This window comes from Arthrobacter sp. 18067, from assembly GCF_902706295.1.
Classification (GTDB): domain Bacteria; phylum Actinomycetota; class Actinomycetes; order Actinomycetales; family Micrococcaceae; genus Arthrobacter.
In genome coordinates this window covers 1-57,671 of record NZ_CACSJJ010000011.1, presented here as the reverse complement: position 1 = coordinate 57,671, position 57,671 = coordinate 1, and the positions used below count along the sequence as shown (strand labels likewise).

The following is a 57,671-nucleotide window of genomic DNA, read 5'->3' as shown; positions in this document are numbered from 1 at the left end:
GTCGCTCGCGGGCGCGGTCTGGTGGATGAGGAAAGCCAAAGTTCCGCTCTTCAACCTCAGCGTCTTCGGAACCAGGACGTTCAGGGCAACATCCACCGGGGGTTTCATTTACCGGCTGACCATCAGTTCGGTCCCTTTCCTGCTGCCGCTGATGTTCCAGGACGGGTTCGGCTGGGATCCCCTCAAGGCAGGCGTGATGGTGGCAGCGGTGTTCGTGGGCAACATTGGGATCAAACCGGCCACTACGCCTTTGATCAGGCGTTTCGGGTTCAAGCCCGTGCTGGTCTTTGCGTCGTTTGCTTCAGCCGTGACGTTTGGCTTGTGCGCTTTCCTTGATGCCCAAACACCCGAGCCGCTCATTTTCGCCTTGTTGCTGTTCAGCTGTGCCTTCCGTTCCATCGGCTTCTCCGCGTACGCCTCGGTGCAGTATGCGGACATCATCCCGGGGCAGCTGCCCTCGGCCAACGCCATCTCGGCAACGCTGGTTCAGTTGGCGGCTGCGGCCGGGATCGCCGTGGGTGCCTTGTTCCTGCGCCTGTTTGAGGCCACGGACGTGTTCGGCCCGGATCAAGTGTCGGCGTACAAGGGGGCCTTCGTAGCCATGGCCGTGCTGATGCTGGTCAGCACTGTGGACAGCCTCGCGCTCCATCGTCATGCGGGAGCCGAAGTCAGTGGCGGCGCGAAGCGCACATAAGCGACGGGTCTTAAACGCAAAAGGTCCCGGTTCGAAAACCGGGACCAATTCGCGGAGACGGGGGGATTTGAACCCCCGGTGGAGTTGTGCCCCACACTTCATTAGCAGTGAAGCCCATTCGGCCGCTCTGGCACGTCTCCCTTTGCTATTGCTAGCCCACCAAGGATACGCAGAACCTGCGGTCCAGTGCAAAACGCGGCCATTCGCCCGCCCATTTCGATGGTTCGCTGCGGGATGCGCCGTTGGTGCGGCGTGGTGTGCAGGGAACCATCGAAATGGGCCTGACGGAGGGGTTAGTTGCTTCCAGCCAGCGAACGCCACAGGAAGTGGTTGCTCCGCGCCTGCAAAGCCGCCGCCTGCCGGTTGTCCGAGGCTCCCGCGTGTCCGCCCTCAAGTGCCTCGTGGAACCAGACGTTCGGGATGCCCATTGCCTGCATGCGGGCTGCCATTTTCCGGGCCTGGACGGGTCCCACCCGGTCATCGGACGTGGCGGTCCAAATGAACGTCTCGGGGTATTCCACACCGTCGTGAAGCAGGTGGTACGGCGAGAACGTGCGGATGAACTCCCATTGCCCGGGGACATCGGGGTCGCCGTATTCGGCAATCCACGAATACCCTGCGGACAGCTTGGTGTACCGGCGCATGTCCAGGAGTGGCACGCCGCAGGAAACTGCGCCGAAGAGTTCGGGGTACTGGGTCAGCATGTTCCCCACCAGGAGCCCGCCGTTGGAGCCGCCTACGCAGCCCAGGCGGGGACGGCTGGTGACGCCGCGGGAGATCAGGTCCCTGGCCACGGCAGCGAAGTCCTCATAGGCGCGGTGCCGGTTTTCCTGGAGCGCGGCGCGGTGCCATGAGGGTCCGTACTCGCCGCCGCCTCGGATGTTGGCCACAACGTACACGCCGCCACGCGAGTGTGCCTCGGCGCCGTCCTCGGAGGAGGCGCCCACTGTGCGCCGCTCGAGCCAGGCCCGCCCGATGGACCCGCTGTATGCCGGGGTCCGGGAAATCTCGAATCCGCCATAGCCGGAAAGCTGCGTCGGGTTCTGGCCGTCGAGCACCAGGTCCTTGGACGCGACTTGGAAGTACGGAACCTTGGTTACGTCCTCAGAAACAGCAAAGTGCTGCTGGACTTCGTAGTCGGCTTCGTTGAAGAACGACGGCGACCGCTTCACCTCGGCGTGTTGGCTCACCACGCCGCCGGACTGCCCGCCATCGGACTGCCCATCCGCACCGCGCGTCAGTGTTCCGCGGGTCAAGGTAGTGGGGGTGGTGAAGCCGGTGGCCACCAGCCAGAAGTCGTTGCCGGCAGCGCCTGGGTCTTCGTCGTCCACGGCATAGGCGTTGACGTCGTGAAGCGGCGGGCAGGCATCCAGGACGGTGGATCCCCACACGCCGCCGGAGTCGACAGTGGATGGATCCAGCACCCGGATCTCGGAGGAGACGTCGCGCAGGAGGTTCAGCAGCAGGTAGTCCTTGGTCCAGCTCCAGGACTGCAACGACGTTTGGACATCCGGGGTGAAGAGGACCAGCAGGGAACGGGACCCCGCAAGATAGGAATCGAAGTCAGCAGCCAGCAAGGACCCCGCCGGGTAGACAACGCCGGCAACATCCCAGTCCTTCTGCGGACGGAATAGCAGCCAGTCACGGTGGGCGCTGATATTCACATCGGTGGGAACGTCTATCGCCACCCACGAGTCGTCCTTCAGCAACGAGGTGGTGCGGTTGTAGAAGTCGATGTAGTCCACGGCGAAGGTGCGCTCGTATCCCGGGGTCGAGTCGTGGGCCACCATTGCCAGCATGTGGTCCTCGGGGATTTCAAAGAGGCGCTCGGCCTGGGCAAGCGATTGGCCACGGCGCAGCGTCACGCCGGTCCGTGCGTAGGAGGAGGTGGTCGCGGGCAGCCCTTCGGCGGTGCTGGACACGAGGAGCGTGTCCGCATCGAGCCAACTGACGTTGCCCTTGGCTGTGGGGAGGTCAAAGCCGCCCTCCACGAAGGTGCGGGATTCGACGTCGAACTCGCGGTGGCGGTCAGCGTCGCCGCCGTCGGGGGAGAGCGAAACCATTGCCAGTCGGTACTCGCTGCCATCGGCTGGCCGGAGGAATCCGGCGCCGTGGAACACCCACTCGACACCCTCGGCGGCGGCAAGGGCATCCACGTCCAGCAAGACATCCCACTCCGGCTCCTCGCGGAGGTAGCTCTCCCAGGTGGTGCGGCGCCAGAGGCCCTTGGGGTGTTCCTGGTCCTTCCAGAAGTTGTAGTAGTAGTCGCCACGTTTGGAGACCATGGCGATGCGGTCCGTTGAGTCGAGGACTTCCAGGATGCCGGCTTCAACAGCGGCGTACTCGGAGTCCTCCAGGAGTTCCTCGGTGCGGGCGTTCTGTTCGCGGACCCACGCCAGCTGTTCTTCGCCGTGGATGTCTTCCAGCCAGACGTTTTCATCCGTGGGCTCAGGCGCGACGTCCGCAGCGTGGCGCGGTCCGGCGGCCGTCGCAGTGTCATTCTCGGGAAGTGGCGTCTGATCAGCTTCTGTGGTGGTCATCGCCCCATCCAAGCAACACTGTTCAACGGTAAGCAAGTCACGCAGAAGTTAGGCTGGAGCGTGGATGAATCGCAGACCAACCGTGTAGCCCTGATTGGGGCCGGCCCTCGGGGCACCAGTGTCCTTGAGAGGTTGCTTGCGAATTGGGCTGCGGAGACACCCAAATCAACCGCCCTGCACATCCATGTCGTTGACCCTTTCCCGGCTGGTTCGGGCCATGTATGGCAGCCGGAGCAGTCGCGCCTGTATCTGATGAACACCCAGTCCTTTTATCCGACGTTCATCCCTGAAGACCCCGAGCTCGCCCAGCCGTTGACGGGTGGTTCGTTCGATCAGTGGCGCGAGGCCCGTCGTCGTGATGGCGTGGGACTGAACGGCGCCGAAAAGGCGGAGTTGGCTGTCCTGGACTCGAACAACTTCCCCAGCCGGGCGTTATACGGGCGGTACTTGCGTCAAACCTTGGAGGGGCTGCTGAAGCGGTTGCCCGACGGCGTTGAGGTCACCTTCCACGAGACTCTCGCCGTGGCTGCCCGGCCTGTGAAGGACGGGTTCGACGTCGAACTCGCCAACGGTGCGACGCTCACGGTCGGCTCCGTGGTCCTCGCGCTGGGACATATCGGGTCCCGACTGAATCCTGAGCAACGGTCATTCAAGAGTGCGGCCGATGAGCAGGGTCTTCTGTACTTCCCGCCCTCGCCGCCGGCGGACGTGGACTGGCAGGCCGTGCCGGACAACGAGCCAGTGCTGGTCCGCGGTATGGGATTGAACTTTTTCGACGTCATGGGCCAGTTGACCGAGGGCCGCGGTGGCAAGTTTGTCGCTGCCGGCGCACCGGGCGCCGGCGTGTTGGAGTACCGGGCGTCGGGGCGGGAGCCGAAGATCATCGCCGCCTCCCGCCGTGGCACGCCCTACCGAGCCAAAGCAGGGCTGGCGGGCTATTACCCCAGCAGCATCACCATGCGCTACCTGACTGAAGACGCCGTGGACCGGTTCCGCGCGGCCGGAATCCAACCGGGCTTTGATCACGACCTCTGGCCGCTGCTTCACCGCGACGCGTTGTGGGCGTACTATTCAACGCTGGCCCGGACCCAGCCCACGGCAATAAAGGACCCTGCCCAGTTCCTGGCTGATCTTGAGGACGCACTCCAGCCGCATGCGCACACCACCACGCACTGGGAGGCCAGCGTGGGCGATCTCGTGGAAAAGCACGTCGGTTCCTCCCGCCGGTTGAACCTCCGCGGACTTGCCGCACCACTGGCTGGACGCACCTTTGCCTCCCGGGGTGAGCTGGATGCGGCCATTACGGCGTACCTGGATGACGACGCCCGACGATCGGCCCTGGGCGAAGCGGACCCGGTCAAGATGGCCATCGGTGCCCTGCATACCGGCCGGGCAATCCTCAAGTCGGTGGTGGCAGACGGCGGGATTACGGACGAGTCATGGCTGGCAGGGTTGCGGGGCTGGTTCGAGTCCTTCGTTGAAGGGCTGGCCAGCGGGGCGCCTGCGCTGCGCTCGGAGCAGCTGGCCGCCTTGGCGCGTGCCGGCGTCGTAAGTTTTGTCGGACCGGACCCGAAGTTCAGCGTGGACAGGGCCACAAAGGTGTTCCGGGCGGTTTCGCCGTGGGTACACGACGCGCCGGTTGAAGCACCGACGCTTATCGAGGCGATGTCGCCGGCAAACAGGGTGGGCATGAACGTCTCCCCGCTGCTGGAGCAACTGATGGCTGATGGATTGGTGCGTACCAAGATCATGATGGGTGGTGAGGGCGCGCCCGTGCAGACCACAGGCCTGGACGTGGAACCGCATCCTTACCGTCCCGTGGCTGCGAACGGATCCATCACGAAACATCTGTATGTTTTGGGCCTTCAACTTTCTGCGTCGCAGTGGGGCACGGCCATAGCCGCGGAAGCCAGACCCCGCACCGGGCCAGCCTACGCCAGCGGACAACGGACCCTCCGTGACGCCGATGAGATTGCCCGTAGCATTCTGGCCGGCTAGCAACGCGGGGTTGCGGAGCAGCCCGCCCTTCGTTACTGTGTGAGCTGCATCACCCAGTTGGTGATGCGCGCTTTTGATCCGCGGCGGGAGAGCCCTGCCGGTACATCACCACAGGCGCCGTAGGAGCAAACCCTCCCCAGGAATCTCTCAGGCCCACGTACCGCCGCGGCGAGGCAACTCTGGAAAGCAGTCCGGTCACCGGGCTCACCGAAGGTGCAAGCGGGCCCACGCCTGCGGAAACTCTCAGGTCCATCTACAGAGCGGGGAGGAACCCGAATCTTGTGGCACCCTGTGCCGCCTGAACGATGGAGTTCCTTTGACGATTCAGCCTTCCACCGGTACCGATTCACCGCACCTCGAGCGTCAGCTCAGCAACCGCCACATCCAGCTCATCGCCATCGGCGGAGCGATTGGCACGGGACTCTTCATGGGCTCCGGCAAGACCATCTCCGCTGCCGGCCCTTCCGTCATTTTCGTGTACATGATCATCGGCTTCATGCTGTTCTTCGTCATGCGCGCCATGGGTGAACTGCTGCTAAGTAACCTGAACTATAAATCCTTCAGCGATTTCGCTGCTGACCTGCTCGGCCCTTGGGCCGGATTCTTCACCGGTTGGACGTACTGGTTCTGCTGGGTGATTACCGGGATCGCGGACGTCATCGCGATCGCCGGGTACTCCCAGGAACTCTGGCCGTCCTTGCCGCTCTGGGTTCCAGGGCTGATCACGATTGGCATTCTCCTGCTCCTGAACCTTGCCACGGTCAAGGCCTTCGGCGAGACCGAGTTCTGGTTTGCCCTCATCAAGATCGTCGCCATCGCGGCGTTGATCATCGTTGGCCTCTTCATGATTTTCAGCGGTTTCCAGTCCGACGCCGGACCGGCCAGCTTCACCAACCTTTGGAGCCACGGCGGATTCTTCCCCAACGAGTTCATGGGATTCGTGGCCGGCTTCCAGATCGCCGTCTTTGCGTTCGTGGGCATCGAACTGGTAGGAACCACCGCCGCTGAGGCCAAGGACCCGGAGAAGAACCTGCCCAAGGCCATCAACTCCATCCCCATCCGCGTCCTGCTCTTCTACGTAGGCGCGCTCATCATCCTCATGTCCGTCACCCCGTGGACCCAGTTCGCTGCCGGTCACAGCCCGTTCATCGCCATGTTCTCGCTCGCTGGCCTCGGCGCAGCGGCCACCATCGTCAACCTCGTGGTGCTGACCTCCGCCATGTCATCGGCCAACTCGGGCATCTACTCCACGTCCCGCATGGTGTTCGGTCTGGCGCAGGAAGGCGACGCCCCCAAGGTGTTCGGCGCGCTCTCCGGACGCAAAGTACCCCGTAACGCCCTGTTCCTGTCCTGCGTCCTGCTGCTGTCCGGCGTCGTTCTCATGTACGCCGGCTCGGACATCGGCAAGGCGTTCGACATGGTCACCACAGTGTCCGCCGTGTGCTTCGTCTTCGTATGGTCCATCATCCTGGCCAGCTACCTGGCCTTCCGGAAGCGCCGTCCGCACCTGCACGATTCCTCGGCCTTCAAGATGCCCGGCGGCGTGGTGATGGTGTGGGTAGTGTTCGCCTTCTTCGCCTTCGTGCTGTGGACGCTGACCACGCAGCCGGACACGCTCGCCGCCCTGCTTGCTACTCCGCTGTGGTTCCTGATGCTGGGCGTCGCGTGGGCGATCCTCCGCCGCCGTCCTGCACATCTGGCCCGCTACGCGGCGTTCCAGGCCGAACTGCAGCGGGATGCGGACAGGGTCCAAGAGCCGGAACCGGCAAACAAGTAAACCGTCCGACAAAAAGCAGGGCCCCTCACGAAGGAAGATCGTGAGGGGCCCTGCCCTGTTGTGTCACTAAGGGTGTTGTGTCACTGGGAGGTTGCTAGCCCCTCAAGCACTTCTGGTACTCCAACCATGCGAAGGCGTACCGGAGCCAGCCCACGATGTCGTACCACTTGGACGGCTTCACCGGGGGAGTGCACTGCGGTGGGTTGGGTCCGCTCTCAGTCACCTTCACCAGCGCCTTCACCACAGTTCCACTTTCGACGGCGGTGAGCACCACTGTGCCGGTGCCTGCAGCTGCCGCGGCGGGAACCTTGAGGTTCACAGTGGCCGCGCCAGCCGTGACCGGCACGGAGCCAAGCGTCACCGCTGCGCCCTTGCTGTCCACGAAGACGGCGTTGAGCGACGCGTTTGCCGGACTGCCGATGGACGTCAGATTCAGCTTGGAGACAGCCAAGGCCATGGATTCTCCCGCCTTGACCTCGGCTGCGGTGGAGTTCACCACAGCAACAGAACGACGCGCGAAGTCCGGAGACACGGGTTTGTGTGCTTTCAGGTACTTGATCCACGCATCGCGATCCACCAAACCGGTGTCCTTCGTGTTGCTGCCTTCCTTGAACACCCGGAAGTTGTCACCGCCGGTAGCCAGGAAGCTGAAGGTGCCGATCTTGTACTGCTTGGCGGGGTCGATCACAGCGCCATTGACCCAGATGCCGGTGATGCGGTCACCTGCGGGGCGTGCGGCGTCGTAGGTGTAGTTCACGTTCTTGGACAGTCCCAGCTGCTGATAGGGGCGGCTGGGAATGGTGCCGTCAGGGTTCGTCTGCCATTGCTGCTCCAGGAGCGTCTTGAACTGTGTACCCGTCAATGACGTGGTCCACAGGTTGTTCACGAACGGCAGGACCGCGTTGGCCTCGGCGTACGTGATGGTGCCGTCCGGTGCGTAGTAGAGCTCGTTGCGCAGGCCACCGGGATTCACGACGCCGATCTCCGCCGCGCCCAGCTCAGGCGCCTTGAGCGTGTCCACCAGCGAGTCCGCGACAAGGTTGCCCAGGGTGGACTCACTCGCGCGATCGTCCCGCTTGGGGGCGCCGCCGGCGGGGTCCGGCGTGAATGCCGTAGTGATATCAGCGGTCACTGTACCTACCGGCTGGTTGCCGATCTCTGCTGCTTGGGCGAGGGCCTTGTCCACGATCGTCTTCACTGCCGCCACCCGCGGGTAGGCAGCGACCAGGCTTTCAGCGGTCTCGGTGGTCCGGTCGATGACCGCGGCTTTGTATGCCGTCACCGACTTGCTGGCCGTGTCCACCGTGAGGGTCACGCTGCCGACGTTTTCGCCGTAGTTTCCGGTCTGCACGATGGGGCGGGTCTTGCCGGTCGGCTGGCCGTTGGCGTCCAGTACCGGGGCATCCCAGGCGTATTCCTTGTGCGTGTGCCCGGTGAAGATCGCCGCGACGTCAGGAGTGGTTTCGTTGACGAGCTTGGCGAAGGGTCCGCCGGCGGCAACTTCCTGCTCCAGGGTGGCGCCCTCCGGCGTACCGGAAGCGGCGCCGTCGTGGTTTTCCACGATGATGAGGTCAGCAAGGTTTTCAGCCTTGATCTTCGCGGCAACCCGATTGATGGCTTCCACCGGATCCCCGAATTCGAGATCCGTGATTCCGGCAGGGGTTACCAAGGAAGGAACTTCCTGCGTGACCGTGCCGATAACGGCTACGCGCATGCCGTTCATGTCCAGGACCTTGTACTCCGGCAAGACCGGAGTGGTGGTGCCCTTTTGGTAGACGTTCGCACCAAGGTAGGCGAACTTGGCGTTGTTGCCTCCAGATATGACGCGGTCGCGCAGGTCCTGCCAGCCGCCGTCGAACTCGTGGTTGCCTACCGCGGAAGCCTGCAGTTCAAGAGTGTTCAGGACGTCAATGGTGGGCTGGTCCTTCGCTACGGATGACGCGAAGAGCGAAGCTCCGATGTTGTCACCGGCTGAGATGAAGGCCGTAGCGCCGGGGGTAGCCGCCGCACGGAGCTTCTCAACGGTGCCCGCGAAGAGCACGGTGTTGGAATCGATGCGACCGTGGAAGTCGTTGATGCCCAGGAACTGCAGGTCAACGGTTGCCGGAGCCTCGGTGGTCAGGTTCAGGCCCACCACTACGGGGTCGTGGTCGCTGGCCCGGAACTCGTCCTCGGCATAGTAGTTGGTCACATTGTTGTTATACCTGCTGTACTCCAGCGCCACGGACTCTACGGAGTTGATGTTCCAGATGTCGGTTCCCGTGACTGCCTCAGCGGCAGCCGGGGAAGCAAGGATGTGGTCCAAGGAACCCACCATGCCGCCAAAGAGGTATGAGTGCTTACCCGTACCAACTTCGAGATCGGTGTAGCCGGCGCCGGTCAGGACGTTGATGGGGTCTTCCTTGGAGTAGGCGTTGAAGTCACCGATCAGGAAGACCTTGTCGGTGCCCTTGGAGGCTTGAAGGTCCTTGGAGAAAGCCAGCAGCGATTCGGCCTGCTTGGTGCGGGCGATATTTGAGGCGCCCTGGCCCTTGTCTGTGTCGTCCGGTGTGGCTGCGGAGCCCTTGGACTTGAAGTGGTTCACGATCGCGATGAACTTCTTGTCATCATCTCCGCCCACAGGCTTGAAGAGCTGCGCGAGGGGCTTGCGGGCACTTGCGAAGGCCACAGTGTCGTTGTGGATGATGGACTCGCCAACGGGCTCCGCCACGGCCTTCTTGTAGATAAAAGCGGTGCGGATCATGTCTTCATCGCTGAGCGGGGGAGCATTTGCGGGTGTGCGCACGTAGTCCCACACGCCAGGGGTCTTGACGTTGAGGGCATCCACCAGCTTGGACAACGCGTCGTCACGGTTCTTGCCGAACTGTGCCGAGTTTTCGATCTCTTCGAGCGACACGACGTCGGCACCCGCTTTGGTTATGGCGGCGACGATCTTGCTCTGCTGGCGCTCAAAGTTCTCCGCGTTGGCAGCGCCGCGGGCGTTGCAGCCTTCCTTGACCGTGATCGGGTTGCCATCGCGGTCGGTGTAGAAGACGCATCCGGGCAGCTGGTCGCCGGTGGTGGGGAAGTAGTTGAGCACGTTGAAGGAAGCGAGCTTGAGGCTGCCACCTACATCAGCAGGACCCTCGGGCCGGGTGGCGGTGAAGCTCGCAGGCTGAACGGACTCAGCGTTTGCCGGGCTCAGGGCCGCGAGGGGCTGGAATTTCCATGAGTTGTTGCCGTAACCCAAAATGACGTCGGTCCGGAACTTCGCGGGCGAGCCCACACGTACGGGGTCCGACGCGGTCAGGTACGGCAATTGCTGGGCTTTGGTGGTGGCGTCCTTGAGGAAGTTGGTGGACGCGCCGTCGTCGAGCTTGATGCCGCGAAGCGCGTTGTCCGCAACTACCGCGGCGTACTCCGGCGAGCCGTAGGTGGCTACCGCCGTCGGCTGTACCAAGGGCGATGTGCCGGCCGCCAGGCCGATCTCGCCGTACTGGTTCAGGGAGTAGTTGTCCGTGACCGTGAAGTCACCCTGCGGCGAAACGAGCATGCCCTCGAGGCTTTCGCGGGCGGCCTCGTTGGCCGGCAAGGTGAACGGTGTGGACTTGACCTCGGGTGCGGCCTCTGTGAGCTTCTTGAACCCCGCAGCATCAACGGTGAGCTGGGTCTGGTTGGCGAATTCGCTGACAACACCGGTGAGTTCCAGGTAGTCGCCCTCCTGGACCGTTCCAGCCGTCGTGGGTGAATAGACGAACAAAGCGTCCGACGCCGTCCTGGCCGCCCCGGCGGTATCGCCGCCGGTTCCGGGGGTCTGGATGTTGTAGCCGTTGAAGCCGCCGGTTGCGTAGACCGCGGTGACCTTGCCTCGCGTGGTCACCGTACTGCCGACGAGCGGGCTTGCCGGACCGGTTCCTTGGATCTCCGCGATGGCCTTGACCCCGGGTTGCGGCTCAGGATCGGTGGGAGGAGTTCCGCCATTGGAGGGCGTAGGGGTGATGGTGGCGCTGAGGCTGAAGTCTGCGGCGTTGGAGTCAGTGTCCACACCGTTGGTCCGGTTGAGGCTCTTGACGTCCGAGTTGCCGGTGGGTGCCGGGGCAACGGCAGCCTCAAAGGTGTTGGAGGTGCCATAGCCCAGAAGGTCGGCAATGGCCGCGTTCCCCGTCACGGAACCTGACGGCAAAGGAGACACTGCGGTGGCCTGCTTGGCCAGGAGCAGCGTGCCAGTGGTTCCGCTGGGGTTCAGAGTACCTGTAGCTTGCACATCGGCCGGGGGAAGTGCAGGCGCCGTGGACGTTCCGCTGTTGGTGGCACCTTGAACCAGGAAATAGCCCTTTGCCGGGATGCTGCCCGTGAGGGGAGTGATCCCCGTGGGTGCTGCAGTGGCTGTGCCGGACCGGTACTGCAACGACCACCCCGCCAGGCTGACCGGCGCGTCCGAGGAGTTGTAGAGTTCGACGAACTTATTCTTGAAGGCCGCACCGCTGCTGCCACCGCTGAGGTAGGCCTCGTTGATCACCACGGGCGATGTGCCTGCGGGGGCGGACGGTTCATCCGCTGCCATGGCCGGAGCGGCCGTCAGTGGGGCGGCAAGCAACCCCACTGACAAGACCGTTCCCGCTGCTAATTTCCAATGTTGTTGGTGCATCCGCTCTAACTTTCATTAGGGGGCCCTGTGGGGCCCTTTGGACGACACCCGCTCTCTTGTGGAACGGGCGCTGTTCCGGAAGTTACTCCGGGGTAAACCTGTTGCTCGGGCATAGCAGAACACGACGGAATGAATGGGAGGTGGACCGATGGTGGCCGGATGGTTCTCCGGCCACTGGCGTGCTATTTCGCAGCGCCCTTCAAGGACCCTGTGGTGGCGGACCCGGCGGCGCCACCGATGAGGCAGACGATCTCGCGGTCGCCGTTCTTCCAGGAGTCGCTTGTGGGATGGAGGAAGGTGACCTCCAGCGCGGATTCTTCGAACGGCAAGCCAACGAACGTTGAAAACTGTGCGCCACAGTACTCCTCAGCCTGTGTGCCAACCTCGGCATCGCCGGGGAACGTTGAAGCGTCCATGTTGGTCAGTGCAAAGGCTTCAAGGTCGTGGCTCTGATCGCACGGAATGATGGTGACATCCACAACTTCCTGGCTGTCCGGGTTGGCGATGCAATCGCCCAACTTCACTTTGAAGGCGTCGGCCTTGGACGACTCCGTCGGCTTGCCGGATTCATCGCGTTTGGCGTCTCCGCTGCTGATCAACGAACAACCTGCCAGTGCGAGTGATGCCATGCCCAGTACGGCAGCAATCCGTACGGTTTTCGAACGGTGGAGCATTCTGTCCTCATTCCAGAAGGACCACGATGCGTCGGAAGAACGGACCTGTGGTCAACAATGAGGGACCAGAAAAGGACCCATGCCGGCCGATCCCCCAATGCCGGCAATGAGTGGATCAGCCCGGCCGACTCTGGGTGGGAGGCAGCCGGGCGTGACCCGAAGTGTCAAAGTCTAGGCCGTCTGTCCCAAATCCTGGATCACCTTGAAGACGGCGCCTGTCGGGTCCGACAACGTGGCCAGCCGCCCGAACGGAGTGTCCTCCGCTGGCTGCATGACGGTGGCACCCAGGGCTGCGGCTTGCTCCACGGTTGCGTCCGTGTCCTCCACGGCGAAGTACACGCTCCACATGGAGGGGACCTGCTCGGGCAGGAAGCCGGAGGCATCCATGATGCCTGCCTTCGCGTCATCGCCGGCGCCAAGGGTTGTGTAGCGGAATTCCGGGGTATCGCTCATGACGTCCGTGTCCCAGCCGAAGACCTTCTGGTAGAAGGTGACCGCGGACTCGTAATCCTTGGAAAGGAGTTCATGCCACGCGGGAGCCCCCGCCTCGGCCGCCACCTCGTAGCCCTTCATGTCACCGAACTGCCAGGCTCCGATGGAGGCGCCTGAGGCATCCCCATACATGGCCATACTGCCCTGCTCCGGGACCTCCATGGGCTCCAAATACACCTGGCCTCCATTGGCGGCAGCTGCCTCCGTGGTTGCCTTGATGTCATCGGTGCGCAGGTAGGTTGACCAGACATCCGGCATGGCACCCATGTCCGCCTGCTTCTCCATGATGCCTGCAACCATCCGGCCGTCCTTGGACGCCGTGATGTAGCCGCCGTATTTTTCCTGGTCCCCGGTCTCGTAGGTCCAGCCAAACAGGGCAGTGTAGAAGGCCTTGGCCTTTCCCGTATCGGACGTCATCAGATCGATCCAGCAGGGTGCGCCGGGAGTGATGTCGGGCTTAGGCATAGGTCAGGCTCCTGTTGTTATTCCGTGGCGAAAGCTACGGCTTGTGTCAGTGGTGTGGAGACAGACAGAACACTATGCGGGGGGTCTGACAGTTTCAATGATCTTCCGGGTGTCAGTTCTCAGTTCCGCACCCCGAATTGCCATCAGGGCAGCACTTGCACACACAAAAATGCCCCGGGCTATGGAACCCGGGGCATCTCTTGGCGGAAGGTAAGGGATTTGAACCCTTGGTACGGGGTTACCGCACACTGGTTTTCAAGACCAGCTCCTTAGGCCGCTCGGACAACCTTCCTCGCCTAGTAGTGTTTCATAGGGAGTTGGCTGTTCCAAAACATCACGTCCTGCAAACCCTGCCCGGGGCCTTGGAGGACCAGCAAGAAACCGGGAGTTCGTCATGAAAGCCGTCTACATCTCAGAGCCAGGCGGGCCCGAAGTCCTCGAAATCCGGGAGGTCCCCTCCCCGGTGCCGGGCGCAGGCGAGGTCCTGATCGACGTCGTGGCCGCCGGCCTGAACCGAGCCGATGTCCAGCAGCGGCGCGGCTTCTACCCGCCTCCACCGGGAGCCTCGGAAATTCCCGGCCTTGAAGTTTCCGGCCGTATCGCAGCTTTTGGTCCCGGCGTCACCAAAGCGTTCTCCGTGGGGGACAAAGTAGTGGCACTGCTCTCCGGTGGCGGATACGCCCAGCAGGTGGCGGTTCCCGCCGGGCAGGTGCTCCGGGTTCCCGAAGGCGTGGACCTGGTCACGGCGGCGTCCCTGCCCGAAGTTGCTGCGACCGTGTACTCAAACCTCATCATGACGGCGCAGCTGCAACCCGGTGAGACGGTGCTCATTCACGGGGCTACGGGGGGTATTGGCACTATGGCCATCCAGTTGGCCAAGGCGCACGGCGCAACAGTGGCCACGACGGCCGGAACTGACGAAAAAGTGGGCACCGCCAAGGCCTTCCTGGGCGCAGACATTGCCATCAATTACACCGAAGAGGACTTCGTCGAAAGCCTCAAAGCCCAAAACGGCGGCAAAGGCGCGGACGTGATCCTCGACGTCGTGGGTGCCAAATACCTGCAACAGAACGTCGACGCACTTGCCGACTACGGCAGGCTGATCATCATCGGCCTTCAGGGCGGGACAAAAGCCGAAATCAACCTGGGACAGCTCCTCAGCAAGCGTGCTGCCGTGATTGGCACGGCCCTCCGGCCTCGGCCGGTAGCCGAAAAGGGCATCATCATGTCTGCCGTTCGCGAATCCGTGTGGCCAATGCTCACGGACGGCCGGATCAGGCCACTCGTCGCCAAGTCCTTCCCGTTGGACCAGGTGAGGGAAGCCCATCAGTACTTCGACTCCGGCGAGCACGTTGGCAAGGTCCTGCTGCTCCTCTGATTCGACCCACCAACTGCAGCGAGGAACCATATGTCCATCCGGCACAGTTTGCTGGCCCTGCTCCAGGACCAGCCCCGGTACGGCTATGAGTTGCGCGTCGAATTCGAGGACCGTACCGGCGCAGCCTGGCCGCTGAACATCGGACAGGTTTACACCACGCTGGACCGGCTTGAGCGCGATGGCCTGGTCAGTAAAGACGGCGACGACGGCGGTGGCCACGTCGTCTACAGCATCACTGATGCGGGAGCTGAGGAAGTCGGGGCTTGGTTTGGTGGTGCCGTGGACCGTGGCACCCCGCCACGGAACGAGATTGCCATCAAGCTGGCGCTCGCCGTGACGCTTCCGGGCGTGGATACCTCAGCGGTGATCCAATCCCAGCGTGAGGTCTCCGTCAGGGCTTTGCAGGAGCACACTCAAGCGCGAAAGGCGGTGTCCGCCAACCAGCGTTCGATGGACACGGCGGGACTGCTGGTGCTCGACTCGCTGATCTTCCAGGCCGAAGCCGAAGTGCGTTGGTTGGATCTCTGCGAAGCACGCATGGTGCAGGTGCAGGTGCAGGTGCAGGCGCCGGGGAGTGGGGGAGCAGGCTAGCTGCTTGCCCGCCACGCCCACCGCACGGGAACCACCGCTTACCGCACGGACCCCTTCGTTCCGGCGTGGGCAGATCTGCTGTAATTGAGTGCCTTGTTAGCGTCCTCCCTGAATGTTCAGCGCCCCAACGGCAGCAGTTCTCAAGGAGGAGACATGGGCAGAGCCCCTGACCAAGAAGAACTTGACCAACAAGAACTTGACCAACAAGAACTTGACCTCAGCGATCTGGAGGAAGGGCTTGATCCGACAGTGCCTGCACCGGCCGTGGACGACTCGGTCCGCGAAGCTGGGGAGCGCAGGTGGACTCCGGCCAAGATCGGCCTCTGGGTGGGAATCTCACTGCTTGGAGCGGTGGCGTGGTTCATGCTCGCGCTGGTGCGCGGCGAGACCGTCAACGCCATCTGGTTCGTTTTCGCTGCAGTGTGCACATATCTGATCGGCTATCGCTTCTATTCCAAAGTCATAGAGCGCTACCTGCTCAAACCGGACGACCACCGTGCCACCCCTGCCGAGTACAAGGCGGACGGCAAAGACTACGTCCGCACGGATCGCAACGTGCTCTTCGGCCACCACTTCGCTGCCATTGCCGGCGCCGGTCCACTGGTGGGACCTGTCATCGCAGCCCAGATGGGTTACCTGCCAGGCACTATCTGGATCATTATCGGCGTCGTTCTTGCCGGAGCCGTCCAGGACTACCTGGTCATGTTCTTCTCCATGCGCCGCGGTGGCCGTTCCCTTGGCCAGATGGCACGTGAGGAGCTTGGTGTCATTGGTGGAACCGCGGCCCTTGTGGCCACCCTGCTCATCATGATCATCATCGTGGCCATCCTCGCCCTCGTGGTGGTCAACGCCCTTGGCGAGAGCCCGTGGGGTGTCTTCTCTGTGGGCATGACCATCCCCATCGCGCTGTTCATGGGCGTCTACCTGCGCTTCATCCGGCCTGGCAAGGTGATGGAAGTATCCATCATCGGCTTCGTGCTGCTCATGGCTGCCATCATTGGCGGCGGCGCAGTGGCCGGAACCGAGTGGGGTGCGGCGTTCTTCCACCTGGACAAGGTCACTATTGCCTGGGGCCTCATCGTCTACGGGTTCATCGCCGCGATCTTGCCTGTGTGGCTGCTCCTCGCGCCGCGCGATTACCTGTCCACGTTCATGAAGATCGGCGTGATCGTGATGCTGGCCCTCGCCATCATCGTGGTGCGACCGGAAATCACCGTTCCGGCGTTCAGCGAGTTCGCCGGGCGGGAGAACGGCCCGGTCTTCTCCGGTGCGTTGTTCCCCTTCCTGTTCGTGACCATCGCCTGTGGTGCCTTGTCCGGATTCCACGCGCTCATTTCATCCGGGACCACGCCCAAGCTGATCGAGAAGGAGCGGCAGACCCGCTTCATCGGCTACGGCGGCATGCTGATGGAATCCTTTGTGGCCATCATGGCCCTCGTAGCAGCAATCTCGATCGACCGCGGCATCTACTTCGCCATGAACGCTCCCCTTGCCCTCACCGGCGGCACCGTGGAATCCGCGGCGCAATGGGTCAACAGTCTCGGCCTGGCGAACGTGAACATCACCCCGGACGTGCTGGCCCAAACGGCCAAGGACGTAGGCGAGGAAAGCATCATCTCCCGCTCGGGCGGTGCTCCCACACTGGCTGTCGGCCTGGCTCACATCATGCAGCAGTTCGTTGGCGGGCCCGGCATGATGGCTTTCTGGTACCACTTCGCCATCATGTTCGAAGCCCTCTTCATCCTGACGGCAGTGGACGCAGGCACGCGTGTTGCCCGGTTCATGCTCCAGGACTCCATCGGCAACTTTGTTCCGAAGTTCAAGGAAGCCTCATGGCGTCCCGGCGCCTGGCTGTGCACGGCCATCATGGTGGGCGCTTGGGGTGCGGTGCTCCTGATGGGCGTGACCGATCCCCTGGGTGGCATCAACACGCTCTTCCCGCTGTTCGGAATCGCCAACCAACTCCTGGCGGCCATTGCTTTGGCCGTGTGCCTTGCCATCTGCGCCAAGCGCGGAGTGTTCAAGTGGCTGTGGATCGTGGCGATCCCTCTGGCTTTCGTCGCCGTCGTGACCATCACGGCCAGCTTCCACAAGATCTTCTCGCCCGTTCCGGCCGTGGGCTACTTTGCCAACAACCAGGCATTCTCCAAGGCCCTGGCCGATGGCAAGACGGAGTTCGGGACCGCCAAGACCGTGGCGGCCATGGAAGCGGTGGTCCGCAATACCGCGATCCAGGGCGTCCTCTCCGTCATCTTCGTGACGCTGAGCATCATCGTGATTGTCGCCGCACTGCTGGCAACCATCAAAGCCATCCGCGCCGGAGGTGGACAGGATCATGAGGACCCGGCCGTGCCATCCAAGGTGTTCGCCCCCGCCGGGTTGATCCCCACGACGGCCGAGAAGGTCCTGCTCGCGGAATGGGATGCACTCCCGGCGGAGAATCGAACGCAGAAGGCCGCGCATCACTGATGAATGCCGTGGCTAAAGGGCTTCGTGGCTTCGCTACCTACATGGGCTCGCTCATGGGTGCCGACGCGTACAGCAAGTACCTGGAACACTTCAACGCCGGTGGCCACGCTGGTCCCGCCATGACGGAACGTGAGTTTTGGCGGGACCGGATGGACCGGCAGGACAGCAATCCCCAGGGCCGGTGTTGCTGACGTGTAGTTTCGCTACGAACGAAGTCCAAATACAGTCCCAGGACCCGGGTTCGCTTGAACCACATGAGAGTATGAACCAATGAGCGATCTGAACAACATTCAGCCCACGGATGAGGCTTCGGACGACACCCCTTCGGACGACACCCCTGTGGAGGGCACCACGCTGGACGGCGCCACGCCCGACGGCGCCAGGCTGGACCGGGACCTGACGGCAGCCGATGGACAGCCATCCGGGCAGGAGAAGTCCGGAAAGGACATCAAGCCCAAAGCAACCAACCTCCATGAGCTCGTTGACGAGCCTGCAAAGGTGATGCGGATCGGCACCATGATCCGCCAGCTCCTGGAAGAGGTTAAGGCCGCACCCTTGGACGACGCCGCCCGTGGCCGCCTTGCCGAAATACATGAGCGCTCCATCAAGGAACTTGAGGACGGACTGGCTCCGGAACTCATTGAAGAGTTGGAACGGATAAGCTTGCCCCTGCCGGAAGACAAGGCGCCTTCCGACGCCGAGCTTAGGATTGCCCAGGCACAGCTCGTGGGTTGGCTGGAGGGTTTGTTCCACGGTATCCAGGCCGCGATCGCAGCCCAGCAGGCAGCCAAGGAACACGCGGCCGCCCAGATGCAGCTTCGTCAGCTCCCGCCGGGAACTGTCATCGCGCCGGGCATCGTCATCGGCGAGAACGGCCAACCACAGCGGGCTGCAGCGCAGGGTGCCCCTGGCGCCGCTCCGCACGGCCGGCCGGAAGACCCCGACCACGGTCCGGGTCAGTACCTCTGAGTTCGCAGGTGGGTTTCTTTGGGGCCGTCCGCCAAGGACGGAAGGACGATCTGGAACTTGGCAAAGGCCTGTGGCGCCGCGCCCACGACCGCTTCCACCGGGGACTGGACAGGTATCACCAGGTTCTTGAGGGCGTTGACGATGACCAGTTGTACAACGAACTCGTGGAGATAGCCAATGAACTGGCCGAGTTGTCGCCGCGCGTCAGGACTATTTGCGTCGAGGCACAAAAGCGTTCCCCGAGCGACGGCCTCGATGTACCCGGGGCGCTTGCAGGGGTTCACCGTGCCTTGTCCAAGGCCGGAAATTCGCTGGCTACTACCGCCGAAGCCGCGGCGATGCTGCGACTGGCCGTTGGCCCCGTTCCAGTAGGAGCATTGTCTGTCCGGCGACGCGCGGAGTCCGTGTTCGAACAGGTTGCCGATGCGGAGCGCCAGCTCAACCCCTGACGGGGTAGTGAGAATAAGCCAAGCGTGCGCAACTACACGCGCACGCCTTTATTCCTCATGAGCAATAAGTTAAGCGCATAGCTGATCTCCGTAACATTCGGCGCTTTTGGCGGCTTCGTGCTGGCAGGATGGCAGACATGACTTCGTCACCAACACTTACTTTCAACGACGGCAACACCATCCCCCAGCTCGGCTACGGGGTGTGGCAAGTTGAAGACGATGTAGCCGAAAAGGTGGTGCGCCAGGCATTCGAAGCCGGGTTCCGCCACATCGATACCGCCAAGATCTACGGCAATGAGGCAGGCGTTGGCCGTGCCATTGCCTCCTCAGGCCTTTCCGCCGAGGAAATCTTCATCACCACCAAGCTGTGGAATGCGGATCAGGGATACGAGTCCACGCTTGAGGCTTTCGAGAAGTCCCTGGACTACCTCGGCCTGGAGACACTGGACCTCTACCTGATTCACTGGCAGCAGCCCAAGCAGGAAAAGTACGTTGACACCTGGAAGGCACTCATCGAGCTCAAGAAGCGCGGCCGGGTCAAGTCCATCGGTGTCTCCAACTTCACCAAGGAAGGCCTGCAGCACATCATCGATGAAACCGGCGTCGTTCCGGCCATCAACCAGGTTGAACTGCACCCGTTCTTCAACCAGGCCGAGCTGCGTGAATTCAATGCCTCCAAGGGCATCCTGACCCAGGCTTGGTCGCCGCTGGGACAGGGTGGCGAGCTGCTCGAAAGCGCCACCGTAGCTGAGATTGCTGCGAAGCACGATGCAACTCCGGCCCAGGTCGTCATCGCCTGGCACCTGGCCATCGGCAATGTGGTCATTCCCAAGTCCGTCACCGAGTCCCGCATCCAGGAGAACTTCGCGGCTCTCAATGTCACTCTCGACGCCACCGACATCGAGGCCATCAATGGCCTGGACCGCGGTGCCGAGGGGCGCATTGGACCGGACCCGGCAGTCTCCGACTTCGCCTAAACCCTAAGCTTGACCAGTATGCCCCGCCCCAGCTTGGGTGCGGGGCATCTGTCGTTAAGGTTCGACGGCGGCACCCACCAGGGAACACAACGCACCGAAGTCCGTGGTGAAATTGAGCGACCCCAACGGACGGAGCTTGCATGGTGGTGTTTGACGCTTTGGAGCGGCAGATCGTTGCTGCCCTCCAACTTGATCCCCGGTGCCCCTGGCGCAAGATGGCCGCGGTCCTCGGCGAAGCAGAGCGAACTGTCGCCCGTCGGGGTTCACAGCTGTTGGAGTCCGGAGCTGTCGCCGTGGTGGGGATCCGCCCCAGGCCAGCCGTGGTTCTGGTGGAAATGCGGTGCATGCCGGGCACAGTCCGTGCCGCTGCCCAGGCGCTCTCGCAGCGGACTGACACCACGTTTGTCTACACCACCACCGGAACGGGTGATTGCGTGGCGGAGATACTCACCGAGCCGTCCCGCATGGCCGACGTGTTGTCGGATGAACTGCCATCCACCATAGGCTTGCGCGATGCCACCAGCTACCCGGTCCTCCGGTATTTCCGGACCATCCGTGGGTGGCGCCCGGAGATTCTCACTGCCGATAAAGCGGAGGCGCTCCGCTCCAGCCTCACCCAGGACACAGGCATCCTGGTGCCCCGGCAGGATTTGAGCCGCCAGGACAACGAGCTTGTCGACGCCCTCTGCGCCGACGGCCGGATGAGTTTTGAAGCGTTGGGACGCCGCGTGGGTGTTTCGGAGGCAACCGCACGGCGCCGCAGTGAGTGGCTGCTGGGTAACAACCAGATCCACTTGCGCGCAATCGTTGAGCCGGCGTCCTTTGGGCTGGGAGTCGAGGCCTTGCTCTGGATCCGGGCCTCGCCGCAGCATGTTGAACACGTTGGAAAAAGCCTGGCAGAGCTTCCCACTGTCCGTTATGCCGCGGCGATCGCCGGGGACTACCAGATCATGGCCGATGTGACCGTGGAGGACATGTCAGCCCTCTACCGCTTCATCACGGACTCGGAGTGGGCGCAGAACGCCGTCACTGTGGATGTTTCCATTTTGCTGGACGCGCGAAAGCGCGGCGGCAGGGTCATGCGCTCATCGTCGTAAGTGGCTCCCGGGCCGCTGTGACAACAGGAGCGACGGCGGCGTACCCGGTCTGCTGCTCGAATGCGCGGCCATACCGGAGCAACTGCATATCCGTGTAATGGTTGCCCGCCAGCTGCAGGCCGATGGGAAGCCCCGTGGAACTGAAGCCAGCCGGAACGCTGAGCACCGGCAGGCCCGTGGCGGACAGGAGGCAGGCTGAGCGCATCCAGTCCAAGTATGTTTCGGAGGCCACGCCGGCAATATCGGAGGGGTACCGCAGTTTTGCGTCGAAGGGCAGGACCTGGGCGCACGGGCTGGCGAAGAGGTCGTAGCGCCCGAAGAACTGTTGCACACTGCGTTCAAGGCGAGTACGGGCGGCGGCTGTCTCGATCAAGTCCCGCGCAGTGAGGGCGAATCCCTTCTCCACGTTCCAGTGCACTTCGGGCTTGATAACGTCTCCGGCGCGCTCCAGAATCGGCCCCAGGCCCGCGGCGAAGTCCATGGCACGCGTGTTGCCGAATACCAGGTCTGCTTCGCTGAAGTCCGGGGTGGCTTCCTCAACGATCGCACCAAGGCCCTCGAAGACGGCCAGTTGCCGTTCGAGGTGCTCCACGATCTCCGGGTCCACCGGAACGCCGATGCCAAAGTCCCGCGACCAGCCAATCCGAACACCGCGCATGTCGGTCTCGAGTCCAGCCCGGAATACCTTGGGATCAAGGCCTGCAGGGTGCGGAACGCGGGGATCCTTGCCCGCTGTCACGGACATGAACAGGGCAATGTCCTCCACGCTCCGGGCCATGGGCCCCGTCCTTCCCAGCCACGCATAGGCGTTGACGTCGGACGGCATGGGGATGACCGCCGTCGACGGCCTGAAACCCACCACATTGCAGAAGGAGGCCGGGATGCGAAGCGAACCGCCCATGTCGCTGCCGTCGCCGATGCTCTGGACGCGGGACGCGACGACGGCGGCCACGCCACCGCTGCTGCCGCCGGCACTCAGCGTTGGCGCGTAAGGGTTAGTGGTGGTGCCGAAGAGGTCGTTGAACGTATGGGAGCCCGCACCAAACTCGGGAACGTTCGACTTCCCTGTAGTGACGACGCCGGCTGCTTTCAATCGCGCAATGATGAGGTCGTCGGCGTCGGGAACAAAGTCACGCAAGGCGAGGGAGCCCTGGGTGGTGCGCATCCCGGCGGTGTTGTTGGTGTCCTTGTGCGTCATGGGTACGCCATGGAGGGGCGCCAAGGCGGCCCCCGAGGCTGTCAGTTGGTCGGCGCGGTGCGCCAAGGCGTGGGCGCCTTCGGCATCGAGCGTCACCACGGCGTTGATCGCTGGGTTTACCTCGGAAATGCGCTCCAGATGATCTGCCAAGGCTTCGCGCGCCGAGACCTTCTTCTCGCGGATGGCTGCGGAAAGTTCGACGGCGGACAGCTCGCCAAGGGTGTCAGGCATGGTGCTCCTTTGCTGGATTGCTACTGCCTGAAAGTGTGCCGGGTCACATGCGGTGGGGGAAGTCCTGAAACAATGAAAGGCAAGCTTTGACTGATTCGGCCACATTGAAGGCTGATTCCGTCAGCTATTGTGTGTGATCCGGCTCATAGCAGAAGGTGTTGGTAACCCACTGGCCGATCTGGTCGCTGGGTAGGATTTTCCCCAGAGCATCTGATGCGAACAGCGTGGTTCGGATGTGGACTTGCCGAGGGGCCAACACCGGAGGTTCCCATGCATCAACCCCTGGCTCTTCAACCGCTCGCCCCCAACGATTCCACCGACATCATGGCCATCGCCAACAATCCCGTCCTGTGGATCTGCGTGGCAGGCGTGTTCGGCGTGATCATCATTCAGTCCGTCATCTTCATGAAAGCTGCCCGGACTGCCGCCCCATCCGTGGACATGAGCACGCAGGACATCAAGACCTCGTTCCGCTCGGGCGCTGTATCGGCCATTGGCCCCTCCCTGGCAGTTTCTCTCGTCGCTATTGCGCTGCTCGGCCTCTTCGGCGCGCCGGCCGTGCTCTCCAGGATTGGGTTGATCGGTTCGGCTGCCTACGACGTGTCCGCCGCGGGTATCGCCGCCGGTTCCATGGGCGCCAAGCTCGGCGATGCCAGCTATACGCAAAGTGTCTTCGCTGTCGCCTTCTTCGCCATGAGCATTGGCGGAGCGATGTGGATGCTCGCCACCCTGATCCTGACCCCGGTCCTGCGAAAGGGCGACGCCAAGATCCGATCCGTGAACCCGGCCGCCATGGCCATCGTCCCAGCCGCCGCCCTGATCGGAGCCTTCTCCTGTCTGGGGCTCACGGAACTGCCCAAGTCAGGGATCCATGTGTTGTCCTTCGCCGTCTCCGCCGCGGTCATGGGCACCTGCCTGCTGCTGGCCAAGAAGCTCGGCAAGAGTTGGCTGCGTGAGTGGGGGCTCGGCATCTCCATCGTCATCGGGCTGGGCACTGCCTACCTCGCTGTCGGCGCCTGATCCCACCTCCCGCCTTCAGCCCCGGACTTTGAGCACGAAAGGAACACCCCTCATGTCTTCCATCACTTCCGCTCCCACCACCCCCGACAACAACACCGCCATGGCCGACTTCAGCCGCACCACCTCCCGATGGGGCCAGATCACCATGATCTGCGGCTTGCTGATCTCCGTGGCCGGCCCTCTGTACCTTGTCTTCGGTACTGGCCTGGACATAGGCCCTGGACAGCTTTGGATTGCCTTCGCCGCAGTGGCCGCCACGTTCGGCATCATCTGGATCGTCGAGCCATTGACGTACTATCCGATTCTGGGTCCGGCCGCGATGTACCAGGCGTTCATGATTGGCAACATCTCCAACAAACTCCTGCCTGCTGCCCTCATCGCGCAAACCAATATCGGCGCAAAGCCGGGCAGCAAGCGCGCCGAGCTCGCCGCCGTCGTGGCTATCTGTGGTGCTGCTGCGGTCCACCTGATCTCGCTGGCGATCTTCGTTGGGCTGCTCGGCAGTTGGCTCATCAGCGTCATTCCCCCGTCGGTTCTGCTCGTCACCCGGCTGTATGTGCTGCCCACCGTTCTAGGTGCCGTCCTGGTTCAGGCAATCGTGTCCATGAAGCAGCCCCGCACCACCGTGTTCGCCCTGCTGGTCTCGGCCGTCGTCGTGTTCGTCCTGCTGCCCCTGGTGCCATCGCTCGCAATGGTGTCCACCGCCATTGCCGTCCTGGGCACCATCCTGCTGGCGTGGTTCTTCCGCGGCAAAACCACTATCACTGAAGTGAAGCCCATCCACATCGAGTAGCCCCGCAGCGCTCCCTCACCCAGCCCGAACCGCGCCCTGACAAACAGAACCAGGAAGACAGGAACCATGACTTCAACAGCCACCGCCCTTCAACTCGACTCCGAACAGACCGCCAAGCTGCACTCCCTGTACCGGCACCTCCACGCACATCCGGAACTGTCCATGCAGGAGTACGCAACGGCCGCGTTGATCGAGGAACAACTGGACGGCCTGGGCGTTGAGCACTTCCGCTGCGGCGGGACAGGGGTGGTGGGAGTCCTGCGAAACGGTGACGGACCCGTGGTGGCCTTCCGCGCCGATTCGGATGGCCTCCCCATTGAGGAAGCTACCGGGCTGGACTATGCCAGCACGGACACAGGCACACTGCCTGATGGCACGGTGGTTCCGGTCATGCACGGCTGCGGCCACGACACCCACGTGGCCAGCCTGCTGGGTGCCGCCGAACTGCTTGCGGGGAACCCGGGTGCCTGGGCTGGGACGCTGGTGTTGATCTTCCAGCCCGGCGAAGAGACGGCGGCCGGCGCTCTCGCCATGCTCGACGACGGTCTGTGGGACAAGGCGCCGCGGCCTGAAGTGGTCTTCGGGCAGCACGTCATGCCGCGGCCGGTGGGTACGGTTGCGATTTCCAGCGGGCCGGTGGCGGCCATGGCAGATTCGCTCAGGGTCACGGTGCACGGCCAGCAATCGCACGGTTCGCAGCCGCAGGATTCCATTGATCCCATCGTGATGGCCGCGCACATGGTCACCCGGCTGCAAGGGATTGTGTCCCGCGAGCTGGATCCACGGAAGGCCGCCGTCGTGACGGTCGGGACGTTCCATGCGGGCCTCAAGGAGAACATCATCCCGGCCTCCGCCGAGTTCACTCTGAACATCCGCACCTTTGATGAGGACGTCCGCGGCCAGGTCCTCGCCGCCGTCCGCCGCATCATCGCGGCAGAAGCCGACGCGTCCGGGGCGCCCGCACCGACCATCGAGGAAATGTACCGCTTCCCCCAGTGCTTCAACGATCCCGACGCCGTTCCTCCCGTCATTGAGGCCCTGCGGCTTGCGCTGGGCGCTGAGGCAGTGGAAATCACCCCGCCCATGATGGGCAGCGAGGATTTCGGGCATCTGGGTACCGCGATTGGTGTGCCGTCAGTGTTCTGGATGTTCGGCGGCACGCCCGCGGCCGGACATGACGGACCTGGTCCCATCCCCGTGAACCATTCGCCGTTCTTCGCGCCGGAACTGGAAGGATCGCTGGCCGGGGGAGTATCTGCCGCCGTCGCAGTGCTGATGTCCCGGCTGGGTGAGCATCGCGGGTGAGGACTTGTGTGGCGCTTGCCGGCCGCCCATCGCTGACCCCTGACATAATCGTGGGGACTCAACTGGGGGAACTACGTGAAGATTGTGCTGTACATCGTGTGGATGCTGTTCGTTGCAGGCGTCATCTGGGCCTTGGTCCGCAGCTACCGGAAATCCCGCGAGAAGGAAAGGCTGATCACCACCTGGCCCAAAGCCCTGGCCACAGTGACCGGGAGCCGGGCCGGGTGGACAAGTGGAGTAGGCAACAGCAGCCGCAACCGGCGCTTCTGGCCCCGCTATGAATTCCGTGACCCGCGTGGGGTGGTCTACTTGGGGGAATCCGAGGTGTCTTTGGCGAATGAGCCCTTGCCAGGCTCGCCGCTCCAGGTGGCATACAACCCGGAGGATCCTAACCAGTCGTTCCAGCCGGTAAAGGAGTCCCGACTGCTTATCGGTTGCCTGGCACCAGTCTTTGGACTGTTGGCCCTTGGCTCCTTCTGGTTTATTGGCGTCTTCCCGCTGGGGTGAAGCCGGGCAAGCAAAAACCCCGCTGGTTCAACGAACCAGCGGGGTTTTTTTCTGAGCTTCCTATCAGAATCGAACTGATGACCTTTTCATTACGAGTGAAACGCTCTACCGACTGAGCTAAGGAAGCACCGCGTTCATCACCGGTTTCCCGGGCGATCACGCAAGACATAACTGTAATAGAGGCACCGCACCCGGGTCAAAACGAGGGCGGCGGCGGCCGTTGCGGGGATGTTCACCCGCCGGTCGGGCCGGGTTCAGGCGGGCGTTTCCCTGCCGCCGGAAGCTGGGGAATCAGCTGTGGCGGGCTACACCCGCCACACAGACAAGCCGAAGGAGCCGCTCAATGACCGGGGACGCATTCACCAGGGACACCAGCCAAACACCCAATCGGCTGCGGCTTGCAGTGGTGGACATGGTGGGGACAACCATCACCGATGATGGCCGCACGGAGCGGGCCATGTCCCGGGCGCTGGTGGAACATGGCATCGAGCCGGGCAGCAGCAGGTTCGAGAGCATGTTGGGATACGCCCGCGACACCATGGGCTTTTCGAAAATGACCGTGTTCAGCCACCTCTTCGACGACGCAGAGGTGGCAGCCAGCGCCAACAAGGTTTTCGAGAAGGCGTACGACGAAATGATCGACGACGGCGGTGTCCACGCCATTCCGGGCGCGGAGGACGCCATCCTGTGGATGCGTGAGTCCGGCATGCAGGTTTGCCTGGCAACAGGGTTCGGCCGCCACACACAGAACATGGTCCTCGAATCCCTGGGCTGGATGGGCTTGGCCGACCTCAGCTTGTGCCCTGCCGATGCCGGACGTGGACGGCCTTACCCGGACATGATCCTGACTGCCGTGCTCGCCTTGGACCTTGACGACGTTCGCGAGGTGGCCGTGGTGGGCGACACGAGTTCGGACATGCTGTCAGGCATCCGTTCAGGTGCATCCCTCATCGCCGGCGTGCTGACGGGCTCGCATTCGGAGGCGACGCTACGCGCGGCCGGCGCCACCGTCGTCGTGGATTCCATCAAGCAACTCCCACTGCTGGTGGAGAAGCGCGAAGCCAGGCACCGCTAGCACTTGAGGCCATCCTGTGGCAGCTTGCCATCAACAAAATACTCGTCGACGGCGGTGCTGACGCAGGAGTTCGAGCGGCCGTAGGCGGTGTGCCCCTCACCTTCCCAGGTGACCAGTGAGGCGTTTTCCAACTGCTTGCGCAGCGACTGGGACCACTCCAGGGGAGTGGCGGGGTCGCCGGTGGTGCCCACCACCACGATGGGAGCGGACCCGTTGTATTCAACGGGCGCGGGCGTGCGGGTGTTCTTGTAGGGCCAGTCCTTGCAGTTGACCCCGCCGTAAGCGAAGAACGAGCCGAACGTGGGGGAGTCCTGGATAAGGCGTGCTTCCTCGGCCCGCATGCCGGCAGTGTCAGTAACCATGGGGTAGTCCAGGCAGTTGATGGCCTGGAACGCGAAAGCCGAGTTTGAGCTGTACGTGCCATTGGGTTCGCGGTCGGCGCCCAGATCGGCAAGCCGCATCATCTGGGACACATCACCGGAAAAGGCGCTCTCCAGGGCTTGGGTGAGGGCCGGCCAGCTTTGATCGTTGTAAAGGGGCAGGATGAGGCCGTTGACGAAGTCGTTGCTGGTCACCAAACGGCCATCCTTGGCGGTCTGGGGGTTCTGGTCCACGGCGTTGATGAGGTCCCTGATTTCCTGGACTCCGTTGTCCACGGAGCCGCTCAGCGGGCACTGGTTCTGTCCCTGGCAGCTGGCCACGTAGGTGTGGATGGCCCTTTCGAACGCCCGGGCCTGTCCGGCGGTCAGTTCCTCGTTGGTGATGGACGGATCCACGGCGCCATCCAGGACGAGGTGGCCAACGTTGTCCGGGAAGAGTGCAGCATAAGTGGATCCAAGGAAGGTGCCGTAGGAGAAGCCAAGGTAGTTGAGCTTGGCATCGTTGACCACGGCGCGCAGGATGTCCAGGTCCTTGGCCGCGCTCACGGTATCAATGTGCCCCAGCACATCCCCGGTCTGCTCAGAGCACTGCTCGGCGAAGGACTTGTTGAAGGCCAGTGCAGCCTCCAGACCCTCGTCGGTGTTCTTCCGGAACACCTTTTCGCGGGCAGCGTCACGTTCGGCATCGGTCATGCACGTGACGGGGGCGGAGCGTTTCACGCCACGGGGATCGAAGCCGACGAGGTCGAAGTTGGACTTCAGTTTCTCGGTGAAATTGGTGTTGCCGGCATCCTTGATGTAGTCCACCCCGGAGCCGCCGGGACCGCCGGGGTTGACCAGGATTGACCCCTGTTTGTTGCCGGTACTGGGCAACTTGATGACGGCGAGTGTGATTTCCCCGGACGCCGGGTTGGCGTAGTCCTTGGGTACCTGGACTTTGCCGCACTGGAAGCCGTCCTCGCAGGAGCTCCACTCCACCGGCTGTGAATAGAACTTCTCCAAGCCCTTGGGCGCTGAGGCTGCGATGGAGGGATCCACGGTGCTGGTGGACGGCTTGGCCGTGGGCGTTGGCAGGAACGGTACAGTGCAGGCGCTCAGCACCAGCGCGGCTGCAACGGCAACACACGTCGCCACGAAGCCGCGGCCGGCCCCACGCCGGGCAGACCGGTCCCTTGAAGGGGCGTCGGCGGACCGGCGGGGTGCGGACTTCATGGATTCTCCTATTGCTGGATGAGGCTCGTGGCCATGGACTCGACCGCCAACAGCGGGGCCACATTGGTGGTGGTGATACGGACGCGGGCTTTGTTGATGGCGTCCATCCGGGCCAACGTGGTTTCGGGGGTGGAGTGGCCTGCGTATTCTTCAAGATCGCTCTTGAGCTCAACGTTGACCAGTTCCACGGCGTTCCCCAGCTGGATGATCAGTACATCCCTGTAGAAGGACAACAGATCAGTGAGGGTGCGGTCCAGCGAGTCAGTGATGGAGCGTTTTGCCCGGCGTTTCTGGTCGTCCTCAAGCTGCCTGACCTGGCTGCGCATGGAGGGCGGCAACGTGCCGGACTCGGGGGCACCGAGGCTCGCCAGCAGCGCAATCTTCTCCGCGGCGTCACGTTCGTCATTGGAGCTGTTGGCCTCGTCGGTGGCAATCTTGACCAGCTTCTCGGCCATCATCACCGCAGCGGTGACGCCTCGAAGGCCCAGCGGAATCCGGACCGTATCCAAACGGCGTTGCCGCGCATCGGCGTCCCGGGCCAGTCGCCTGGCGATGCCGATATGGCTTTGGGCGGCGCGGGCCGCAATGTCAGCGAGTTGGCGATCGACGCCGTCGCGCCTGACCAGGAGATCGGCGACGTCGGACGCCGGCGGAAGCCGGAGGCTCACCGGACGGCATCGTGAACGGATGGTGACCAGGACGTCGGCGGGGGAGGGGGCACACAGCATCCAGATGGTGCGGGGCGTGGGTTCCTCGATCGCCTTCAGCAGGACGTTGGTGGTGCGCTCGGCCATGCGGTCCGCGTCCTCCACCACAATGATCCGCCACCGGCCGGTGGCAGGCCGGTCGCCCGCCTTGGACACCAGTTCGCGGGCTTCGTCAATGGTGATGGTGACTTTCTCGGTCCGCACGAATGTCACATCGGAATGCGTCTCGCCAAGGATGGTGTGGCACGCTGCGCACTCGCCGCAGCCTCGAAGGGCGACGTCGTCCTGCTCGCAGTTCAAGGCCGCGGCGAAGGCCTTGGCCGCGTTGGAACGGCCGGATCCAGGAGGTCCCGTAAAAAGCCACGCATGGGTGAGGCCGGTTTCGCCCTGCGCAGCCTGCTTCAATTGCGCAACGACGGGCGCCTGCCCCTGAAGGTCGTCCCAGACGCTCACGAACGGTCGCCGGGAACACGGTCAGCCAGCAGGGACTCCACCCGATCCAGGATCTCCGCGGCGAGGGTGTCGATGTCCGCGCTTGCCGGCAGGACAAGGTAGCCCGACGGCGAAGCTTCTGCGAGGTCCAGGAACGCGTGGCGGATGGCGGAGTGGAAAGCATCAGGCTCGGATTCGAGCCTGTCTTCGGTGGCGTCCCCGGCGGTCCGTCGACGGCGGCCGTCGGAGGGGTCGACGTCGAGCAGTACCGTCAGGTCCGGATGCAGGCCTTCCGTGGCCCAATCATTCAGTGTCAAAACGCCTTCGGCACCCAGGCCACGTCCAGCACCCTGATACGCCACTGACGAGTCGATGTAGCGGTCAGTGATGACCACCGACCCCCCAGCAAGGGCGGGACGGATCACCTGGCTGGCATGGGCGGCGCGGGCGGCGGCAAACATGAGGGCTTCGGTGCGGGCATCGATGGTGCCATGGCCGTGGTCCAAAACCAAGGAGCGCAACTTCTCGCCAATGGGCGTGCCGCCGGGCTCGCGGGTGCGCAGCACGGAAAATCCCCGCGACTCAAGGGCGTCAGAGAGCCGGGCGGCTTGGGTGGACTTGCCCGCTCCGTCCCCGCCTTCGAAGGCGATGAAAAGACCTGGGCTCTGAATACTCACGCGTCTAGCCTACCGAGCTTCCCTGACATCAAAGGCGCGTAACGCCTTTCATCCACAGCTGGGGCCGCGACTACGCTGAAACCATGAGCCTTTCCGATCAGCACGCCGCCGAATTGTCTCCGGAAACCGTTGTGGTTGCGGCTGGCCGCCCCGAGCGCGCCCACGATGAGCCGGTGAATCCACCCATCGTCTTGTCCTCCACATACTTTGGAACCGGTGCGCTGGGTGACGGAGACCGCGGCTACGGACGCTACGCCAACCCCACCTGGGATCCGTTCGAGGACGCGCTGGCCAAGCTGGAGGGCGCCACCCTCCCCGGGCTGCTCTACGCATCGGGTCTCGCGGCAGTCAGTTCGGCCCTCTCCCTGGTACCTGCCGGTGGCGTCGTCGTGATGCCGTCCCACAGCTATGCGGGTTCGCTCGTGATGGCAACGGAACTGGCAGAGAAGGGCTTCCTGGAACTGCGCACCGTGGACATCGCGGACACCGATGCCGTGAAGGCGCTCATCAGCCCTGAAGGCGGCAAGAAGGCAGACCTCCTCTGGCTGGAAAGCCCCACCAACCCCATGCTCGGCATCGCCGATATCCGCGCCCTCACCGATGCCGCCCACGCCGTCGGCGCCATCGTGGTCACGGACAACACCTTCTCTACACCACTGGTGCAGCAGCCGCTCAGCCTGGGTTCCGACGTCGTTCTCCACTCGGTGACCAAGTACCTGGCCGGGCATTCGGACGTTGTCTTGGGTGCTCTCGTCACGTCCAACCCGGAGCTGCGCGCCACGCTTCTGCACCATCGCATCATCCACGGTGGAATCGCCGGCCCGTTCGAAGCCTGGCTGGCATTGCGTGGCCTCCGCACCTTGGCGCTTCGGATCGAACGTTCGCAGGCATCGGCCGCGACGCTTGCAGAACGCCTCAGCACCCACCCCCGCGTCGAAACCATCCGCTACCCGGGTCTCCCTGCCGATCCCGGCCACGAGCGGGCCAAAGTGCAGATGAAAGGCTTCGGCTCCATTCTCTGCATCCAGATCGCGGGCGACGAGCACCGCAGTGGTGCCGACGCCGCAGACGAACTGGTCCGCGCGTTGGAGCTTTGGCTTCCGGCCACGTCCCTTGGCGGGGTGGAGTCCTTGATTGAACGCCGACGCCGTCACACGGCCGAGCCGCTCAGCGTTCCGGAGAACCTGGTCCGCTTGAGCGTCGGAATCGAGAACGTGGAAGACCTCTGGTCCGACCTCGAGCAAGCGCTGAAGTCGCTGGACGGTTAGGCTAAAGGGCGTGGACGGAAAACTCTTGATTGCCTACGTCACCAACGGGGTCTACTTCATCCTTGGCTTGGTGGCCCTCGCCCTGGAAGTGTGGGCCTTCGCGGACTGCCTGCGCCACCGGCCGACGCTCTTCGTGGCTGCTTCCAAACGGACCAAGACGTTCTGGACCGCGCTCACCGGCGTCGCTTTTGCGATCGGCGCCCTGACGGTCTTCACCGGCGGAAGCGGCCTGGGCCTCTTCGGCATCGCCGCCGTCACCGCGGCGTGCGTGTATCTTGCCGATGTCCGTCCCGCCCTTCGCGAGGCCGGCAGCGGCGGCAACCGCAACGTCGGCCCATACGGCCCCTGGTAAAAAGGCGTTACTGGTCAATCCGGCCGTTATTTAGGCGCCACGGCGTCCCACGCCACGGTCAGTTCACCGAGACGCCACCGCGAGGGACCATCCTGAAGCGGCCACCCGGCGTCGCGCAATGAACGGCACATCCCTGTCCACCGCTGCCGGTTTCCGAACGACGCCAACGGCGCCGCCTCCAGCCAGGCCTTGTCCATGGCCTGCAGGAATGCATGGATGGGCTCGCCCGGCACGTTCCGGTGAATCAGGGCTTTAGGCAGCCGCTCAGCAACTTCCGACGGCAGTTCAAAACTGCCAAACCGGACAGAAAAGCTCAGGCTCAACGGTCGCTCGGAATCCAACGCCACCCATGTGACACGGCGGCCGATCTCGTCGCATGTACCGTCGATGAACAGCCCGCCTGGAGCAAGCCGCGACTGCACCAGGCTCCAGATCCCGGCAACGTCAGCTTCCTCATATTGCCGCAGCACGTTGAAGGCGCGGACCAGAACGGGTTTTCCGGGCACCGGGACTTCGAAGCCGCCCACATGGAAGCTCAGCCCGGGCCGCTCCAGAGCCTTCGCGGTCCGGACCCGCTCCGGTTCAATCTCGATCCCGCAGACCCGGACATCCGGCCTAACGGCCTGCAGCCGTTCAAAAAGCTCGACAGCTGTGGTTGGCGAAGCGCCATAGCCCAGGTCCACCACCAGAGGCTCGACGGCGGCGCGAAGCCGCCATGCTTGCGGCCCGGCAAGCCATCGGTCCAGACGGCGCATGCGGTTGGGATTCGTGGTGCCGCGGGTGATATTGCCGACGGGCTTTCCGCCCCGACTCCGGGGAGAGCCCACCCGTTCCGCTTTTTGCACCACGGCCCCCACTTTATCTCGCGCGGACGTAATGCCCGGCAGGCAATGGAGCCGCTCAGCTAGGATGAAAACCATGACTTACAAGCTGATTCTGCTGCGCCACGGCCACAGCGACTGGAACGCCAAGAACCTGTTCACCGGTTGGGTGGACGTTGACCTGAACGACCAAGGCCGCGGAGAAGCAGTGCGCGGTGGGGAACTCCTGGTTGAGAACAACATCCTCCCGGACGTCCTCTACACCTCGCTCCTGAAGCGTGCCATCAACACGGCCAACATGGCACTGGACAAGGCCAACCGCGGTTGGATCCCGGTCAAGCGTGACTGGCGCCTCAACGAGCGCCACTACGGTGCATTGCAGGGCAAGGACAAGGCCCAGACCCTCGCCGAGTTCGGTGAAGAGCAGTTCATGGAATGGCGCCGCAGCTACGACACCCCGCCGCCGCCCCTGTCCGACGACAGCGAATTCTCGCAGGCACACGATCCTCGCTATGCGGACCTCGGCGATGCCCTGCCGCGCACCGAATGCCTCAAGGACGTCCTGGTCCGCCTGCTCCCTTACTGGGAATCGGACATCAAGGAAGACCTCAAAGCTGGCAAGACCGTGCTGGTCACCGCCCACGGCAACTCCCTGCGCGCCCTCGTGAAGCACCTGGATGGCGTCAGCGACGAAGCCATTGCCGGCCTGAACATCCCCACGGGCATCCCGCTGGTGTACGAACTGGACGAAGACTTCCAGCCGATCACCCCGGGTGGAACCTACCTGGACCCCGATGCTGCGGCCGAAGCCATCCTCGCGGTAGCCAACCAGGGCAAAAAATAACTCCTACGGCACTGGATAAAACAACGATGGCCGGTCACCTCAGGTGACCGGCCGCCGTCGTACTTAATGCGCTGAAGCTAGAAGCCTTCGGGCTGCCATTCGCCCGTCACCAGGTAGGTGACCTTTCGGGCAACCGAGACGCCGTGGTCGGCGAAGCGCTCGAAGTAGCGGCTGGCCAGGGCGACGTCCACAGTGGTGGACGGGCTCTCGCTCCACTCGGGGGAGGCGATCGCCTTGAAGACGCTGAGGTGGAGGTCGTCCACGGCGATGTTGATCTTCAGGATGTCGCGGGCAACCTCAAGGTCGCGGGTCTCGAGAAGCTCGATGACCTTGGCCGTGATTTCGATGTCGTGCTGGGCCATGGCCTTGAAGGTCTGGGTCAGCGAAGCGGGGATAACGGTGGCCGGGTAGCGCAGGCGCGCCAGCTGGGCCACGTGGCGGGCGAGATCGCCCATGCGTTCCAGCGACGCACTCATGCGCAGCGAACCCACAATCATGCGGAGGTCGCTCGCGACAGGACCCTGCAAAGCAAGGATGTCGATGGCTCGCTCGTCGAGGCTGTTCTGCAGGAAGTCGATACGGGCATCTGCCGCGATGACGTCCTGGGCAAGATCCACGTCGGCGCCTTCGAAGGAAGTAGTAGCCTTCGTGATCGCTTCGTGAACCAGCTTGGAGATCTCGATGAGGTCGTCACCTACCTGGGTGAGCTCCTCCTGAAAAACCTTGCGCACTAAGGCGTCCTTTCCTTGGAAATCCCGTTCCCATGGTGGGGGTCGGATTTCAAAACCATTGGCAGTCCAACCAGTAACTGTGTCAGGACCCAGTGAACTGTTCGGCACCTTTAGATGAACGTTAGTTGAACCGTCCGCGTTTGAGGCCGGATCAATGCTTGGCCGTGTTTCCACAGCATAAGCTGGACACGTGGATCCATTGCTCATAGGTGTCGTCGCAGGCCTCGTCGGTCTGTCGTTGGGCGTCTTTGGCATGCTCGCATTCAAGATCAGCGAGCGGCAACGCAGCATTGTCGACCTGGACGTTACTGAACCCCTGCTCCCCGAAGGGGCAGCGGAAGTGCTGGCCGTCGTCGGGCGCGCGTTTGTTGTTGTGGACGCGATCGACGGCGTGGTCCGGGCCAGTCCGGCAGCCTACGCCTACGGCCTCGTCCGCGGGCACACCGTGGTGCACAAGCAGCTCCTGGACATGACTGCGAAGGTCCGCCGCGACGGCGTGATCCTGGAGGAGCAATATGAGCTCCCTCGTGGGCCGCTGGGCAAGGGCACCATTGTGGTCCAGGTCCGCGCAGCCATGCTTGGCTGGGAATACATCGTGCTCCTGGCCGACGACCGCACCGAGATCACCCGCACCGAGGAGATCCGCAACGACTTCGTGGCCAACGTGTCCCACGAGCTCAAAACCCCGGTGGGCGCCATCTCCCTGCTGGCCGAGGCCTTGGAAGCCTCGCCCGATGACGAGGAAGCCGTGCGGCGGTTCGCCAAGCGCATGCACAAGGAGTCCGGCCGGCTTGCAGCCCTGGTTCAGGACATCATTGAACTTTCCCGCCTGCAGGGTGCCAATGTCGCCCAGCAGGGGCACACCGTGGACATCAACACCGTGATCACTGAGGCAGTTGATCGTTCGCAGCTGCCGGCGGAGAGCAAGAACATCCAGATTGTGGTGGGCGGCCACTCCGAGTCGCTGGTGTTCGGTGATCGGGACTTGCTGGTCACCGCGCTGCGAAACCTCATCGACAACGCCATCCGCTATTCACCGGAAAACACCCGCGTTGGCGTCGGCCTCCGAACCCGGGAGGGCGTCGTCGCCATCTCCGTCACGGACCAAGGCGAAGGCCTGACCCCCGAGGACCAGGAACGGGTGTTTGAACGCTTCTATCGCGTTGACGCTGCACGTTCCCGGCACACGGGTGGCACCGGCCTTGGCTTGAGCATCGTCAAGCACGTTGTCTCCAACCACGGCGGCGAGGTGACCGTTTGGTCCCAGCCAGGACAAGGGTCCACGTTCACCATCCGCTTGCCGGAGATGGAAGGCCAGGACGACGACGCCGGCCTTCCGGCTCCCGCTGCCACAACGGTTGCGTCCATCGACGTTGCGGCGGAAGCCGCCGCCGTCGAGCCCCAACAACCTCGTATCCCGAGTCAACCTCGTATCCCGAGTCAACAAGGGGGCGCCAGCGGCGCCCAAGAGCAAGGAGCCAGCGCTTGAGCCGGATTTTGATTGTGGAGGACGAAGAGTCCTTCAGCGACCCCCTGTCCTATCTCCTGGGCAAGGAAGGGTTCGACGTCGAGGTAGTCGACAACGGCACCGACGCCTTGGTGGAGTTCGACCGGAACGGTGCTGACCTGGTTCTGCTGGACCTCCAGCTGCCGGGAACGCCGGGAACGGAAGTGTGCCGGCAGTTGCGCCAGCGCTCCAGCGTGCCTGTCATTATGTTGACGGCCAAGGACTCGGAAATCGACAAGGTGGTGGGCCTGGAGTTGGGTGCAGACGACTACGTCACCAAGCCCTATTCGTCCCGGGAACTCGTAGCCCGTGTCCGCGCTGTCCTCCGCCGCCAAGGCGAGCCCGAGGAACTCATCACGTCAACTGTGCAGGCCGGGCCAGTCCGGATGGACATCGAACGCCACGTGGTGAGCGTCAACGGCGAGCAGGTGTCCCTCCCGTTGAAGGAGTTCGAGCTTCTGGAGATGCTGCTCCGCAACTCAGGGCGCGTCCTGACCCGGGGGCAGCTCATCGACCGCGTATGGGGCTCGGACTATGTCGGCGATACCAAAACGCTGGACGTCCACGTGAAGCGCCTCCGCAGCAAGATCGAGCCCGATCCCTCCGCTCCGCGTTACCTGGTGACGGTGCGCGGGCTGGGCTACAAGTTCGAGCCGTAAAGCCAAAAGCCATACAACAAAGGAAGGGTCCCGCCGCGGCGGGACCCTTCCTTTGTTGTATGGCTTGTAGCGTGCTGCCTGCTAGTGTCCGGCTGCTGCGGACTCCGTGGGCGTTGCCGTGGAGGTCGACGTCGACGTTGCTGTCGGGGTCGGCGTGGACGGCAGGTACTTCGCGTACTCGGGGAGCGTGCCATCAACCACCGGTACGTTGATCGTTGCGGAGTCGGAGCCGCTGCGGATGGTGATGGGGGTCAGACCACCAGGGATAACGCCTGCGGTGCTGAGGATCGCGGCATCAGCGGTGTCGTTCAGGTACGTCTCAGAGTTGGCCTTGACCGGAATCTCGGTCTGGGCGCCGTTGGCACCGCTCAGTGTGAGGGTGGCGTCACTGCTGGACTGGTTGAACACAGCACCGATGACACGACCAGGCTCGTTCTCGCCCGAGGCAATAATCAGGATGTTGCGCAACTGCAACGGACCAAGATCAGCTTTGATCCCGTCCGATGCCGAATACTGGTGGGTAGTCTGCTGGGCGTTGACGAAACCACAGCCGGTGACGGACAGAAGACCGACGCCGATTGCAGCCGCCGCAATTGCCAGCTTGCCGCGCTGGACAGGGTTCATCGCAGTATTGCGCACGACACCTACTCCTCAAGAGTCATTGGAACACTTTTCAGCCATAGCCTATCGGCAAACCCCCCAAAATAAGGATTCGGGAAGGCATTGTGGCGCAGTCAACTGAGAAGATCTCCGCGCCAGGTTGCTTGCTCGAAGCATCTTTCCCAGGTTTCGTCAAGAGGTTGGAGGAAGTCGTTTAAGGCCTTATTCCCTGTATTGGCGCGGCTGGAGGGCCCGTCCGATGCCAGTCGTATGCCTTAACCGTGATAGACTAATCTGCGGGAAAGGGGAAAGTCCACATGGTTTTTGAGGTCGGCGAGACAGTAGTTTACCCTCACCACGGTGCAGCAAAAATTGAGGAAATCAAGATGCGCACCATCAAGGGCGAAGAGAAGATGTATCTCAAGCTCAAGGTGGCTCAGGGTGATCTGACCATTGAAGTTCCAGCAGAGAACGTTGACCTTGTTGGGGTCCGGGACGTAGTGGGCAAAGAAGGCTTGGAGCACGTATTTGACGTTCTCCGCGCCGAGTTCACTGAAGAGCCTACCAACTGGTCACGTCGTTACAAGGCGAACCTGGAGAAGCTTGCTTCGGGCGATGTCATCAAGGTGGCAGAGGTCGTTCGCGATCTTTGGCGTCGTGATCACGATCGCGGCCTTTCCGCAGGCGAGAAGCGGATGCTGGCCAAGGCGCGGCAGATTCTGATTTCAGAACTGGCCCTGGCTGAGAAGACAGACGAAGAGAAGGCTGCAAGCGTTCTTGACGAGGTCTTGGCTTCCTAAGAATTGAGCCCGGTGGTGCGAAAGCGCCGCCGGGTTTCTTTTTGCCAAAAAGCATCTGAAGATACTTGATCATCAAGTATCTTCAGTAACCTTGGGCCCATGAGTACTCCTTCGAAGCGCGCTGTCACGGCCGTGATCGTGGTCGCCGCCGGTTCCGGTGAACGGCTCGGCTACGGCATGCCCAAAGCCCAGGTTCCGCTCGGCGGCGAAGCCATCCTGATGCACGCACTCCGCGGCGTGGTCGCGTCGGATGTCGCGCGCCAGATCTGCATTGCCGTGCCCAAGGGCGACACCGAACTTCGCGAGCTGATTGCCAATTTCACTATTGACCTGGTGGATGGCGGCCCGGAAATTTCAGTGGTCGACGGCGGTTCGTCCCGGGCGGATTCCGTCCGCGCTGCTTTGGCTGCTTTGGAGGACGGGACCGAATTCGTGCTGGTCCATGATGCGGCCCGCGCCCTGGCTCCGGAGCGCGTGTTCCAACGCGTCGCCGACGCCTTGGCCTCCGGTGCGAAGGCCGTCATCCCCACAATGCCGGTGGTGGACACCATCAAGACCGTCGCCGAGACCAACGGCACGGACTCCCACATCGCCCCGGAGGTGGTCACCGGAACAGCGCCCCGCGAACACCTCAGGGCCGTCCAGACCCCTCAGGGCTTCGAACTGGCTACCCTGCGCCAGGCCCACCAAGCTGCTGAGCTCTTCGATGACAAACAGGCCGCCACCGTGACGGATGACGCCATGTTGGTTGAACTTCTGGGGGTTCCGGTCCACGCTGTCCGCGGAGCCAGCCAGTCCCTTAAGATCACGACTCCACTGGACCTCATCATCGCCAAAGGCCTTCTGGAAGGCCCGCTGGGTATCCGTTGGGTGGAGGGCTGATGACCCCGAACGTGGTCCTGCCCCGGACCGGCATCGGCATCGACGTGCACGCGTTCGCCCCGGAAAACGACCCCCAGCCGCTCTGGTTGGGTGGGCTCTTCTGGGAAGGTGAGCAAGGCCTTTCAGGGCATTCCGACGGCGATTGCGTCGCCCACGCAGCCGCGGACGCGCTGTTTTCGGCCTGCGGTATCGGTGACCTGGGCACCCACTTCGGAACGGATCGCCCCGAGTTCGCTGGCGCCTCCGGTGTAAAGCTCCTTGGTGAAGCGGCACGCATTGTGCGCGCTGCTGGATTCGAGATCGGGAACGTTGCAGTGCAGTTCGTGGCCAACCGTCCCAAGTTCGGCCCCCGTAGGGAAGAATCCCAGCGGGTTCTTACCGCAGCCGCAGATGCTCCTGTCAGCGTCACGGCAACCACCAGCGACGGACTGGGTTTCACAGGCCGCGGCGAAGGAATTTCCGCCGTTGCCACGGCGCTCGTGTACCCGGTCAGCGGCCGTGAGGCGGCGTCGGCGGAGCCGGGTCCCGCGAAAGGTGCGCCGCATGGTTAAGCTACGTGCCGGCGTCGTGCGTTCCGCAGTGGCGCTGTCCGCGGGCCTTACTGCTGCGCTCCTGCTGGGCGGTTGTGCGGGGACTCCGAAGATGGATGTGACGGCCAGTTGCGAGTTCCTGAACAACGATGCCTTCAGACCCGATGGCAACCAACAGCAGCAGTCCAAGCAGATCGCTGCGCATTATCACGAGATCGCGGACAAGTTGGCTCCTGAGATCGGCAACCCGATCAAGGAAATGGCGGCGATCATGGACCAAGCAGCGGCGTCGTCGCTCGGAGCCGCCACCCCCGACCAGCAGGAGAAGCTCAAGGTTCAGTTCAACAAGATCGGCGAATACTGCAAGTAGGCAGGTCACGTCGCGTCATCGGCTAATCTGGAGCGGTGACCCTGCGCTTCTATGACACCGCTTCCGCCGAAGTCCGCGACTTCGTTCCCCTCGAAGACGGCAAGGCCAGCGTGTACTACTGCGGGGCCACCGTTCAGGGAATGCCGCACGTGGGCCACGTCAGGTCGGCCATCGCCTTCGACCAACTGACTCGCTGGCTTGAATTCCGGGGCCTTCGGGTCACCGTGGTCCGCAACGTCACCGACATCGACGACAAAATCCTGGCCAAGTCCGCGCAATCCTTCGGACCGGACTGGGACGCTGAGCCGTCCGCGCGCCAGGCCGAAGAGTGGTGGGCCCTCGCGTACCGGTACGAGCAGGAGTTCGAGGGCGCCTACGAAACCTTGGGCGTCCAGCGGCCCACCTACGAACCCCGCGCCACCGGGCACATCCCGGAAATGCATGCTCTCATCCAGCGCCTGATCGACCGCGGCCATGCTTACCCCGCCTTGGACGACTCCGGCGACGTCTATTTCGACGTGCGTTCCTGGAGTAAGTACGGCTCGCTGACGCGGCAGAACATCGACGACATGCAGGGAGCCCCCGACGCCGACCCTCGAGGCAAGCGCGACGCCCGCGACTTCGCGCTGTGGAAGGGGTTCAAGGACGGCGAACCCGTCACCGCCAAGTGGGATTCCCCTTGGGGCGCCGGACGTCCCGGATGGCACCTCGAATGCTCTGCAATGGTCACCAAGTACCTTGGCACGAGTTTCGATATCCACGGCGGGGGACTGGACCTCCGCTTCCCGCACCACGAAAACGAGATGGCACAGTCCCAGGCGGCCGGGGACGGGTTCGCCAATTTCTGGATGCACAACGGCATGGTCACCTTCGAGGGCGAAAAGATGTCAAAGTCCATCGGCAATACGGTGAGCCCGGCCGAAATGCTCGAACTCGCTTCACCCAGAGTGGTTCGCTACTACCTGGGACAGGCGCACTACCGCTCCATCCTGGATTACCGGCCCACCTCGCTGCAGGAGGCCGCAGCCGCTGTCGAGCGCATTGATGGTTTCATTCACAAGGCCTCCACCAAGGTGGGTGCAGACGTCTCAGGCGTTTCCCCGCAGGCCAACATGCCGGCTGCCTTCACCGCAGCCATGGACGATGACCTCAATGTGCCACAGGCCCTCGGCGTGCTTCACGAAACGGTACGGGCAGGCAATACAGCCTTGGCCTCCGGGGAGCTCGACGCTGCGAAGTCCGCCCTCTACAGCGTGCTGTCCATGACAGAGGTGCTGGGACTGGACGCAGTAAAACGTCCGGAAGCTGTCCAAGGGCGCGAACACGCTGCCCTGGAAGTGTTGATCGAAGCTCAACTCGATGCCCGGGCCGCCGCGCGGGCCGCCAAGGACTGGGCCGCATCCGACGCGATCCGCGACACGCTCGCCGCCGCCGGCGTCGTCGTCGAAGATGGTGCGGACGGCGCCACCTGGAGCCTCAAACGCGACTGACAAACGGCCGCGGCGGCCGAATTGCATCGGGTCAGTAGACTTGATTCCAGACTTACTCACAAAATCAAGGATGGAATCTCATGGCCAACAACGGTCGCCGGTCGGTCAAGCAGAAGAAGGGCCCCTCCACCGGAACCGGTGGCCACGGCCGCAAGGCCCTGGAGGGCAAGGGTCCCACGCCCAAGGCGGAGGACCGCACCTACCACAAGGCATACAAGAACAAGCAGCTCGCTGAGCGCTCAGCTGCCAAGCGCGGCACAGGCACCCGCCCCGGCGGCGCCGGTGCCCGTTCCGGCCCCAAGGGCCGTGCAACGGAAGAGCTGGTTACCGGCCGCAACTCGGTGGTCGAAGCCTTGCGCGCGGGCATTCCGGCCAAGGCATTGCACGTCGCCATCCGCATCGAGATGGACGACCGCGTCAAGGAATCCCTCAAGCTTGCGGCCGAGCGTGGCATCCCGTTGCTCGAAACCGGCAAGGTTGAGCTGGACCGCATGACCGAGGACGCTGTGCACCAGGGCCTCGTCCTGCAGATCCCGCCATACGAATACGAGGACGCCTACGACCTCGCGGAGACAACCCTGGCCAAATGGAAGAAGGGGCACATCTCCAACGCCCCCATCTTCGTTGCACTGGACGGCATCACCGACCCCCGCAACCTCGGCGCCATCATCCGCTCCGTCTCCGCGTTCAGCGGCCACGGCGTGATCGTTCCCGAGCGTCGTTCCGTCGGCGTTACCGCGTCCGCCTGGAAGACCAGTGCCGGTGCCGCTGTCCGCGTACCCGTTGCCCGCGCGTCGAACCTCAACAACGCACTCAAGCAGTTCAAGAACATGGGCATCTACGTGCTCGGCCTGGACGGCGACGGCGACGTTTCGCTCCCAGACCTCAGCGTCGCCACGGAACCCGTGTGCATCGTAGTGGGCTCCGAAGGCAAGGGCCTCAGCAGGCTCGTCCGCGAAAACTGCGACCAGATCGTCTCGATCCCGATCGACTCCGCCATGGAGTCGCTCAACGCATCCATGGCCGTCGGAATCTCACTGTACGAAGTGTCGAGGCAGCGCGCCGCCAAGTAGTCCTTGGTGGGGCGGTGCGGCCGTCATCCTCGCTCAGGCGCCGCAAGGGCCATCCTCCGAATGCTCGATCGTTCCTCGCTTGGACGCATGCTTCCGGATGGCCCTTGCGGCGCCTTTCGTGTGCCTTGAGTCCGACGCTCTCTCACCTCTCGTCGGTTTTTGGCGGACGCTCTCTCACTTTTCGTCGGTTTTTGGCGGACGCTCGCTCAATGCTGAAATGGCGTCAGAAGCGGTGGCGGTTCGCCAGCACCGGGAGTTTTTGTCGGGCTTCCTTCACTACCGTGGGGTCGAGGTCGGCGAAGATGAGGCCCGGTTCGCCTTCGAGGGCTTCCAGGACCTGGCCGAAGGGGGACACGATGGCGGAGTACCCCACTCCTGTGGGTGCGGCACCCTTGGCCTCGATGCCCTGCGTGGCCGGATCTCCTTGGCCGCAGGCGAGCACGAACGTGGTGGTGTCCACGGCGCGGGCGCGGGCGAGGAGTTGCCACTGCTCGGCTTTGCCCGGACCCGATCCCCACGACGCCGAGACGATGTTGACCACGGCGCCGCGATCGGCGTTGGCCGTAAACAGCGCAGGGAACCGGATGTCGTAGCAGGTGGCCAAGCCAAAGGTGAGGCCGCCGGCGTCGAACGTTATGGGGTCCGTACCCGCCTCAACGGTGTCAGATTCCGCGAAGCCGAACGCATCGAAAAGGTGGATCTTGTCGTAGCTTGTTTCGACGCCCGGTCCGGTGGCGAGCAGAGTGTTTCGCACGCGGTGGGACCCTGAATCCGAGGGAGCGCCGGGGGTGAACATGCCCGCCACGATCACCATTTGCAGTTCGTCGGCAATGGCGCGCACGCGGCTGGCCCACGGCCCTTCCAAAGGTTCGGCGATGTCCAGCAACGAGTTCCCGAACGCGCGCATCATGGCCTCGGGGAACACCACCAGTTCGGCGCCGCCGTCCTTGGCCAGGCGGGCGTACTCCTCCAGGAGCCGCAGGTTGTCGGCCAGATCCCGGCCGGTGATGACTTGGGCGAGTGCCACGCGCACGATAGAACCTCCAGTTGTCTCCGTCCCAGTATGCCAAGCGGGCGCCCCGGAGGCGTCCCATGCGACACATTGACGTAGTCCCCACAGCCTGAATCCGGTTCCGGAACAACGTTCCAGCACGTGAGCGGCACATGAAATCTGGCGCTTAGCGCGCAAGTAATGAAATCGCTACGCAGAACGTCGTCACATGAGTAGCCGGCGCGGCACATACTTGGCGTGGAACTAAACTTGCAAGCAATGGTTATGCCTATTTTTGACACAGCAGCCGCCGTCGACGCCCCGCGGCCACGGCCCCTCGGACTGAGCACGCCCCAGCCCGGCTTCGCCGATGCCGGAAACACGCAGAACCATCACGTGAACGTGGCAGTTTTCGCGCCCGACCTGGAGCAGGTAGAGATTGCCTTCCAGGCTCCCGGCGAACCGTGGCGCGCCCACATCCTTCCCAACGTCGAGGACGGCGTGCATTTCGGGCTGGTGAGCGGGATGCCGCCGGGCACCCGTTATGGCTTCCGCGCGGCACCTTCCGAGACCGGCCTCCCCATGTCCGTGCCGGCTTTGGACCTGGACGACGACGGCGATCAGCGGCTGCTGCTCGATCCTTACGGTCGCGCTGTGGACCAGCGGGGCGAGTTCCTCACGAGCGTCCACCTGGAAACCGGCTTTGACTGGGGCGATGACCAACCGCCGCGTGTTCCGCTGCGAACCTCGGTCATCTACGAGGCCCACGTCCGTGGCCAGACGATGCTTCACCCGGATATCCCGGAGCACCTCCGCGGCACCTACGCCGGCATGGCGCACCCGGTGATGATCCAGCACCTCACAGAGCTTGGCATCACCGCTGTCCAGCTCCTGCCAATCCATTTCCACTTGGACGAGTCACATCTCCAGGACCTTGGCATGACCAACTACTGGGGCTACAACACGGCTGCCTTCTTTGCCCCGCATTCGGACTACGCAACCGAAGCTGCGCGCAACGCCGGCCCCCACGCGGTGCAGGACGAGCTCAAGGGCATGATCAAGTTGCTGCACGCAGCGGGCATCGAGGTCATCCTGGACGTGGTGTACAACCACACCGCCGAAGCAGGTCCGGACGGGCCTGCCCTCAGCTTCCGTGGACTGGCCGAGAAGCGGTATTACCGGCACGATGCCCACGGGCGCTACTTGGACACCACCGGCTGTGGCAACACCTTGGACTTCAGCGATCCCGTAGTAGTGGATCTGGCCCTGGATTCCCTGCGGTACTGGGTAAACGACTTCCACGTGGATGGCTTCCGCTTCGACCTCGCAGTGACCCTATGCCGGGACGCGGGCAACACGTTCGATCCCCAGCACCCCTTCCTGCAAGCCATTGCCGAGGATCCGGTATTGTCGGCGGTTAAGCTCATCGCCGAGCCTTGGGACGTTGGCTATGGTGGCTGGCAGACAGGCCGCTTCCCGCAGGGGTGGTCGGATTGGAATGACCACTTCCGAGACGGTGTCCGCAGCTTCTGGCTGTCTGACCGTGCCGCCATCGAAGCAGGCGGCCAGGGCGGTTCCGTGGCCTCGTTGGCTGAGCTCATGGCCGGTTCCGCGAACCTCTTCGCCTCGTCCGGGCGCACCCGGCTGGCCTCGGTCAACTTCATCACGGCCCACGACGGCTTCACCCTCAAGGACTTGGTCAGTTACGACCGTAAGCACAACGAGGCCAACGGCGAGCAGAACCGCGACGGCCACGGAGATAACCGCAGCTACAATCACGGCGTGGAAGGCAGGAGCGAGAACGAGGCCATCGTTGCCGCCCGTGCCCTATCCGTTCGGAACCTGATGGCCACCCTGCTGTTGTCCTTCGGCGTCCCCATGATCACAGCCGGCGATGAACTTGGCCGCACCCAGCAGGGCAACAACAACGCCTACTGCCAGGACAATCCCACGGCATGGCTGGACTGGAGCCGAACCCAGGAAGCCAACGCCATGTTCAGGACCACACGGGAGCTGGTCAGGCTCCGCCGCTGGTTCCTGCGGCATCAGCCTGAGAGCTTCCCCGGCAACGCGAACGATTCCAGCCTGCAGTGGTTTGACGATAAGGGTAAGCGGATGACGCCGGCGCGCTGGAACGACCCCAACGTGCGCTCCGTCCAGCTCCTGATGGGCCATGAGGACAGCGAAATTCGTGGCCTGATCGTGGTTAATGGCAGCAACCAGGACGTGAAGATGGTCCTGCCGGAGATCCTCAGCGAATCGGGCATCGGCAAGCGCATGTTTGAACTTCGTTTCACCACGTCGGTGTTGCACGACCGCCGGAAGGGCGCGTTGGTGGCCTCCGGCGAGCGGGATATCCTGCAAGCCAACACCATCAACATCTACCGCACGTAGGCACACCAATCAGGAGTTCTTCGCATGAACCGCAGCCGCAGCAAACTCGTGGCTTTCGCGGGACTGGTGATCGCCGTCGTCGTGCTGGTGGTCGCCATGGTGGGCGGCAGCGGGCTGACAGCCCAAACCACGACGCCGGAGCCTGGCTCCGCGACGTCGGCCGCCTCCGCTGTGGCAAACCCTTCGACCCTGCCCACCATCAATGCCTCGCAGCTACCCAAGGAAGCCCGGCAGACGCTGGCCCTTATCGCGAAGGGTGGCCCGTACCCGTACGACCGCGACGGCGTTAACTTCGGCAACTTCGAAGGCCTCCTGCCCAAGAAATCCGGTGGCTTCTACAAGGAATACACGGTTCAGACGCCCGGAGAATCCGACCGCGGCGCCCGCCGGATCATCGTGGGCAAGGACGCCGCCAAGTACTACACCGCGGACCATTACGAGTCGTTCAAGTTCATCGTCGAAGGCAAGTAGGAGCACCATGAAGATCTATTCCGCAGACACCTGGACCCTCGAAGAACTACGGGAGCAGGTTGCTGACGCCGGCCGGAGAACCGTCATGGTTCCCCCGGCAACAACAAAGCAGGCGGTCTTGGAGGTCTTCGGCCAAGTACTCGATTTCCCCGAGTACTACGGCGTGAACCTTGACGCCTTGAACGACTCCCTGCACGACTACGCCGATGCCCTGTCAGAGGATGACGGCAGCCCGGTCACCATGATCTGGCAAGTCCCGGCGGCCTACCGCACGGACCGTTCCTTCGGCGTAGTCTGCGAGATCCTGCAGGACGCAGAGCGGTACGCCGGCCGGGACCTCGCAGTCATCGCGGTTTTCGAGAACTAAAATCGCCGAACCGGCCTAACTGCCACACGCCCTACTGGGCAACAGTGGTCCGGAAGCGTGCGTCAAAGGCGAGGAACGAGCCAGCACGCGGAGGATCAGTGTTGCCCAGCGGGCGGACACAGGCTTAGGCGTTCGCGATCAACCCCAGTTCAGCCTTGGAAGCCAGTGCCGTGTGCTTCGGGAACACTCGTACCGTGTAGCCGAAGGAGCCCGAGCGGTTGATGACCACGGATCCGTGGAAGAGGTGGCGTCCGCCGCCCAGGTCTTCCAAGGAGTCCAGCTCGGCCACCACGATGTCCTCGAGTTCGTCGGATTCCTCTGCGCGGCCGAAGGCCACCTCCACGGACACGTCATCCGGGGTGAGGCTGTTGAGGGCCACGTAGGCGTTGACCTGAAGGCTGTCGCCCACCTGGGGTTCCTCGGAGACACCCACGGAGTCAACGTGTTCCACCACGACCTGGGGCCACGCGTTCCGGACCTTGGTGGTCCAGGCGGCGAGTTCCTTGGCTTCCTTGAAGGATTCGGCAACAGCCCTGCGTCCGGATACAGCGGCCGGGCAGTAGAGGTTGTTGACGTAGTCGTGGAGCATGCGTTCGGCCGAGACTGCGGGACCCAGGTTGGCCAGCGTGTGCTTGATCATCGATACCCAGTGCGTGGGTACGGTCTCGCGGCTGGACTCGGAGGGTCCTGCGGCACCGGCACCCTGGGCCACGGTGGTTCCGTAGAATCGTGGCGCCACCTGGTTCTCGAGCAGCTCGTAGAGTGCCGATGCCTCGATGTCGTCCCGTTCATCGGCTGAGGCGCCGTTGTTGGCGGTGGGGATCGCCCAACCGTTTTCGCCGTCGTACATTTCGTCCCACCAGCCGTCAAGGACGGACAGGTTGAGCGAGCCGTTGATGGCGGCTTTCATCCCGGAGGTGCCGCAAGCTTCCAGCGGGCGGAGCGGGTTGTTGAGCCAGACGTCGCAGCCGGGGAACAGCGTCCGGGCCATGGCGATGTCGTAGTTCGGCAGGAACACGATCCTGTGCCGCACTTCGGGGTCGTCGGTGAAGCGCACCAGGTCCTGGATCATCTTCTTGCCGGCGTCGTCAGCGGGGTGCGACTTGCCGGCGATGACCAGCTGGATGGGGTGCTTCGGATCCAGCAGGAGGGCCTTCAAGCGTGCGGGGTCCCGCAGCATGAGGGTGAGCCGCTTGTACGTGGGCACACGGCGCGCGAAACCGATGGTGAGCACGTCCGGGTCCAGCACTGAATCGGTCCAGCCGAGTTCGGCATCTGCTGCGCCGCGTTTCTTCCACGAAGCCCGGAGCCGGCGTCGAACGTCGTCGATGAGCTGGGCGCGCAGTTCCCTGCGGAGGCCCCAGACGTCTTCATCGCTGACGTTGTAGGCCAAGTCCCAACGTCCCAGTGCTTCGGCTTCGGCCCCGAACTGGGTCCGTGCCAGGGAAGAGATGCGGGGGTCCACCCACGTGGGCACGTGGACGCCGTTGGTGACGGAGGTGATGGGGATTTCGGAGTGGTCGAATCCTGGCCACAGGCCGGCAAACATCTCGCGGGACACCACGCCGTGCAGCTTGGCTACGCCGTTGGCGCGCTGCGCCAGTCGAAGGCCCATCACGGCCATGTTGAAAACGGACGGGTTGCCGCCGTCGTAGTTTTCACGGCCGAGCTCAAGGATCCGGTCCGTCGGTACGGAGGGCGCCAGCCCGGCTTCGAAGAAGTGCTTGATCTGCACGGTCTCGAAGCGGTCGATGCCTGCCGGGACGGGCGTGTGCGTCGTGAAGACGGTGGAGGCGCGACCTGCGGCGAGGGCTTCGTCCCAGCTGAGGGGCTCGTTGGGATCGGACATGGCTTCCTGGATGCGTTCGATCCCCAGGAAACCTGCGTGGCCTTCGTTGGTGTGGAACACTTCCGGCGCGGGCGTGCCTGTGAGTTCCTGGTAGACGCGGAGGGCCTTGACGCCGCCCATGCCCAGGAGGAGTTCCTGCTGCAGCCGGTGGTCGCCGCCGCCACCGTAGAGGCGGTCGGTGATGCCGCGCGCGGCTTCGTCGTTGGAGGGGACGTTGGAGTCCAGCAGCAGCAGCGGAACGCGTCCGACGTCGGCACGCCACACGTGCGCGTGAAGCTCGCGGCCGTTGGGCAGCGGCAGGGAGATCTGGACCGGCTTTCCGGGGACGCCGTCCTTGGCCGCGTGGCGGAGCAGGGTCAGCGGCAGGCCGTCGGGGTCCAGCACGGGGTAGGTTTCCTGCTGCCAGGCGTCGCGGGACAGCGACTGCTTGAAGTAACCGGCCTGGTAGAGGAGACCAACGCCGATCAGCGGCACCCCGAGGTCGGACGCGGCCTTGAGGTGGTCGCCTGCCAGGATGCCAAGGCCGCCGGAGTATTGCGGAAGTACTTCCGTGATACCGAACTCGGGGGAGAAGTAGGCAATGCAGGCCGGAGCGTCTTCGCCGAGGCCCTGGTACCAGCGAGGTTCGCTGAGGTACCGGTCCAAGTCGGCGGCGGCGTGCTGCACGCGGTCCACTACTTCGCCGTTGTTGGCCAGGTCCTGCAACTGTTCGCGGCTGATCGACCCAAGAAGAGCTATGGGGTCGTGCTGCGACGCCTCCCAGAGAGCCGGGTTGAGGCTCGCGAAAAGTTCCCGAGTGGGGCGGTGCCATGACCAACGTAAATTGGTGGCCAGACGTGCCAGGGGCCGGATGGGCTCGGGGAGGACGGTACGGACTGTAAACCTTCGAATTGCCTTCACGAGCGCCACACTAACGGACTCACATGGCAGTCGGAACCGCATTGGGTTTCTTTTAGGTAAAAGACATCTTGCGTCGAGAAGAAAGGTCGTGTGCTTAGCATTCTGTGATGTTTGTCGCTAACGTCGTGCTTGTGACGAATACCGTGCGAACCATCACCGCTCTGAAATCCAAGACGAAAACGGACATCACCGACGGACTTCGCTTCGGCCGGTTCCCCATCACGGCCGTTCAGCCGGTTGTTGAGGGTGGCCGTTTCCCGGCGAAGGCCTTGCCGGGGGAGGACCTCGTGGTTGGCGCCACGGTGTTCCGTGAAGGCCATGACCAGCTGGGTGTTTCCGCCGTGCTGCTCGATCCCAGGGGCAGGGAGCGCCAGCGCGTGCGTCTGAGCCCTGCACAGGGTGAGCAGTGGAAGGGCCTGGACCGCTGGGAGGGCCTGATCACGCCGGGCGGCACAGGGGCATGGTCGTTCGTTATCGAGGCTTGGCATGACCGCTACGGAACGTGGCACCACAATGCAGAGGTGAAGGTCGCTGCCGGCATCGACGTCGAGTTGATGCTCGCCGAGGGCGCCGCCCTCCTGTCAGGAGCAGCCGACGACGCCGGACGTACCGGCGCGGAAAAGCGCACCCTGCGTGCCGCTTCCCTTGTGCTGGCAGACCCCACCAAAACCGCCGAACAGCGCCTCGGTGCCGGTTTCAGCCCGGAGGTGCTGGCCGCCGTCGAACGTCTTCCGATCCGCGAGCTGGTGACCGTTTCGGAGCGTTTCCCGCTCCAGGTGGAGCGCGACCTCGCAGGCCGCGGTTCCTGGTACGAGTTCTTCCCGCGCTCAGAGGGAGCCGTGGTGGACCACTCCACTGGAGTGTGGACTTCCGGTAATTTCCACACAGCTGCCAAGAGGCTCGACGCCGTGGCGGACATGGGCTTCGACGTCATCTACCTGCCGCCCATCCACCCGATCGGCTTCCAGCACCGTAAGGGCCGCAACAACACGTTGACGCCCGGGCCGCAGGATCCCGGTTCGCCGTGGGCCATCGGCTCCAAGGACGGTGGCCATGATGCCATCCACCCGGAACTGGGGACGTTCGAAGACTTCGACGCGTTCGTGGCGCGTGCCAACGATCTGGGACTTGAGGTTGCTTTGGACCTCGCCCTGCAGGCGGCTCCGGACCACCCTTGGGTGACGTCCAACCCCGAATGGTTCACCACCCGAGTGGACGGTTCCATTGCCTACGCAGAAAACCCGCCGAAGAAGTACCAGGACATTTATCCCCTGAACTTCGACAATGATCCCACCGGCCTCTCCAAGGAAATTCTGCGGATCGTGCAGTTGTGGATCAGCCATGGTGTGAAGATTTTCCGCGTGGACAATCCCCACACCAAGCCTGTCTGGTTCTGGGAATGGCTGATCGGCAAGATCAACAAAAAGAACCCCGAGGTTGTTTTCCTGGCGGAAGCCTTCACCCGCCCCCCGATGATGCACGCGTTGGGTCGCGCAGGATTCCAGCAGTCCTACACGTACTTCACGTGGCGGAACACCAAGACGGAGCTGGAACAGTACTTCCACGAGGTCAGCCACGAGAGCCCGGCGTTCTTCCGCCCGAACTTCTTTGTGAACACCCCGGATATCCTCACCGAGTACCTGCAGTATGGCGGTCCGGCAGCCTTCCGCATCCGGGCTGCGCTGGCCGCGACGGCCAGCCCGCTCTGGGGTGTCTACGCCGGTTATGAGTTGTATGAGCACGTGGCCCGTCCGGGCGCCGAAGAGTACATCGACAACGAAAAGTACGAGTACAAGGCGAGGGACTGGGAAGGTGCAGCCGAGTCCGGACGCACGCTGGCTCCCTACATCACCAGGCTCAACACGATCCGCAAGGATCACGTTGCCCTGGGCGACCTGCAGAACCTGACGCTGCACAGCAGCACGGATGATGCCACGATCGTGTACTCCAAGCACAAGACGCTGCCGGACGGCACCAAGGACACCTTGATCGTTGTGGTCAACGTGGATCCGCACAGCGCCCGCGAGAGCACGGTCTCCCTGGACCTGGCGGCCCTGCAACTGGACTCCCGGGATCTCAACGACGACGGCCGGTTCCGGGTGGATGACCTGATCACGGGCCAGAGTTGGGAGTGGGGCGAGCACAACTACGTCCGGCTGGATGCCCATGTGGAACCGGCTCACATCCTGAGCATCCGGAGGCAGCCTTAGTGAGTTTTTCTCCGCAGAACCCAAGCCAGTACTTCACTCCGAAGAACACCTTCGAGTTGAACGCCCCAGGTCTCCAGCATGATCCCAACTGGTACCGAAAGGCAGTCTTCTACGAGGTACTGGTGCGGGCCTTTGCGGATGCCAACGGGGATGGTTCCGGCGACTTCCATGGGTTGATCGAGAAGCTGGATTACCTGCAGTGGCTCGGCGTTGACTGCCTGTGGTTGCCGCCGTTCTTCCATTCCCCGTTGCGCGATGGCGGCTATGACATCGCGGACTACACGTCAGTATTGGACGAGTTCGGCACCATCAGCGACTTCAAGCGGCTGGTTGCCGAGGCACACGCCCGCGGCGTCAGGGTGATCATCGACCTTCCCTTGAACCACACGTCCGACCAGCACCCATGGTTCCAGGAATCCCGCAAGGATCCCACAGGTCCCTATGGCGATTTCTATGTGTGGAGCGATACCGATGAGAAGTACCAGGACGCCCGCATCATCTTCGTTGACACCGAGGAATCGAACTGGACGTTCGATCCCATCCGGCGGCAGTTCTTCTGGCACCGTTTCTTCAGCCACCAGCCGGACCTGAACTTCGAGAACCCCAAGGTCATCGAGGCCCTCTATGACGTGGTCCGGTTCTGGCTGGACCAGGGGATCGATGGCTTCCGGGCCGACGCCATTCCGTACCTGTTTGAGGAAGACGGCACCAACTGCGAGAACCTGCCGGCTACGCACACCTTCCTGCAGGACCTTCGGCGCATGGTGGACGCTAACTATCCCGGCAGGGTGATCATTGCCGAGGCCAACCAGCCCCCGCATGAAGTGGTGGAGTATTTCGGCACCGAGGAAGCGCCCGAATGCCACATGGCGTTCCACTTCCCCATCATGCCGCGGCTTTACTACGCACTCCGGGACCAGAAGGCCGCGCCCATCATCGAGACCTTGCGCGACACCCCGGAAATTCCAAAGGGTGCCCAGTGGGGAACTTTCCTGCGGAACCACGATGAACTCACCCTGGAGATGGTGCCGGGGGAGGAACGTGCCGCCATGTTGGGCTGGTATGCCCCAGATCCCCGGATGCGCGCCAACATCGGCATCCGACGGCGCTTGGCGCCTCTGTTGGACAACTCCCGCTCGGAGATCGAGCTCATCAACGCTTTGCTGCTCTCCCTGCCGGGCAGTCCCTTCCTGTACTACGGGGACGAAATCGGCATGGGAGACAACATCTGGCTCGATGACCGCGATGCCGTCCGCACTCCTATGCAGTGGAACCCGGATCGCAACGCCGGTTTCTCGGGAGCAGATCCGGGCAAGCTGTACCTTCCGGTCATCCAGTCGCTCGTCTACAACTACAGCATGGTCAACGTTGAAGCCGAGGCAGCGCACTCGGGTTCACTGTTGCGCTGGACCCGGCAGATCCTCAGCGTGCGCAAGAACCACCCGGTGTTTGGCCTGGGCGGTTTCCGGCACATTGAAGCGGACCATGAGGTGGTGCTTGCCTACGTTCGGGAATTGCCGGCGGGCAACCCCGAGGGGGAGGACGCCGAAACCATTCTGTGCGTCTTCAACCTCTCCCAGCACCCCGTGGCGGCAACATTGGACATCCCTGAGTTCGCGGGCCGCGGCCTGCGCGATATTTTCGGCGGCCAGCCCTTTCCGGCCGTCGGCGACAACGGTCATCTGACCGTGATGCTGGGCAGCCACAGCTTCTACTGGCTGAGGGTCCGCTCGGCCTTTTCCAATCCCTCGTCGCCTTTTACCCAGGCGATTCCCGTGGTGACCTCCAAAGGATGAGATGAGCAAGGAAAACTTGAACCCCTCCGTTGAAGGACTTCTCCGTAACTGGCTTCCAGGCAAGCGTTGGTTCCCGGTCAATAGCCCCGATTTTGCGCTGGAGCAGGTGGGCGGTTTCAGCCTCCCGGGCAATGGCGGTGACACTAATTTTGAGGTGGTGCTGCTGGCAGTGACCTACCGGACGGCCGACGGCGGTCCCCGGACTGACGTGGTCCAGGTTCCGTTGAGCTATCGGAGCCAACCGCTGGTGGACGCTCCGGCGGCCTTGGTGGGCGAGTTTACCGACGATTCGGGCCTCCACCTGATCTACGACGCCGTCTTCGATTCCGAGTTTGTCGCCGCCTGGTTGGAGCTGATGCGCAGCGAGGGACTTGAGGGCGGCGCCCAAGGGCACCTGACCCGCGGACGCGTCGCGCTCCCGGAAACACCCACCTCCGTACGCGTTCTGTCCGGGGAGCAGTCCAACACGTCCGTCATCATCGACGACGGCGATTCGGCGGCGATCGTGAAGATCTTCCGTGTGCTGGCGGCTGGCAAAAATCCCGAGGTTGAACTGGGCGCCGCCCTGACCGCAGCCGGAACCAGCGAGGTTCCCGCGACGCTCGGCTGGATCACGGGCTCGTGGCAAGGACCGGCGTCGAACGGTCCGGCAGCGGCGACTGGCGAGCTGACAGTGGCCCATGAATTCCTGGTCGGAGGATTGGATGCCTGGCGGTTGGCAGTAGAGGCAGCCGCAGCCGGCAAGGATTTCACCGCCGAGGCCCGTGGGCTCGGGGCGGCCACCGCGACGGTCCACGCCAGGCTCGCGCAAACCTTTGGAACCCAGGACGGCCAGGGACAGGGTCCGGACATCATCGCAACTGTTGTCCGGCGCGTCCGCCAGTCGTGGGCAGAAGCCTCATCCGCCGTCGGGCCTTATGACGACAACCTGGACGAACTGTTGGCGGCTCTGGATCCCCGGGACGTTGGCCAGTTGCAGCGTGTCCACGGTGACCTCCATCTGGGGCAGATCCTCTTGGTTCCCGGCGCCGAAGGGCAGCCGGGACGTTGGGCGATTCTCGACTTCGAGGGGGAGCCGCTACGGACCATTGATGAACGTAATACTCCTGATCTTCCCCTCCGCGATGTCACGGGCATGCTGCGATCGTTTGACTATGCCGCCGGCGCCGCCACGCGCGAAAATGCGGACGCCAAGGTCCACGAATCCTGGGTGGACGAGTGCGCACAAGCGTTCCTTGAGGGGTACAGCGAAGTCACTCCCGGAACCATAGACCGCCGCTCGCCGCTCTTTGTGGCATTGTGGCTGGACAAGGCTTTATACGAGGTGGTTTACGAGCTGCGGAACCGGCCCGACTGGCTGTCCATTCCGGTGAATGCATCGCGAAGAATCCTCGACAACTCAAGCCGCGGCAAGCATGCGGCAGCTATAGCGGAAGGTAAAGACATGACTGGCTCTGCACGCACCGAACGGCCCCGAGTCCCATTGCATGTGGACTCCGAGACCTTGGAACGCGTGGCAGCCGGCGCCTACCATGCGCCGCATTCTGTCCTCGGCGCACATCTGGACGACCACGGCCACGTCACCATCCGGACGGTGAAGCACCTCGCCAAGTCCGTGGCGGTGGTGACCGAAACCGGCCGCACCGACATGACGCACGAAGCGCATGGGGTGTGGGCCGCCGTCCTGGAACCGCTGCAGGCCGGCCACGTGCCGGACTACCGTTTGGAAGTGGTGTACGACGCCGAACCCGTCATCATCGATGACCCGTACCACTACCTGCCTACCGTAGGTGAGGTGGACCTGCACCTCATCGGCGAAGGTCGTCATGAACGCCTGTGGGACGTCCTCGGTGCGCACGTACAGCACTACAGTTCCGCGCTCAGCGACGTAGACGGGGTCTCGTTCGCTGTCTGGGCTCCGAACGCCCAGGCTGTCCGGGTCAAGGGCGACTTCAATGGATGGGACGGGCGCTCGCATGGAATGCGCTCGCTGGGTTCATCCGGCGTCTGGGAACTCTTCATTCCAGGTGTTGTAGCAGGGGCGTGCTACAAATACGAGATCCTCACGAAGGCCGGTCACTGGGTAGAGAAGGCCGATCCCTTGGCTTTCGGCACCGAGGTTCCGCCGCTGACCGCCTCACGCGTCGTGGACCCCAGCTACCGCTTCAAGGACGCGGAATGGATGAGCGCCCGCGCCCGGAAGGACCCGCATAACTCGCCCATGAGCGTCTACGAAGTCCATTTGGGCTCGTGGCGCCTGGGCCTTGGCTACAAAGAACTGGCCAAAGAGCTCGTGGAGTACGTCAAATGGCTTGGCTTCTCGCACGTTGAGTTCATGCCGGTGGCCGAGCACCCCTTCGGCGGGTCCTGGGGCTACCAGGTGACGTCCTACTTTGCCCCGACGTCGCGGTTCGGGCACCCGGATGAGTTCCGGTTCCTGGTGGACTCGCTGCACCAGGCGGGCATTGGCGTGCTCCTGGACTGGGTACCCGCCCACTTCCCCAAGGATTCCTGGGCGCTGGCGCAGTTTGACGGCCAGCCGCTGTACGAGCACTCCGACCCCGCACTCGGCGAGCACCCTGACTGGGGAACGCTGATCTTCGACTTCGGACGAAGCGAGGTCAGGAACTTCCTGGTGGCCAATGCGCTGTACTGGCTGGAGGAGTTCCACATCGATGGCCTGCGCGTGGACGCCGTGGCCTCCATGATCTACCTGGACTACTCCCGTGAGGAGGGACAGTGGCGTCCCAACAAGTTCGGCGGACGCGAAAACCTCGAGGCGATTTCCTTTATGCAGGAAGTCAACGCCACTGTTTACAAGTCCCACCCGGGCGCCATCATCATCGCCGAGGAATCCACGGCGTTCCCAGGGGTCACCGCTCCCACCAACCACGGCGGCCTGGGCTTTGGCCTGAAATGGAACATGGGGTGGATGCACGATTCCCTGAAGTACATCTCCGAAGACCCCATCAACCGCAAATGGCATCACGGCACCATCACGTTCTCCATGGTCTACGCCTTCACGGAGAACTTCCTGCTGCCCATCAGCCACGACGAAGTAGTTCACGGCAAGGGTTCCATGCTCCGGAAGATGCCTGGTGACCGTTGGCAGCAGCTGGCAAACCTCCGGGCCTTCTTTGCCTACCAGTGGGCACACCCGGGCAAACAGCTCATCTTCATGGGCAGCGAGTTTGGCCAGGAAGCCGAATGGTCCGAGCAATATGGACTGGACTGGTTCCTCGCCGACATTCCCGCGCACCGGGGACTCCAGCTGCTGGTCAAGGATCTTAACGAGCTGTACTCGTCCACACCGGCCCTCTACGAACGGGACAACGAGGCTGGTGGCTTCCAGTGGATCAATGGCGGGGACGCCGACCACAACGTCCTGACCTTCATTCGCTGGGATCACAACGGCAAGCCGTTGGTCTGCGCCGTGAACTTCTCCGGCGGTCCGCACCAGGACTACATCCTGGGAGTTCCGTCTGCGGGGGAGTGGAGGGAAGTCCTGAGCACCGACTCCGAAACGTACGGCGGCTCCGGTGTGGTCAACGCGGGATCGTTGAAGGCTTCGACGCCGGGGACGGACGGCCAGCCTGCAGCACTGACCGTCACACTTCCTCCCCTTGGCGCTTCGTGGTTCGCGCCGGCTGAGTAGAGTCTTGGATCCACGCGGGATTCAGTAGGTCGGGAAGGGCCCGGAGCCACGCGCTCCGGGCCCTCTTCCCTTTGTTTCCGGGGATTTTGCTTGGAAGAGGAGGCATGTCGCTGAGCGGTTTTGCCATCCCGGTCGAGTAGGGGTATAGTTAGTACCCGCGCTGCTCCCCAGTGGAGGACGGTGAAACTGACAAGAAACCGCAAGGAAAATCAAGTCAAGTTCGCCGATTTGACCCGGAGGCAGGCAGCGTGTAAGTTTGAAAAGTTGCTCCGGAGCGATCCTGGACCCTGTGGGGTGTGGGTGGTGCCGGTAGTGTCTGTTGTTTGAGAACTCAATAGTGTGCCAAGTTTGTTGATACCGATTGTTTTTCAATTGGT

General features: G+C 63.3%; 46 protein-coding genes, 3 tRNA genes and 1 riboswitch (1 of these 50 running past the window's edge). Of the genes, 33 read left to right on the top strand and 16 right to left on the bottom strand.

The window, feature by feature from the left end; genetic code table 11:
• A protein-coding gene (locus tag GVL04_RS12350; RefSeq protein WP_159704687.1) for an MFS transporter crosses the window boundary here: on the top strand, nucleotides 1–694 show its end. The gene continues 740 nt to the left of window position 1, outside the view; 694 of the gene's 1,434 nt are visible here — the last part of the coding sequence; its start codon lies off the left edge, out of view; its stop codon occupies nucleotides 692–694.
• Between the two features lie 52 nt (nucleotides 695–746).
• On the opposite strand, the gene GVL04_RS12345 is transcribed toward GVL04_RS12350, so the two are convergent.
• Nucleotides 747–834, bottom strand: a tRNA-Ser gene (locus GVL04_RS12345).
• Between the two features lie 153 nt (nucleotides 835–987).
• Nucleotides 988–3,234 (bottom strand): prolyl oligopeptidase family protein, encoded by a 2,247-nt coding sequence (locus GVL04_RS12340; RefSeq protein ID WP_159704684.1) that lies wholly within the window; start codon nucleotides 3,232–3,234, stop codon nucleotides 988–990.
• Nucleotides 3,235–3,294: 60 nt separating this feature from the next.
• Between GVL04_RS12340 and GVL04_RS12335 the strand changes: the two genes are divergently transcribed.
• Nucleotides 3,295–5,232: an FAD/NAD(P)-binding domain-containing protein gene (locus GVL04_RS12335; protein WP_159704681.1), complete on the top strand. Its 1,938-nt coding sequence runs from the start codon at nucleotides 3,295–3,297 to the stop codon at nucleotides 5,230–5,232.
• Nucleotides 5,233–5,306: 74 nt separating this feature from the next.
• Nucleotides 5,307–5,405, top strand: a riboswitch (glycine riboswitch).
• 143 nt (nucleotides 5,406–5,548) lie between these two features.
• Nucleotides 5,549–7,009 carry a D-serine/D-alanine/glycine transporter gene (cycA, locus tag GVL04_RS12330; RefSeq protein WP_159704678.1) on the top strand — a complete coding sequence of 487 codons (1,461 nt, stop codon included), beginning with the start codon at nucleotides 5,549–5,551 and terminating at the stop codon, nucleotides 7,007–7,009.
• 94 nt (nucleotides 7,010–7,103) lie between these two features.
• On the opposite strand, the gene GVL04_RS12325 is transcribed toward cycA, so the two are convergent.
• The 4 genes from GVL04_RS12325 to GVL04_RS12310 form a co-directional block, all read right to left on the bottom strand.
• Nucleotides 7,104–11,636, bottom strand: a complete 4,533-nt coding sequence (locus tag GVL04_RS12325; RefSeq protein WP_159704675.1) for an ExeM/NucH family extracellular endonuclease — start codon at nucleotides 11,634–11,636, stop codon at nucleotides 7,104–7,106.
• A gap of 182 nt (nucleotides 11,637–11,818) precedes the next feature.
• Nucleotides 11,819–12,310 (bottom strand): septum formation family protein, encoded by a 492-nt coding sequence (locus GVL04_RS12320; RefSeq protein WP_159704672.1) that lies wholly within the window; start codon nucleotides 12,308–12,310, stop codon nucleotides 11,819–11,821.
• Nucleotides 12,311–12,481: 171 nt separating this feature from the next.
• Nucleotides 12,482–13,267, bottom strand: a complete 786-nt coding sequence (locus tag GVL04_RS12315) for a VOC family protein (RefSeq protein WP_159704669.1) — start codon at nucleotides 13,265–13,267, stop codon at nucleotides 12,482–12,484.
• Nucleotides 13,268–13,468: 201 nt separating this feature from the next.
• Nucleotides 13,469–13,559: transfer RNA gene (locus GVL04_RS12310), tRNA-Ser, on the bottom strand.
• Nucleotides 13,560–13,661: 102 nt separating this feature from the next.
• Between GVL04_RS12310 and GVL04_RS12305 the strand changes: the two genes are divergently transcribed.
• From GVL04_RS12305 to GVL04_RS12270, 8 genes are all read left to right on the top strand, one after another.
• Complete coding sequence (locus GVL04_RS12305) at nucleotides 13,662–14,645, top strand: NAD(P)H-quinone oxidoreductase (protein WP_159704666.1); 984 nt, start codon at nucleotides 13,662–13,664, stop codon at nucleotides 14,643–14,645.
• A 30-nt stretch (nucleotides 14,646–14,675) separates the two neighbouring features.
• Nucleotides 14,676–15,236 carry a PadR family transcriptional regulator gene (locus tag GVL04_RS12300; RefSeq protein WP_159704663.1) on the top strand — a complete coding sequence of 187 codons (561 nt, stop codon included), beginning with the start codon at nucleotides 14,676–14,678 and terminating at the stop codon, nucleotides 15,234–15,236.
• Nucleotides 15,237–15,389: 153 nt separating this feature from the next.
• Nucleotides 15,390–17,705, top strand: a complete 2,316-nt coding sequence (locus tag GVL04_RS12295; RefSeq protein ID WP_235036263.1) for a carbon starvation CstA family protein — start codon at nucleotides 15,390–15,392, stop codon at nucleotides 17,703–17,705.
• A complete protein-coding gene (locus tag GVL04_RS12290) occupies nucleotides 17,705–17,896 on the top strand; it encodes a YbdD/YjiX family protein (RefSeq protein ID WP_159704660.1) in 192 nt (63 codons plus the stop codon). Before GVL04_RS12295 ends, GVL04_RS12290 begins: the two co-directional genes overlap by 1 nt.
• A 79-nt stretch (nucleotides 17,897–17,975) precedes the next feature.
• Nucleotides 17,976–18,674 (top strand): bacterial proteasome activator family protein, encoded by a 699-nt coding sequence (locus tag GVL04_RS12285; RefSeq protein WP_159704657.1) that lies wholly within the window; start codon nucleotides 17,976–17,978, stop codon nucleotides 18,672–18,674.
• 8 nt (nucleotides 18,675–18,682) lie between these two features.
• A complete protein-coding gene (locus tag GVL04_RS12280; protein ID WP_159704654.1) occupies nucleotides 18,683–19,123 on the top strand; it encodes a hypothetical protein in 441 nt (146 codons plus the stop codon).
• A gap of 137 nt (nucleotides 19,124–19,260) precedes the next feature.
• On the top strand, nucleotides 19,261–20,100 hold the full coding sequence (locus GVL04_RS12275) for an aldo/keto reductase (protein ID WP_159704651.1): 840 nt from the start codon (nucleotides 19,261–19,263) through the stop codon (nucleotides 20,098–20,100).
• Nucleotides 20,101–20,240: 140 nt separating this feature from the next.
• Entirely contained in the window at nucleotides 20,241–21,197 is a 957-nt protein-coding gene (locus GVL04_RS12270) for an Lrp/AsnC family transcriptional regulator (RefSeq protein ID WP_159704648.1), read from the top strand.
• Here GVL04_RS12270 and GVL04_RS12265 read toward each other — a convergent pair.
• Complete coding sequence (locus GVL04_RS12265; RefSeq protein WP_159704645.1) at nucleotides 21,178–22,626, bottom strand: amidase; 1,449 nt, start codon at nucleotides 22,624–22,626, stop codon at nucleotides 21,178–21,180. The genes GVL04_RS12270 and GVL04_RS12265 overlap by 20 nt on opposite strands.
• Nucleotides 22,627–22,896: 270 nt before the next feature.
• On the opposite strand from GVL04_RS12265, the gene GVL04_RS12260 reads away from it, so the two are divergent.
• The 4 genes from GVL04_RS12260 (at nucleotide 22,897) to GVL04_RS12245 (ending at nucleotide 26,251) form a co-directional block, all read left to right on the top strand.
• Nucleotides 22,897–23,646 (top strand): DUF5058 family protein, encoded by a 750-nt coding sequence (locus GVL04_RS12260; protein ID WP_159704642.1) that lies wholly within the window; start codon nucleotides 22,897–22,899, stop codon nucleotides 23,644–23,646.
• Nucleotides 23,647–23,698: 52 nt separating this feature from the next.
• Complete coding sequence (locus tag GVL04_RS12255; protein ID WP_159704639.1) at nucleotides 23,699–24,439, top strand: hypothetical protein; 741 nt, start codon at nucleotides 23,699–23,701, stop codon at nucleotides 24,437–24,439.
• Nucleotides 24,440–24,505: 66 nt separating this feature from the next.
• Nucleotides 24,506–25,744, top strand: coding sequence for an amidohydrolase (locus GVL04_RS12250; RefSeq protein WP_159704636.1), 1,239 nt, complete (start codon nucleotides 24,506–24,508; stop codon nucleotides 25,742–25,744).
• A 75-nt stretch (nucleotides 25,745–25,819) separates the two neighbouring features.
• Nucleotides 25,820–26,251: a DUF3592 domain-containing protein gene (locus GVL04_RS12245; protein WP_159704633.1), complete on the top strand. Its 432-nt coding sequence runs from the start codon at nucleotides 25,820–25,822 to the stop codon at nucleotides 26,249–26,251.
• Between the two features lie 54 nt (nucleotides 26,252–26,305).
• On the opposite strand, the gene GVL04_RS12240 is transcribed toward GVL04_RS12245, so the two are convergent.
• Nucleotides 26,306–26,378 (bottom strand) — tRNA-Thr (locus GVL04_RS12240).
• A 216-nt stretch (nucleotides 26,379–26,594) separates the two neighbouring features.
• Between GVL04_RS12240 and GVL04_RS12235 the strand changes: the two genes are divergently transcribed.
• Complete coding sequence (locus GVL04_RS12235) at nucleotides 26,595–27,326, top strand: HAD family hydrolase (protein ID WP_159704630.1); 732 nt, start codon at nucleotides 26,595–26,597, stop codon at nucleotides 27,324–27,326.
• Here GVL04_RS12235 and GVL04_RS12230 read toward each other — a convergent pair.
• From GVL04_RS12230 to tmk, 3 genes are read right to left on the bottom strand one after another with little or no spacing between them, the layout of a single operon-like run.
• Entirely contained in the window at nucleotides 27,323–28,918 is a 1,596-nt protein-coding gene (locus tag GVL04_RS12230) for an alpha/beta hydrolase (RefSeq protein WP_159704627.1), read from the bottom strand. The two genes, GVL04_RS12235 and GVL04_RS12230, sit on opposite strands and share 4 nt — an antisense overlap.
• 8 nt (nucleotides 28,919–28,926) lie before the next feature.
• Nucleotides 28,927–30,078 (bottom strand): DNA polymerase III subunit delta', encoded by a 1,152-nt coding sequence (locus tag GVL04_RS12225; protein WP_159704624.1) that lies wholly within the window; start codon nucleotides 30,076–30,078, stop codon nucleotides 28,927–28,929.
• Nucleotides 30,075–30,734 (bottom strand): dTMP kinase, encoded by a 660-nt coding sequence (gene tmk, locus GVL04_RS12220; protein WP_159704621.1) that lies wholly within the window; start codon nucleotides 30,732–30,734, stop codon nucleotides 30,075–30,077. The genes GVL04_RS12225 and tmk overlap by 4 nt, the downstream gene beginning before the upstream one ends.
• 83 nt (nucleotides 30,735–30,817) lie before the next feature.
• On the opposite strand from tmk, the gene GVL04_RS12215 reads away from it, so the two are divergent.
• Entirely contained in the window at nucleotides 30,818–32,002 is a 1,185-nt protein-coding gene (locus GVL04_RS12215) for a PLP-dependent aspartate aminotransferase family protein (protein WP_159704618.1), read from the top strand.
• Between the two features lie 10 nt (nucleotides 32,003–32,012).
• The gene (locus GVL04_RS12210) at nucleotides 32,013–32,354 is read left to right on the top strand and encodes a DUF2516 family protein (protein ID WP_159704615.1); all 342 of its coding nucleotides are present in this window, start codon (nucleotides 32,013–32,015) and stop codon (nucleotides 32,352–32,354) included.
• A gap of 26 nt (nucleotides 32,355–32,380) precedes the next feature.
• Here GVL04_RS12210 and GVL04_RS12205 read toward each other — a convergent pair whose 3' ends face one another.
• Nucleotides 32,381–33,202: a class I SAM-dependent methyltransferase gene (locus GVL04_RS12205; protein ID WP_200846834.1), complete on the bottom strand. Its 822-nt coding sequence runs from the start codon at nucleotides 33,200–33,202 to the stop codon at nucleotides 32,381–32,383.
• Between the two features lie 70 nt (nucleotides 33,203–33,272).
• Here GVL04_RS12205 and GVL04_RS12200 point away from each other — a divergent pair, with 70 nt between their 5' ends.
• On the top strand, nucleotides 33,273–34,019 hold the full coding sequence (locus GVL04_RS12200) for a phosphoglyceromutase (protein ID WP_159704613.1): 747 nt from the start codon (nucleotides 33,273–33,275) through the stop codon (nucleotides 34,017–34,019).
• 77 nt (nucleotides 34,020–34,096) lie between these two features.
• Here GVL04_RS12200 and phoU read toward each other — a convergent pair whose 3' ends face one another.
• Entirely contained in the window at nucleotides 34,097–34,750 is a 654-nt protein-coding gene (gene phoU, locus GVL04_RS12195; protein ID WP_024819653.1) for a phosphate signaling complex protein PhoU, read from the bottom strand.
• 199 nt (nucleotides 34,751–34,949) lie between these two features.
• On the opposite strand from phoU, the gene GVL04_RS12190 reads away from it, so the two are divergent.
• The gene (locus GVL04_RS12190) at nucleotides 34,950–36,239 is read left to right on the top strand and encodes a cell wall metabolism sensor histidine kinase WalK (RefSeq protein ID WP_200846841.1); all 1,290 of its coding nucleotides are present in this window, start codon (nucleotides 34,950–34,952) and stop codon (nucleotides 36,237–36,239) included.
• The gene (locus tag GVL04_RS12185; RefSeq protein WP_159704610.1) at nucleotides 36,236–36,916 is read left to right on the top strand and encodes a response regulator transcription factor; all 681 of its coding nucleotides are present in this window, start codon (nucleotides 36,236–36,238) and stop codon (nucleotides 36,914–36,916) included. The genes GVL04_RS12190 and GVL04_RS12185 overlap by 4 nt, the downstream gene beginning before the upstream one ends.
• Nucleotides 36,917–36,997: 81 nt before the next feature.
• Here the strand turns inward: GVL04_RS12185 and GVL04_RS12180 are convergent, their stop codons facing one another.
• Entirely contained in the window at nucleotides 36,998–37,540 is a 543-nt protein-coding gene (locus GVL04_RS12180) for a hypothetical protein (protein ID WP_159704943.1), read from the bottom strand.
• A 293-nt stretch (nucleotides 37,541–37,833) separates the two neighbouring features.
• Here GVL04_RS12180 and GVL04_RS12175 point away from each other — a divergent pair, with 293 nt between their 5' ends.
• The 6 genes from GVL04_RS12175 to rlmB all read left to right on the top strand — a co-directional run bounded on the left by GVL04_RS12175 (nucleotide 37,834) and on the right by rlmB (nucleotide 42,661).
• Entirely contained in the window at nucleotides 37,834–38,316 is a 483-nt protein-coding gene (locus GVL04_RS12175) for a CarD family transcriptional regulator (protein ID WP_011690592.1), read from the top strand.
• Between the two features lie 99 nt (nucleotides 38,317–38,415).
• Complete coding sequence (ispD, locus tag GVL04_RS12170; protein ID WP_159704607.1) at nucleotides 38,416–39,198, top strand: 2-C-methyl-D-erythritol 4-phosphate cytidylyltransferase; 783 nt, start codon at nucleotides 38,416–38,418, stop codon at nucleotides 39,196–39,198.
• Nucleotides 39,198–39,749: a 2-C-methyl-D-erythritol 2,4-cyclodiphosphate synthase gene (ispF, locus tag GVL04_RS12165; RefSeq protein WP_159704604.1), complete on the top strand. Its 552-nt coding sequence runs from the start codon at nucleotides 39,198–39,200 to the stop codon at nucleotides 39,747–39,749. Before ispD ends, ispF begins: the two co-directional genes overlap by 1 nt.
• Nucleotides 39,742–40,098 carry a hypothetical protein gene (locus GVL04_RS12160; RefSeq protein ID WP_159704601.1) on the top strand — a complete coding sequence of 119 codons (357 nt, stop codon included), beginning with the start codon at nucleotides 39,742–39,744 and terminating at the stop codon, nucleotides 40,096–40,098. The genes ispF and GVL04_RS12160 overlap by 8 nt, the downstream gene beginning before the upstream one ends.
• Before the next feature lie 35 nt (nucleotides 40,099–40,133).
• On the top strand, nucleotides 40,134–41,588 hold the full coding sequence (cysS, locus tag GVL04_RS12155; RefSeq protein WP_159704598.1) for a cysteine--tRNA ligase: 1,455 nt from the start codon (nucleotides 40,134–40,136) through the stop codon (nucleotides 41,586–41,588).
• Nucleotides 41,589–41,668: 80 nt separating this feature from the next.
• A complete protein-coding gene (rlmB, locus tag GVL04_RS12150; protein ID WP_159704595.1) occupies nucleotides 41,669–42,661 on the top strand; it encodes a 23S rRNA (guanosine(2251)-2'-O)-methyltransferase RlmB in 993 nt (330 codons plus the stop codon).
• 223 nt (nucleotides 42,662–42,884) lie between these two features.
• Here rlmB and GVL04_RS12145 read toward each other — a convergent pair whose 3' ends face one another.
• Nucleotides 42,885–43,694, bottom strand: coding sequence for a carbon-nitrogen hydrolase family protein (locus tag GVL04_RS12145; RefSeq protein ID WP_159704592.1), 810 nt, complete (start codon nucleotides 43,692–43,694; stop codon nucleotides 42,885–42,887).
• A 237-nt stretch (nucleotides 43,695–43,931) separates the two neighbouring features.
• Here GVL04_RS12145 and glgX point away from each other — a divergent pair, with 237 nt between their 5' ends.
• Genes glgX through GVL04_RS12130 form a run of 3 tightly spaced genes read left to right on the top strand, consistent with a single transcriptional unit; the run spans nucleotide 43,932 to nucleotide 46,884 of the window.
• The gene (gene glgX, locus GVL04_RS12140; RefSeq protein WP_159704940.1) at nucleotides 43,932–46,046 is read left to right on the top strand and encodes a glycogen debranching protein GlgX; all 2,115 of its coding nucleotides are present in this window, start codon (nucleotides 43,932–43,934) and stop codon (nucleotides 46,044–46,046) included.
• Between the two features lie 24 nt (nucleotides 46,047–46,070).
• Nucleotides 46,071–46,517 (top strand): ribonuclease domain-containing protein, encoded by a 447-nt coding sequence (locus GVL04_RS12135; RefSeq protein ID WP_159704589.1) that lies wholly within the window; start codon nucleotides 46,071–46,073, stop codon nucleotides 46,515–46,517.
• Between the two features lie 7 nt (nucleotides 46,518–46,524).
• Nucleotides 46,525–46,884, top strand: a complete 360-nt coding sequence (locus GVL04_RS12130) for a barstar family protein (protein WP_159704586.1) — start codon at nucleotides 46,525–46,527, stop codon at nucleotides 46,882–46,884.
• A gap of 124 nt (nucleotides 46,885–47,008) precedes the next feature.
• Here GVL04_RS12130 and glgP read toward each other — a convergent pair whose 3' ends face one another.
• Complete coding sequence (gene glgP / locus GVL04_RS12125; RefSeq protein ID WP_200846833.1) at nucleotides 47,009–49,633, bottom strand: alpha-glucan family phosphorylase; 2,625 nt, start codon at nucleotides 49,631–49,633, stop codon at nucleotides 47,009–47,011.
• Nucleotides 49,634–49,737: 104 nt separating this feature from the next.
• Between glgP and GVL04_RS12120 the strand changes: the two genes are divergently transcribed.
• From GVL04_RS12120 to GVL04_RS12110, 3 genes are read left to right on the top strand one after another with little or no spacing between them, the layout of a single operon-like run.
• Entirely contained in the window at nucleotides 49,738–51,843 is a 2,106-nt protein-coding gene (locus tag GVL04_RS12120; RefSeq protein WP_159704580.1) for an alpha-1,4-glucan--maltose-1-phosphate maltosyltransferase, read from the top strand.
• Entirely contained in the window at nucleotides 51,843–53,639 is a 1,797-nt protein-coding gene (treS, locus tag GVL04_RS12115; protein WP_159704577.1) for a maltose alpha-D-glucosyltransferase, read from the top strand. The genes GVL04_RS12120 and treS overlap by 1 nt, the downstream gene beginning before the upstream one ends.
• Nucleotide 53,640: 1 nt before the next feature.
• The gene (locus GVL04_RS12110) at nucleotides 53,641–57,294 is read left to right on the top strand and encodes a 1,4-alpha-glucan branching enzyme (protein ID WP_159704574.1); all 3,654 of its coding nucleotides are present in this window, start codon (nucleotides 53,641–53,643) and stop codon (nucleotides 57,292–57,294) included.
• The last annotated feature ends 377 nt before the right edge of the window (nucleotides 57,295–57,671 follow it).

Excerpts from the sequence above, each read along its gene's own strand:
- GVL04_RS12340 (WP_159704684.1), bottom strand. The coding sequence starts at position 3,234 with ATGACCACCACAGAAGCTGATCAGACGCCACTTCCCGAGAATGACACT.
- GVL04_RS12325 (WP_159704675.1), bottom strand. The coding sequence starts at position 11,636 with ATGCACCAACAACATTGGAAATTAGCAGCGGGAACGGTCTTGTCAGTG.
- GVL04_RS12320 (WP_159704672.1), bottom strand. The coding sequence starts at position 12,310 with ATGCTCCACCGTTCGAAAACCGTACGGATTGCTGCCGTACTGGGCATG.
- GVL04_RS12315 (WP_159704669.1), bottom strand. The coding sequence starts at position 13,267 with ATGCCTAAGCCCGACATCACTCCCGGCGCACCCTGCTGGATCGATCTG.
- GVL04_RS12305 (WP_159704666.1), top strand. The coding sequence starts at position 13,662 with ATGAAAGCCGTCTACATCTCAGAGCCAGGCGGGCCCGAAGTCCTCGAA.
- GVL04_RS12300 (WP_159704663.1), top strand. The coding sequence starts at position 14,676 with ATGTCCATCCGGCACAGTTTGCTGGCCCTGCTCCAGGACCAGCCCCGG.
- GVL04_RS12295 (WP_235036263.1), top strand. The coding sequence starts at position 15,390 with ATGGGCAGAGCCCCTGACCAAGAAGAACTTGACCAACAAGAACTTGAC.
- GVL04_RS12290 (WP_159704660.1), top strand. The coding sequence starts at position 17,705 with ATGAATGCCGTGGCTAAAGGGCTTCGTGGCTTCGCTACCTACATGGGC.
- GVL04_RS12285 (WP_159704657.1), top strand. The coding sequence starts at position 17,976 with ATGAGCGATCTGAACAACATTCAGCCCACGGATGAGGCTTCGGACGAC.
- GVL04_RS12275 (WP_159704651.1), top strand. The coding sequence starts at position 19,261 with ATGACTTCGTCACCAACACTTACTTTCAACGACGGCAACACCATCCCC.
- GVL04_RS12270 (WP_159704648.1), top strand. The coding sequence starts at position 20,241 with ATGGTGGTGTTTGACGCTTTGGAGCGGCAGATCGTTGCTGCCCTCCAA.
- GVL04_RS12265 (WP_159704645.1), bottom strand. The coding sequence starts at position 22,626 with ATGCCTGACACCCTTGGCGAGCTGTCCGCCGTCGAACTTTCCGCAGCC.
- GVL04_RS12260 (WP_159704642.1), top strand. The coding sequence starts at position 22,897 with ATGCATCAACCCCTGGCTCTTCAACCGCTCGCCCCCAACGATTCCACC.
- GVL04_RS12255 (WP_159704639.1), top strand. The coding sequence starts at position 23,699 with ATGTCTTCCATCACTTCCGCTCCCACCACCCCCGACAACAACACCGCC.
- GVL04_RS12250 (WP_159704636.1), top strand. The coding sequence starts at position 24,506 with ATGACTTCAACAGCCACCGCCCTTCAACTCGACTCCGAACAGACCGCC.
- GVL04_RS12235 (WP_159704630.1), top strand. The coding sequence starts at position 26,595 with ATGACCGGGGACGCATTCACCAGGGACACCAGCCAAACACCCAATCGG.
- GVL04_RS12230 (WP_159704627.1), bottom strand. The coding sequence starts at position 28,918 with ATGAAGTCCGCACCCCGCCGGTCCGCCGACGCCCCTTCAAGGGACCGG.
- GVL04_RS12215 (WP_159704618.1), top strand. The coding sequence starts at position 30,818 with ATGAGCCTTTCCGATCAGCACGCCGCCGAATTGTCTCCGGAAACCGTT.
- GVL04_RS12200 (WP_159704613.1), top strand. The coding sequence starts at position 33,273 with ATGACTTACAAGCTGATTCTGCTGCGCCACGGCCACAGCGACTGGAAC.
- GVL04_RS12180 (WP_159704943.1), bottom strand. The coding sequence starts at position 37,540 with ATGAACCCTGTCCAGCGCGGCAAGCTGGCAATTGCGGCGGCTGCAATC.
- GVL04_RS12175 (WP_011690592.1), top strand. The coding sequence starts at position 37,834 with ATGGTTTTTGAGGTCGGCGAGACAGTAGTTTACCCTCACCACGGTGCA.
- ispD (WP_159704607.1), top strand. The coding sequence starts at position 38,416 with ATGAGTACTCCTTCGAAGCGCGCTGTCACGGCCGTGATCGTGGTCGCC.
- ispF (WP_159704604.1), top strand. The coding sequence starts at position 39,198 with ATGACCCCGAACGTGGTCCTGCCCCGGACCGGCATCGGCATCGACGTG.
- GVL04_RS12160 (WP_159704601.1), top strand. The coding sequence starts at position 39,742 with ATGGTTAAGCTACGTGCCGGCGTCGTGCGTTCCGCAGTGGCGCTGTCC.
- rlmB (WP_159704595.1), top strand. The coding sequence starts at position 41,669 with ATGGCCAACAACGGTCGCCGGTCGGTCAAGCAGAAGAAGGGCCCCTCC.
- glgX (WP_159704940.1), top strand. The coding sequence starts at position 43,932 with ATGGTTATGCCTATTTTTGACACAGCAGCCGCCGTCGACGCCCCGCGG.
- GVL04_RS12135 (WP_159704589.1), top strand. The coding sequence starts at position 46,071 with ATGAACCGCAGCCGCAGCAAACTCGTGGCTTTCGCGGGACTGGTGATC.
- GVL04_RS12130 (WP_159704586.1), top strand. The coding sequence starts at position 46,525 with ATGAAGATCTATTCCGCAGACACCTGGACCCTCGAAGAACTACGGGAG.
- GVL04_RS12110 (WP_159704574.1), top strand. The coding sequence starts at position 53,641 with ATGAGCAAGGAAAACTTGAACCCCTCCGTTGAAGGACTTCTCCGTAAC.